At 66.4% G+C, this 57671-nt stretch carries 44 protein-coding genes, 1 pseudogene and 1 riboswitch (1 of these 46 running past the window's edge); of the genes and pseudogenes, 22 read left to right on the top strand and 23 right to left on the bottom strand.

Annotation, left to right across the window (positions count from 1 at the left end):
* On the bottom strand, positions 1 to 558 hold the 5' end (the start) of the coding sequence (locus EV666_RS15900) for an acyl-CoA dehydrogenase family protein (protein ID WP_132010337.1). It extends 582 nt beyond the left edge of the window; only the first 558 of its 1140 coding nucleotides appear in the window; the start codon lies at positions 556 to 558; its stop codon lies beyond the left edge, outside the window.
* A 213-nt stretch (positions 559 to 771) separates the two neighbouring features.
* On the opposite strand from EV666_RS15900, the gene EV666_RS15895 reads away from it, so the two are divergent.
* Together EV666_RS15895 and EV666_RS15890 are read left to right on the top strand one after the other, a co-directional pair.
* Positions 772 to 1968: an acyl-CoA dehydrogenase family protein gene (locus EV666_RS15895; RefSeq protein ID WP_132010335.1), complete on the top strand. Its 1197-nt coding sequence runs from the start codon at positions 772 to 774 to the stop codon at positions 1966 to 1968.
* Between the two features lie 206 nt (positions 1969 to 2174).
* Positions 2175 to 3680: a SulP family inorganic anion transporter gene (locus tag EV666_RS15890; RefSeq protein WP_132010333.1), complete on the top strand. Its 1506-nt coding sequence runs from the start codon at positions 2175 to 2177 to the stop codon at positions 3678 to 3680.
* Between the two features lie 50 nt (positions 3681 to 3730).
* Here the strand turns inward: EV666_RS15890 and EV666_RS15885 are convergent, their stop codons facing one another.
* Entirely contained in the window at positions 3731 to 4492 is a 762-nt protein-coding gene (locus EV666_RS15885; protein ID WP_132010331.1) for an N-acyl homoserine lactonase family protein, read from the bottom strand.
* Between the two features lie 146 nt (positions 4493 to 4638).
* Entirely contained in the window at positions 4639 to 5829 is a 1191-nt protein-coding gene (locus EV666_RS15880; RefSeq protein WP_132010329.1) for an MFS transporter, read from the bottom strand.
* A gap of 128 nt (positions 5830 to 5957) precedes the next feature.
* Here EV666_RS15880 and EV666_RS15875 point away from each other — a divergent pair, with 128 nt between their 5' ends.
* Positions 5958 to 6797, top strand: coding sequence for an AraC family transcriptional regulator (locus EV666_RS15875; RefSeq protein ID WP_132010327.1), 840 nt, complete (start codon positions 5958 to 5960; stop codon positions 6795 to 6797).
* 86 nt (positions 6798 to 6883) lie between these two features.
* Here the strand turns inward: EV666_RS15875 and EV666_RS15870 are convergent, their stop codons facing one another.
* The gene (locus EV666_RS15870; RefSeq protein WP_165910048.1) at positions 6884 to 7489 is read right to left on the bottom strand and encodes a TetR/AcrR family transcriptional regulator; all 606 of its coding nucleotides are present in this window, start codon (positions 7487 to 7489) and stop codon (positions 6884 to 6886) included.
* A 70-nt stretch (positions 7490 to 7559) separates the two neighbouring features.
* Here EV666_RS15870 and EV666_RS15865 point away from each other — a divergent pair, with 70 nt between their 5' ends.
* Together EV666_RS15865 and EV666_RS15860 are read left to right on the top strand one after the other, a co-directional pair.
* The gene (locus tag EV666_RS15865) at positions 7560 to 9587 is read left to right on the top strand and encodes an NADPH-dependent 2,4-dienoyl-CoA reductase (RefSeq protein WP_245514485.1); all 2028 of its coding nucleotides are present in this window, start codon (positions 7560 to 7562) and stop codon (positions 9585 to 9587) included.
* Between the two features lie 152 nt (positions 9588 to 9739).
* The gene (locus EV666_RS15860) at positions 9740 to 11542 is read left to right on the top strand and encodes an acyl-CoA dehydrogenase (RefSeq protein WP_132010322.1); all 1803 of its coding nucleotides are present in this window, start codon (positions 9740 to 9742) and stop codon (positions 11540 to 11542) included.
* A gap of 21 nt (positions 11543 to 11563) precedes the next feature.
* Here EV666_RS15860 and EV666_RS15855 read toward each other — a convergent pair whose 3' ends face one another.
* From EV666_RS15855 to EV666_RS15825, 7 genes and pseudogenes are all read right to left on the bottom strand, one after another.
* On the bottom strand, positions 11564 to 12118 hold the full coding sequence (locus tag EV666_RS15855; protein ID WP_132010320.1) for a recombinase family protein: 555 nt from the start codon (positions 12116 to 12118) through the stop codon (positions 11564 to 11566).
* 167 nt (positions 12119 to 12285) lie between these two features.
* The gene (locus EV666_RS15850) at positions 12286 to 12537 is read right to left on the bottom strand and encodes a helix-turn-helix transcriptional regulator (protein WP_207906438.1); all 252 of its coding nucleotides are present in this window, start codon (positions 12535 to 12537) and stop codon (positions 12286 to 12288) included.
* A 2-nt stretch (positions 12538 to 12539) separates the two neighbouring features.
* Positions 12540 to 13595: a FecCD family ABC transporter permease gene (locus EV666_RS15845; protein ID WP_132010318.1), complete on the bottom strand. Its 1056-nt coding sequence runs from the start codon at positions 13593 to 13595 to the stop codon at positions 12540 to 12542.
* A complete protein-coding gene (locus tag EV666_RS15840) occupies positions 13582 to 14580 on the bottom strand; it encodes an ABC transporter substrate-binding protein (protein WP_132010316.1) in 999 nt (332 codons plus the stop codon). The genes EV666_RS15845 and EV666_RS15840 overlap by 14 nt, the downstream gene beginning before the upstream one ends.
* Positions 14577 to 15305 (bottom strand): annotated as a pseudogene (locus EV666_RS15835) (ABC transporter ATP-binding protein); the annotation flags it as partial. The pseudogene EV666_RS15835 and the gene EV666_RS15840, both read right to left, overlap by 4 nt.
* Positions 15306 to 15490: 185 nt before the next feature.
* On the bottom strand, positions 15491 to 17683 hold the full coding sequence (locus tag EV666_RS15830; protein ID WP_132010312.1) for a TonB-dependent receptor: 2193 nt from the start codon (positions 17681 to 17683) through the stop codon (positions 15491 to 15493).
* A 119-nt stretch (positions 17684 to 17802) separates the two neighbouring features.
* Positions 17803 to 17998, bottom strand: a riboswitch (cobalamin riboswitch).
* 181 nt (positions 17999 to 18179) lie between these two features.
* A complete protein-coding gene (locus EV666_RS15825; RefSeq protein WP_165910047.1) occupies positions 18180 to 18752 on the bottom strand; it encodes an SOS response-associated peptidase family protein in 573 nt (190 codons plus the stop codon).
* 167 nt (positions 18753 to 18919) lie between these two features.
* Here EV666_RS15825 and EV666_RS15820 point away from each other — a divergent pair, with 167 nt between their 5' ends.
* Positions 18920 to 20176 (top strand): L,D-transpeptidase family protein, encoded by a 1257-nt coding sequence (locus tag EV666_RS15820; RefSeq protein ID WP_165910046.1) that lies wholly within the window; start codon positions 18920 to 18922, stop codon positions 20174 to 20176.
* 24 nt (positions 20177 to 20200) lie between these two features.
* Here EV666_RS15820 and EV666_RS15815 read toward each other — a convergent pair whose 3' ends face one another.
* Positions 20201 to 21586, bottom strand: coding sequence for an ATP-binding protein (locus EV666_RS15815; protein WP_132010306.1), 1386 nt, complete (start codon positions 21584 to 21586; stop codon positions 20201 to 20203).
* Positions 21583 to 22248 (bottom strand): response regulator, encoded by a 666-nt coding sequence (locus EV666_RS15810; protein WP_132010304.1) that lies wholly within the window; start codon positions 22246 to 22248, stop codon positions 21583 to 21585. Before EV666_RS15810 ends, EV666_RS15815 begins: the two co-directional genes overlap by 4 nt.
* 128 nt (positions 22249 to 22376) lie before the next feature.
* On the opposite strand from EV666_RS15810, the gene EV666_RS15805 reads away from it, so the two are divergent.
* The 4 genes from EV666_RS15805 to EV666_RS15790 all read left to right on the top strand — a co-directional run bounded on the left by EV666_RS15805 (position 22377) and on the right by EV666_RS15790 (position 26479).
* Positions 22377 to 23027, top strand: coding sequence for a DsbA family protein (locus tag EV666_RS15805; RefSeq protein ID WP_132010302.1), 651 nt, complete (start codon positions 22377 to 22379; stop codon positions 23025 to 23027).
* A 101-nt stretch (positions 23028 to 23128) separates the two neighbouring features.
* Positions 23129 to 24973, top strand: coding sequence for a protein-disulfide reductase DsbD (gene dsbD, locus EV666_RS15800; RefSeq protein WP_245514483.1), 1845 nt, complete (start codon positions 23129 to 23131; stop codon positions 24971 to 24973).
* Positions 24970 to 25773 carry a TlpA disulfide reductase family protein gene (locus tag EV666_RS15795; RefSeq protein WP_132010300.1) on the top strand — a complete coding sequence of 268 codons (804 nt, stop codon included), beginning with the start codon at positions 24970 to 24972 and terminating at the stop codon, positions 25771 to 25773. Before dsbD ends, EV666_RS15795 begins: the two co-directional genes overlap by 4 nt.
* Positions 25774 to 25816: 43 nt before the next feature.
* Complete coding sequence (locus EV666_RS15790) at positions 25817 to 26479, top strand: L,D-transpeptidase (protein ID WP_132010298.1); 663 nt, start codon at positions 25817 to 25819, stop codon at positions 26477 to 26479.
* 63 nt (positions 26480 to 26542) lie between these two features.
* Here the strand turns inward: EV666_RS15790 and EV666_RS15785 are convergent, their stop codons facing one another.
* Positions 26543 to 28441 (bottom strand): heavy metal translocating P-type ATPase, encoded by a 1899-nt coding sequence (locus EV666_RS15785; RefSeq protein ID WP_132010296.1) that lies wholly within the window; start codon positions 28439 to 28441, stop codon positions 26543 to 26545.
* A 481-nt stretch (positions 28442 to 28922) separates the two neighbouring features.
* Between EV666_RS15785 and EV666_RS15780 the strand changes: the two genes are divergently transcribed.
* The 6 genes from EV666_RS15780 (at position 28923) to EV666_RS15755 (ending at position 34229) form a co-directional block, all read left to right on the top strand.
* On the top strand, positions 28923 to 29795 hold the full coding sequence (locus EV666_RS15780; RefSeq protein ID WP_132010294.1) for a branched-chain amino acid ABC transporter permease: 873 nt from the start codon (positions 28923 to 28925) through the stop codon (positions 29793 to 29795).
* Entirely contained in the window at positions 29795 to 30637 is an 843-nt protein-coding gene (locus EV666_RS15775; protein ID WP_132010292.1) for a branched-chain amino acid ABC transporter permease, read from the top strand. Before EV666_RS15780 ends, EV666_RS15775 begins: the two co-directional genes overlap by 1 nt.
* Complete coding sequence (locus EV666_RS15770) at positions 30634 to 31437, top strand: ABC transporter ATP-binding protein (RefSeq protein WP_132010290.1); 804 nt, start codon at positions 30634 to 30636, stop codon at positions 31435 to 31437. Before EV666_RS15775 ends, EV666_RS15770 begins: the two co-directional genes overlap by 4 nt.
* 9 nt (positions 31438 to 31446) lie before the next feature.
* Entirely contained in the window at positions 31447 to 32157 is a 711-nt protein-coding gene (locus EV666_RS15765; RefSeq protein WP_207906439.1) for an ABC transporter ATP-binding protein, read from the top strand.
* A 67-nt stretch (positions 32158 to 32224) separates the two neighbouring features.
* Positions 32225 to 33403: an ABC transporter substrate-binding protein gene (locus EV666_RS15760; RefSeq protein WP_132010286.1), complete on the top strand. Its 1179-nt coding sequence runs from the start codon at positions 32225 to 32227 to the stop codon at positions 33401 to 33403.
* A 133-nt stretch (positions 33404 to 33536) separates the two neighbouring features.
* Positions 33537 to 34229 carry a DUF2848 domain-containing protein gene (locus EV666_RS15755; RefSeq protein ID WP_132010284.1) on the top strand — a complete coding sequence of 231 codons (693 nt, stop codon included), beginning with the start codon at positions 33537 to 33539 and terminating at the stop codon, positions 34227 to 34229.
* A 275-nt stretch (positions 34230 to 34504) separates the two neighbouring features.
* On the opposite strand, the gene EV666_RS15750 is transcribed toward EV666_RS15755, so the two are convergent.
* The 4 genes from EV666_RS15750 to EV666_RS15735 all read right to left on the bottom strand — a co-directional run bounded on the left by EV666_RS15750 (position 34505) and on the right by EV666_RS15735 (position 38511).
* Complete coding sequence (locus EV666_RS15750) at positions 34505 to 35878, bottom strand: amidase (protein ID WP_132010282.1); 1374 nt, start codon at positions 35876 to 35878, stop codon at positions 34505 to 34507.
* Between the two features lie 131 nt (positions 35879 to 36009).
* Positions 36010 to 36390 carry a cupin domain-containing protein gene (locus EV666_RS15745; protein ID WP_132010280.1) on the bottom strand — a complete coding sequence of 127 codons (381 nt, stop codon included), beginning with the start codon at positions 36388 to 36390 and terminating at the stop codon, positions 36010 to 36012.
* An 87-nt stretch (positions 36391 to 36477) separates the two neighbouring features.
* A complete protein-coding gene (locus EV666_RS15740; protein ID WP_132010278.1) occupies positions 36478 to 37959 on the bottom strand; it encodes a 4-hydroxyphenylacetate 3-hydroxylase family protein in 1482 nt (493 codons plus the stop codon).
* Between the two features lie 42 nt (positions 37960 to 38001).
* Positions 38002 to 38511 (bottom strand): flavin reductase family protein, encoded by a 510-nt coding sequence (locus tag EV666_RS15735; protein ID WP_245514482.1) that lies wholly within the window; start codon positions 38509 to 38511, stop codon positions 38002 to 38004.
* A 284-nt stretch (positions 38512 to 38795) separates the two neighbouring features.
* Between EV666_RS15735 and EV666_RS15730 the strand changes: the two genes are divergently transcribed.
* Positions 38796 to 39272 (top strand): MarR family winged helix-turn-helix transcriptional regulator, encoded by a 477-nt coding sequence (locus tag EV666_RS15730; protein ID WP_245514481.1) that lies wholly within the window; start codon positions 38796 to 38798, stop codon positions 39270 to 39272.
* 314 nt (positions 39273 to 39586) lie between these two features.
* On the opposite strand, the gene EV666_RS15725 is transcribed toward EV666_RS15730, so the two are convergent.
* The gene (locus EV666_RS15725) at positions 39587 to 42376 is read right to left on the bottom strand and encodes a bifunctional aconitate hydratase 2/2-methylisocitrate dehydratase (RefSeq protein ID WP_132010274.1); all 2790 of its coding nucleotides are present in this window, start codon (positions 42374 to 42376) and stop codon (positions 39587 to 39589) included.
* Between the two features lie 351 nt (positions 42377 to 42727).
* Complete coding sequence (locus EV666_RS15720; protein WP_132010272.1) at positions 42728 to 43771, bottom strand: AraC-like ligand-binding domain-containing protein; 1044 nt, start codon at positions 43769 to 43771, stop codon at positions 42728 to 42730.
* 329 nt (positions 43772 to 44100) lie between these two features.
* Here EV666_RS15720 and EV666_RS15715 point away from each other — a divergent pair, with 329 nt between their 5' ends.
* Entirely contained in the window at positions 44101 to 48243 is a 4143-nt protein-coding gene (locus EV666_RS15715; protein ID WP_165910044.1) for a YadA-like family protein, read from the top strand.
* Between the two features lie 4 nt (positions 48244 to 48247).
* Positions 48248 to 48871 carry an invasion associated locus B family protein gene (locus EV666_RS15710; protein ID WP_132010268.1) on the top strand — a complete coding sequence of 208 codons (624 nt, stop codon included), beginning with the start codon at positions 48248 to 48250 and terminating at the stop codon, positions 48869 to 48871.
* Positions 48872 to 49059: 188 nt separating this feature from the next.
* Here EV666_RS15710 and EV666_RS15705 read toward each other — a convergent pair whose 3' ends face one another.
* Complete coding sequence (locus EV666_RS15705) at positions 49060 to 51318, bottom strand: TonB-dependent receptor (RefSeq protein ID WP_132010266.1); 2259 nt, start codon at positions 51316 to 51318, stop codon at positions 49060 to 49062.
* Between the two features lie 880 nt (positions 51319 to 52198).
* On the opposite strand from EV666_RS15705, the gene EV666_RS15700 reads away from it, so the two are divergent.
* From EV666_RS15700 to bioA, 3 genes are read left to right on the top strand one after another with little or no spacing between them, the layout of a single operon-like run.
* Positions 52199 to 53395 (top strand): 8-amino-7-oxononanoate synthase, encoded by a 1197-nt coding sequence (locus EV666_RS15700; protein ID WP_132010264.1) that lies wholly within the window; start codon positions 52199 to 52201, stop codon positions 53393 to 53395.
* Positions 53392 to 54033, top strand: a complete 642-nt coding sequence (gene bioD / locus EV666_RS15695) for a dethiobiotin synthase (protein ID WP_132010262.1) — start codon at positions 53392 to 53394, stop codon at positions 54031 to 54033. Before EV666_RS15700 ends, bioD begins: the two co-directional genes overlap by 4 nt.
* Positions 54027 to 55325, top strand: a complete 1299-nt coding sequence (bioA, locus tag EV666_RS15690; RefSeq protein WP_132010260.1) for an adenosylmethionine--8-amino-7-oxononanoate transaminase — start codon at positions 54027 to 54029, stop codon at positions 55323 to 55325. Before bioD ends, bioA begins: the two co-directional genes overlap by 7 nt.
* Before the next feature lie 158 nt (positions 55326 to 55483).
* Here bioA and EV666_RS15685 read toward each other — a convergent pair whose 3' ends face one another.
* Together EV666_RS15685 and EV666_RS18315 are read right to left on the bottom strand one after the other, a co-directional pair.
* Positions 55484 to 57193: an ABC transporter substrate-binding protein gene (locus EV666_RS15685; RefSeq protein WP_132010258.1), complete on the bottom strand. Its 1710-nt coding sequence runs from the start codon at positions 57191 to 57193 to the stop codon at positions 55484 to 55486.
* A 243-nt stretch (positions 57194 to 57436) separates the two neighbouring features.
* Positions 57437 to 57671, bottom strand: a 235-nt coding sequence (locus EV666_RS18315) for a hypothetical protein (RefSeq protein WP_207906437.1), incomplete at its 5' end; no start/stop codon positions are given.

Raw genomic sequence — 57671 nt, 5'->3', positions numbered from 1 at the left:
GGCGCCGTGTGGGATCACAAACAGGGAGATGCCGTCGCGGTCGCGCTGGCCGCCCGACGTGCGGGCGCTGACCAGCAGGTGCGTCGCCGTGGGCGCGCCCATGACCACGGACTTTTTGCCGTCGATCACCCAGCCGTCGTGACTGCGGCGCGCGATCGTGGCGACGTCTTCCAGGGCATAACGGGTGGAGGCGTCGAAGGCGGCCAGCGCGGTGCGGACCTGGCCGGCCAGGACGCCAGCGAGCAGATCGCGCGCCAGCGGCGCGTCGTGGCGGCGCAGCAGGCCAACGCCGATGATGGCCGTTTCGAGATAGGGCTCCAGAACCAGGGCCTTGCCCAGTTCTTCCATGACGACCATTGCGTTGGCGACGCCGCCGTCAGCTCCGGGCGCCGCGGCGCCAAGAATCGCCAGGTCCGATGCGAATCCTGACCACACGGATGGCGAGAAACCGCCTTCCGCAAGGATGGCCCGCCGGCGCCCGAAGCTGTAGTTCGCGCGCAGATACTGCGACGCCGCATGTCTCAACAGGGCCTGTGCCTCGTCCGGCGCGACTGTCATTTCCCACCCGTGGTCGTTCAGTTCGTTGTCACGACATGTGCCGGCATTCGCGCGATTGGGCAAGCGGCCGCCAGCGCGCCGCCGTCGCCGCGGCTTGTCGGCGTCCCGCACATGGGGCAAGAGAACTGCAACAGCGCCCGTCAATAAAGGGCGCTTGTCAAAAGCATCGGCGGGAAACGCAGCGGAATGGGGCGTCACATGCAGAACCAGGCAATGTCGCGGGCACTTTCGGGCGAAGCCCTGCATGGCGCGTTCCGCGAGGAGGTGCGCCGGTTTCTGCGGGAGGAGTACCCCCAGGACATTCTGGAGAAGGCGCGCGCCGGCGCGGTGCTGTCGCGGGAGGATCAGATCCGTTCGCAGCAGGCGTTGCAATCGCGGGGCTGGCTCGCCGCGACCTGGCCGGCCGAATATGGTGGTCCCGGCTGGGACCCGGTGCAGCGCTATGTGTTCGAGGACGAGCTTGATCGCGCGGGCGTCCCCACGTTGCAACCAATGGCGCTGATTTACGTGGGCCCGGTGATCTATACCTTCGGCACGGAAGAACAGAAGCGCCGCTGGCTGCCGGACATCCTGTCGTCGAAAGCCATGTGGGCGCAGGGTTATTCCGAGCCGGAGTCCGGCTCGGATCTCGCCAGCCTCGGATTGCGCGCCGAGCGCGACGGCGACCATTACATCCTCAACGGCACGAAAATCTGGACCTCTTACGCCCAGTGGGCGGACTGGATTTTCTGTCTGGCGCGGACCTCGCGCGAGGAGCGGAAACAGGCGGGCATCAGTTTCATCTGCGCCGAAATGTCGTCGCCAGGCATCACCGTGCACCCCATCGTTTCCATCGACGGTTTCCATCACCTCAACCGGGTGGAGTTCGAGAACGTGCGCGTGCCGGTGGACCAGCGCATTGGCGAGGAAGGCAAGGGCTGGCATTACGCCACCTTTCTGCTGCAGAACGAACGCCTCTCCTACGCCCATGTGTCCCGCCGCAAGGCCGAGCTTGATCACCTGCGGAAGCTCGCCGCCACCCTGCCGTCGGACTTCGGAGGCGTGATGGCCGACGATCCCGATTTCATCCGCCGTCATGCGGAGAGCGAGATCGCCGTTGGCCTGCTTGAGAAGATGGTGCTGAACGCCCTCATCGCCGCCGACCAGACGACGCCAGCCCAGGTGTCGGTGCTGAAGATCCAGGCCACGGAAATCCAGCAGAAGATCACCGAGCTGGCCATTGATCTGGCGGGCCGCGCCGGCGCCGTGTGGGCGGACCGGGCGCGCGACGGCTGGCGCGAGGCCATGCCGCTGGTTCCGGCGTTCGCCGCGCCGGCCATGGGAAGCTACATGTTCGGACGCGCCGTGACGATCTATGGCGGCGCGACGGAGATCCAGAAAAATCTGGTCTGGCGCATGATCGGCAGGTGAGCAGGTCCGGGGGTGCGCCCTGCGGGCAGCGGGTGAGGGCGAACGCTGGCCACTGCCGGCGCAGGTTCCGCCATGGCGCTTTTCCGGGTAAACAGGCGCCGCCTGGCGTCAGGCGACGCGCCCACTCGGGCCGGCGGCTTAAATTCCGTTTTGGCTGGATCGCCTTTCGCCTGACGCCCTTATGCTATCTGGAAGAGATCACCGACATGAGCGCGCCCTCTGCTGCGCCTCCCGCCCGGCAGGGCCACGAGGATACCCCCTCCGTCGCTTCGACCTTGCGCGCGCCGGCGGCGCTGACGCGGGAAACCCTGGCCGGCGTGGTGACGGCGCTGGCGCTCGTGCCCGAGGTCATCTCGTTCTCCTTCATCACCGGCGTCGACCCGAAAACGGCGCTGATGTCGTCCATCGTGCTGTGCCTGGTCATGTCCGTCCTCGGCGGCCGCCCGGCCATGGTGACGGCCGCCGCCGGCTCCATCGCGCTTGTAGTCGGACCGATGGTCAAGGTGCATGGCGTCGCCTATATCCTGCCCACCATCCTGCTGGCCGGCGTCATCCAGATCATCTTTGGCCTCACCGGCATGGCGCGGCTGGCGCGTTTCATTCCGCGCTCGGTGATGCTCGGCTTCGTCAACGCCCTGGGCGTGCTGATCTTCGCCGCCCAGGTTCCGCACCTCCTCAATGTCCCGTGGGCGGTGTATCCGCTGTTCGCGCTCACCGTGGCGCTGGTGTTGCTGACGCCGCGCGTCACCACGGTGATTCCGGCGCCGCTGGTCGCCATTGTCATCGTCACCGCCATCGCGGTGTTTGGCGGCGTCGCCGCGCCGAATGTCGGCGGCGAGGGCGACATGAGCCCTGGCCTGCCGGGGCTGACGCCGTTCCTTGCGCCGCTGGAGTGGAAAACTTTGGCCATCGTCTGGCCCAGCGCCCTGTCCGTCGCCTTTGTCGGACTGCTGGAAACCCTGCTGACCGCCAGGCTGGTGGATGAGATCACCGACACCCGCTCGCACAAGGGCCGGGAGTCCTGGGCGCTCGGCGTCGCCAATATCTGCGCCGGTTTCTGGGGCGGCGTCGCTGGCTGCGCCATGATCGGCCAGACCATCGTCAACGTGAAGATCGGCGCTGCCCGCACGCGGATTTCCACCGTGGCCGCCGGGTTGACCCTGCTGCTGCTGGTCACGGGGCTGAGCAGCGTCATGGCGCGCATTCCCATGGCGGCGCTAGCGGCGGTGATGATGATTGTCGCGGTCACCACCATCGACTGGCGCAGCGTCAATCCGGCGACGTTGCGGCGCATGCCCCGCTCGGAAACCGCGGTGATGCTGCTTACCCTCGGCGTCACCGTCGCCACCGGCAATCTGGCGCTGGGCGTCGCGGCCGGCGTGCTGCTGGCCTTCGCCCTGTTCGCCCGCCGCGTCGCCCACGTGGTCAGCGTCGAGCGCAGCCTGTCGCCGGACGGTCTTGCGGTGCTTTATACGGTCGATGGCCCGCTGTTTTTTGGCAGCAGCAACGACCTGTTCGAGCGTTTCGCCTACGCAGCCGACCCCGCCGACGTCACCATCGACTTCAGCCGCGCCCAGATCTGGGACGCCTCCACCGTCGCGGCCCTGGACGCCATCGCCAGCCGCTATCGCGGCCATGGCGTGGATGTGGCGTTCAGCGGCCTCGATAACCGCAGCTCCGCCTTTCACGCCCGCCTGTCGGGAACGTTGTAAACGGTGGGGCAGATTGGGGCGGGCAGGTTGGGGCGCCATGGCGCCGCCGCTCAGGCGTAGTAATCGGCGCCCCGGCGCAGGCCGCGCCATTGCGCGTTATCGTGCCCGCAAATCACCGTCGCGCCCCGCTGTTCGAGGTCGCGTATGCGCGCGTAACTCGCGAGGCACTTCTCCACGTTCCACGTGTTCTTCGGCGCGAAATTGTCGTCCAGATTGGCTCTGACGCTCACCGCGTCGGAGGCCAGCAGGAACAGGCCGTCCCTGTCGAGGCGCACCAGCGCGGCCATGGCGCCTGGCGTATGTCCAGGCAAATGCACCAGCCGGATCCGGCCATCGCCAAAGACATCGTGCCCGTCGGCGACAGGTTCGATCGGCATGGGATGGTCCCAGTCGGTGGGAAGGTAACCCATCTGCACGCCGTCAGGCGCGCGCGCCGCGGCGAGCTCCGCTTCGTGGATGTAGATTTTTGCTTTTGTGAAGAACTGGTTGCAGCCGCAATGGTCGGTGTGAAGATGCGAACACACCACGTGGGAGATGTCGTCCGGCGACAGGCCGACGCATGCGAGGCTGTTCAGGACATGGTCGCCCTCCGTCATGACCGGCGTCATGAAACGCGCCATGTCGCCCCAGCGCGGGATGGGGTCCTTGCCGATGTCGGGGTGGCAACCCGTATCGAACAGCACGTTGCCCCTGTCGTGCCGGAGCAGGATGTAGGACACGGGAAGCTCAAATGTTTCTGCGGGCGCGGCGTGCGGGTAATAGATGGCCTTGCGCATGCGCAGGCGGCCACCTGACAGGATATGCATTTTCATGGGCATGCGTGTCCCCCGGGGTGGTCCGCCGGAAACCGGCGTTTGCTGGCCGCCGGACGGAGCCGGCGCCGGGGCAAGCCTTCATGTTCGCGCGGTCACCGTCAAGGACGTTTGCCGGGGGGATCCGCGGCTAAGCGCGGCGCGGTTCAGGCGTCGCGCGCGTCCGCATCAATGTGGAGCGCCCGGCCGGCGCCCAGGCCCAGGAACGCCAGCACGAGGCACAGGACCGCGCAGGTCAGCAGGACAATGGGCCAGCTGTCGACGAGGTCATGCAGGGCGCCGGCCAGAACCGGCCCGGTGGCGGACATCAGATAGCCAACGGACTGGGTCATGCCCGACAGGCTGGCGGTTTGCGGCGCGGAGGCGGTGCGCAGGCCAATGAAGGCGAGCGCGAGAATAAAGGCGCCGCCGATGCCGAAACCAAAGACCGCGACCCAGAGCAGCGCCAGGGCCGGGAAAAACTGCAATCCGGCCAGGGATGCGAGACTTGTCAGGGCGAGCGCCGCCGCGAGGCTACGCTGGTCGCTCGCCCGTCGCACCAGGGGCGCAATTACAAAACCCGGCAGGGCCGTCGCCAGTTGCATCACGCCATGAAACGAGCCCGCCTCGGCCTGGGAATAGCCGATGCTCGCCAGAATCGATGGAAGCCATGCGCCGATGGCGTAATAGACGAAAGAATTCACGCCGAAGAACAGCGTGACCTGCCACGCCAACGCGGAGCGCCAGACAGCGCCGCCATGCCGGGGCGCGGCGGCGCCCGCCGCCGGAGGCGGGGATCCGCGCAGCTGCGGAGCCCAGACGAGAGCGCTTGCAACCGGCAGGACCAGGAAGGCGCCGAGGGCGATGCGCCAGTCGAAGGCGTGCATCAGCGGCACGACCACCGCCGAGCCCACGGCCGACGCCACGCCCATGGTTATTGAGTAAATCGCCGTGAGCCCGGTGATCCGGTCGGGGAAATCCCGCTTGAGCAGGCTCGGCAACAGGGTGTTGCCGATGGCGATGCCGGCGCCGAGAACGCCCGTGCCCAAAAACAGCGCCCAGGCCGGCCCCGCCGAACGCACGAGGATGCCGGCCGCCATCACCGCCAGGGCCAGGAACAGCGCCCTCTCCAGCCCGAGTTTTCGCGCCAGCGGCGCTGCGAATGGCGAAACTGCGCAAAACGTCAGGAGGGGGAGGGTGATCAGCACGCCGGCCTGGCTCGCGCCCATGCCAAATGCGTCGCGTATGGCGTCCAGCAGGGGGCTGGCGGCCGTGAAGGGCGCGCGGAGATTGGTGGCGACCAGCAATATCCCGGCGATGATCCAGGCGGAGTGAAGAGGACGGGTTTTGAGGGACATGGCGGCGCGGGCTGGAGTGGGAGGGGCGGCCGCAAGGCGGCGGACGTCAGGCGTTGGCACGGTAGCACTCGCACCGCGCGCCGGATCGGGATATTACGCCATTTTATTGCTAAATCCGGTCAAAACGCATGATCCCGCCGCGCCTCTGCCCTGAGACATTCGACCCGGACGCGGCGCCGCAGACGGTGCTGGCGCTGGATGTTCCGGTGAAAGACCAGAAATTTGAACTGCCGATGCACAGTCACCGGAAGGGGCAACTGGCTATCGCCCTGCGCGGCGGCGTGATGTGCCGGACCCAGGACGGTCTGTGGATGGTTCCGCCCGGCGGCGGCGTCTGGATTCCCGGCGGGGTGAGGCACAGTAACCAGGTCACCGTGAACGGCCGCATCTGCCTGTTGTTCATCGATCCCGCCCATGCCGGCCTGCCGGACCATTGCCGCACGCTCTCGCTGACGCCGCTGGTCATCGAGATGGCGAAGCATCTGGCGGGTCTGACCTCCAGGGGGATCACGCCCGACGCCCATGCGGAAACGATCGCGCTTGTCCTGCTGGAGGAGCTGCGGCGGATGGAGGCGTCAGCCCTGCACATGCCCATCCCGGATGATCCGACGCTGATGAAGATCGCCAACGCCCTGATCCGCGCCCCTGACGACCGGAGCACTGTCGGCCAGTGGGCGGCCAGAATGGCGATGAGCGAGCGCACCCTCACGCGGCTGGTGCATGGCAGGACGGCGATGAGCTTCGGGCGCTGGCGCCAGCAGCTTCACATCATCATCGCGCTGCAAAAGCTGGCGTCCGGCATGAGCGTGCAGAATGTGTCGGACAGCCTTGGCTATGGTTCGGTCAGCGCGTTCATCACCATGTTCCGGAATGTGCTGGGGCAACCACCCGCCCGTTACATCGCCGCGCACGGCGCCGCGACCCATCCGGCGGGTGGCGCAGGGCGAAAATCCATCGGCTCCGCCTGACCTTGCGCAGGCCCCCCTGGACAACACGACGGCCAGCGTGGGCATGACCGCGATGATGCGGCTTGCCGGCGCGCGCCGGCGGGCGGTCATTTCTGGCGCGGCCGGGCGCCCCGGGTGACAAGACGCGCCGCTTCCAGACGCAGATGCGCGAACGTCGCGTCATCATCGAGCTTTCCGGCCATTCGCAGGACGATCAGGCCGTGCAGCGTCGCCCAATAGGTGTGGGCGATCACATCGGCGTCGCCCTCCAGCAGGCCCTGGGCGACCATCTCGCGCACATAGCCGGTGAGCAGATGGCGCGAGCGCGTCATCGCCTGGCGCAACTCGGGGGTGGTTTCTCCCTCATCCTGTCCAAAAGCGAAAATCAGCTGGTAGGCCGCCGGCTCCTGGAAGGCGAACGCGGCGTAAGCCTCGCCGATGGCGCGCGAGCGGTCCCACAGGTCCTCCGCGCCGGCGGCGGCCGCCTCGATGCAGTCGGAGAAGCGGTCGTAGGCCGCCGTCCGGGTCGCCGCCAGCAGATCGGTTTTTGCCGGGTAATAGCGGTAGAGGGAGGCCACGGACCAACCCATGTCAGCCGCGATGGCGCGCATGGAGACGCCCGCGGGGCCCTTGCGCGCCATATGCCGCTCCGCCACCACGCGGATGCGTTCACGGACATCGTTGACCTGTTCGTGTGTCAGTAAAACCGCCATGGCGCTTGTCATACTGAACGCTGTTCGTTATGGCAAATGTCAAACGCTGTTTAGAATGATTGGAAACGCCGTGAGCGCCAGGTATCCGCACATTTTCTCGCCCCTCAAAGTGGGCTCGACGACGATCAAGAACCGCATCCTGATGGGATCGATGCACACCGGCCTTGAGGACGTGGAGAATGCGGCGGAGCGGGTCTCCGCCTATTTCGTGGAGCGCGCCAAAGGCGGCGTCGGCATCATCATCACCGGCGGCATCGGGCCACATCCCACCGCCGGAAGCGGCGCCAAGCTGCTGGGCGCGGAAGATGTGGCCATGCACCGGCAGGTGACGGACGCGGTGCACGCCGCGGCCGACGACGTGAAAATCGTCATGCAGATCCTGCATAGCGGCCCGCTGGCCCGCACGCCCGCCTGTGTGGCGCCGTCGCCGGTCAAGTCGCGCATCGCCCAGTACCAGCCCGCCGGCCTGGATGAAGCCGGCATCGAGGAGCAGATCGCCGCCTTCGCCAATTGCGCCAGGCTGGCGCAGGAGGCTGGCTACGATGGCGTCGAAATCATTGGCTCCGCCGGCTATCTCATCTCCACCTTCCTGGTCTCCAAAACCAACCTGCGCACGGATCGCTGGGGCGGCGAATGGCGCAACCGCATGCGCTTCCCGCTGGAGATCGTGCGCCGCACCCGCGCGGCGGTCGGGCCGGACTTCATCCTGGTGTTCCGCATCTCGGCGATGGACATGCTGCAGGAGGGCCTTTCCTGGGAGGAGGTCGTCAGCCTCGCCAAAGCGCTTGAGGCCGAGGGCGTGGATGTGATCTCCACGCACTTCTGCTGGCACGAGAGCTTCGTCCCGACCATCGCCACCATGGTGCCGCGCGCCGCCTTCACCCAGGTGACCGGCCGGCTGCGCAAGGAGCTGTCGATCCCGCTCATCACCAGCAACCGCATCAACATGCCGTCGGTGGCGGAAGAGGTGCTGGCGCGCGGCGACGCCGACATCGTGTCGATGGCCCGTCCGATGCTGGCCGACCCGGATCTGGTCAACAAGGCCGCCCAGGGGCGCGAGGACGAGATCAACACCTGCATTGGCTGCAATCAGGCCTGTCTCGATCACACCTTCACCGGCCAGCTGACCACCTGCCTCGTCAATCCGCGCGCCTGCCGCGAAACCGAGCTGACCGTCGCTCCCGCCGATGCGAAGCGCAAAATCGCCATAGTCGGCGCCGGGCCCGCCGGCCTCGCCTATGCGGTCACCGCCGCAGAGCGCGGCCATGCGGTGACCCTGTTCGACGCCAATGACGAGATTGGCGGCCAGTTCAACTACGCCAAGCGCATTCCCGGCAAGGAAGAGTTCTACGAGACGCTGCGTTACTACCGCCGTATGATCGACGTGCTCGGCATCGAGCTGAAGCTGGGCGTGCGCGTCGATGTGGACACGGTGCGGGCTGGCGGCTTCGATCATGTGGTGGTGGCCACCGGCATCACCCCGCGCACGCCGCAGATTCCCGGCATCGATCACGGCAAGGTGGTCAGCTACATCGACGTCATCACCGGCCAGGCGCCCGTGGGACAGAAGGTGGCGATCATTGGCGCCGGCGGCATTGGCTTTGACGTCGCCGAACTCATCACCCACGCCGGCAAGAGCAGCGCGCTCGACGTCAATGTCTTCGCGAAGGAGTGGGGCATTGATTTCACCAACCACCCGCGCGGCGGCGTCACCGGCGTCACGCCGGAGGTCGCCGCCAGCGGCCGCGAGGTGATGTTGCTGCAGCGCAAGGAAACCCCGGTGGGCCAGGGGCTTGGCCGCACCACTGGCTGGACCCATCGCATGACGTTGCAGCGTCGCGGCGTGAAGATGATGCGCGGCGTTGAATATGTCGGTATCGACGACGCGGGCCTGCACGCGGTGGTCGGCGGCCAGCCGGAGCTGTTCGACGTCGATACGGTGATCGTCTGCGCCGGCCAGGACCCGCTGCGGACGCTGCACGACGCCCTGGACGAGGCCGGGATTTCTTCCGAACTGGTTGGCGGCGCTTTCGAGGCGGCCGAACTCGACGCCAAACGCGCCATCAAGCAGGCGACCGAGTCAGCGGCGCTGGTCTGACATCCCGGGCGGCGCGCCCGGCGCCGCCCCATTCACCAGCCATTGCCGCCGGCCCCCGCCGGCGATGCGCGGCGGTCGCCCCTGGCCCCCGGGCCTGGGGTTCGACAGGCGCGTCAGGGCGGCGTATTCAGGCCCTTCAACCGGAGCGCCCCATGTCCCTCATCGTTGACCGTCGTGATCTGGACTTCGTCCTGTTTGAAATGCTGGACGCCGGACGTCTGGCTGAACGGCCGCAGTTCGCCCAGTACGATCGCGCCGCCATGGACCAGATTCTCGACACGGCCCAGGCGCTGGCGGAGGAGGTTTTCCTGCCCATCGCGGCGGAGGTGGACGCCAACGAGCCGCGTTTCGTCAACGGCCAGGTGGAGCAGCCGGCCGCGACAGGGGCCGCCCTGCGGGCCTGGGCGGACGCGGGGTTTTTCGGGCTGGCGTTCGACGAAGCCGTCGGCGGCCTGCAGGCGCCCTGGACGCTGTACACGGCGGCGACCGGCATGGCGGTGGCCGCCAACACGCCGGTGACGAATTACGCCTTTTTGACTGTCGCCGCCGCGAACCTGCTGAACGCCTTCGGTTCTGAAACGCTGAAGCGCCTGTATCTGCCGGCAATGATCGAAGGGCGCTGGTTCGGCACCATGTGCCTGTCCGAGCCGCAGGCGGGCTCGTCGCTGGGCGATATCCGCACCATGGCCACGCCACGCGGCGACGGAACCTACGCGGTGCGCGGCAACAAGATGTGGATTTCGGGCGGCGAGCAGGCGATCACCGACAATATCGTCCACATGGTGCTGGCGAAGCTGCCGGACGCGCCTCCCGGATCCAGGGGCATTTCGCTGTTTCTCGTGCCGAAAATGCGCGTTGATGACGACGGGAACATCACCGGCCCCAACAACATCGCGCTGGCTGGCCTCAACCACAAGCTGGGGCAGCGCGCCACCACGAACTGCCTGCTGAACTTCGGCGAGGCGGGCGAAACCATCGGCTGGATGATCGGCGAGCCCAATCGCGGCCTCGAGCAGATGTTCCACATGATGAACGAGGCCCGCATTGGGGTTGGCCATGCCGCCACGATGGCTGGCCTCGCCGGCTACCTCCATTCGGCGGACTATGCCCGCACGCGCCTGCAGGGCCGGCCGGCCGACAGCCGCAACCCGGCCAGCCCTCAGGTTCCGATCATCCGCCACGCGGACGTGCGCCGCATGCTCCTGTCCCAGAAGGCCGCCGTCGAGGGCGCCCAGGCGCTCTGCCTGTTCTGTTCGAAGCTGGTGGATGACGCCGCCACGACCACCGACGCAGCCACGCGGGAGCGGGCTGGCAGACTGCTCGGCCTGCTGACGCCCGTGGTCAAGTCCTGGCCGTCCGAGCATTGTCTTGAGGCCAACAAATGGGCCATCCAGATTCTCGGCGGCTACGGCTATACGCGCGATTATCCGCTGGAGCGGCTCTACCGCGACAACCGGCTCAATCACATTCATGAAGGCACGTTTGCCATCCAGGGCATGGACCTGCTCGGACGCAAGATCGGCGCGGACGGGGGCGAAACCCTGCGCGAGATGATCGGCGTGATCCGCCAGACGCTTGACGGCGCGCGCGCCTTTGCACAACTCGGCCCGGATTGCGCGCGGATGGACAGCGCCCTGGCGGCGCTTGAAAGCGCGACCCGGGCCTTGCTCGCCTGTCAGGATCCCGAGCGGCGCACCGCCAACGCCACCATCTTCCTCGACGCGTTCGGTCATGTGACGCTTGGCTGGATCTGGCTGTGGCAGGCCAGCCTCGCCGAGGCCCGTCTGGCTGATCCGGCCTTGAGCGAGGCAGACAGGTTGTTCTATTTCGGCAAGCGCCAGGCGTGCCGTTACTTCAGCCTGCACGAATTGCCCCACGCCGTTGCCCGTTTCGCCCTGTGCGAGAGCCTGGAGTCGCCGGCGCTCGACTGCGCGCCGGAGATCTTTGGTGAATGACCCTGGCCTGACGGGTTGATTTCAGGGTCGCGACAGGACCCGGTAGATGGTCGCGGCTGATACGCCGAAGCGCCGCGCCACCTGGGAGACGGACTGGCCGTGCTCCCGGACAAGGCGGCGAACGCTGTCATGGTGCTCCACCGCGATGGCCACGGGTCTGCCGCGCTGGCCGGGACGCGCGGCCGGCTCCTCCGGTTCCGGGTCAACAGGCGCGGTGACCGGCGTTGAGGTTTCCAGCGCCCGGGAGAGACATCGGGCCACCGCGACCAGCACGTCGCCTGAAACGTTTCCCGGCGCTGGCGGCAGGTCCAGAATCTGGAGCTTTGCGCCCGCGTCGGCCAGCGCTTTCGCCACGTTCATCACGTCGCTCATGGAGGGGCCAAGCCGCTCGACCGATCGCACCAGGAAACTGTCGTGCGGGCGCAGGAAGCCCATGGCCTGCTCCAGGACGAGCGAGCGGTCGGACGGGTCGGAAACAACGAAACAGCGCTCCGCGCCCATGGCGTTCAGGGCGGCGAGGTCGCAGACCGGTTGCTGATCTCTGGTGTGGAAAGACCAACCATAGCCAATTTGCATGGCGTTTTCTCCCCTTGTGTCGGGAAGAACGGTATTCCTGCGGTTGTTTTGCTTGTGTGCGCTATCAAACCTCAGAAAAAGCTGGCGCCAACGACAATTCGCGCTGCGCGGCGGGCAGGGGCCCAGACCGGCCGCTGGTTGGCCGCGCCCCCCGGCGGCGGGGGCAATCAGGCAAGTCGTGGGCCGCCCGCCGCGTCGATCTCCACGCCAGCCTGCTCCAGCGCGATACGGATGGCATGCTGGTTCGACGCCGCCATTTTTCGCGCGCCCCTTTCGAAAAGCGAAATGGTGGCCTGGCTCATCGCCACGGCGTCAGCCAGCTGCGCCGGGGTCCAGCCCAGCAATTCCCGGGCGGCCCGGCATTGTTGCGGCGTAATGCCGGCGCGCTTGCCCTGGCGCTGTCCCTGCGGGCGGTCCAACGTCAGGCTCCCGTCCGTTTGCGCAGGACGAGGACGAAGAACAGCCCGCCGATGACGCCGGTAACGACGCCGACAGGCAAATCATCCGGCGCGATAATGGTGCGCGAGGCAATGTCCGCCAGCACGAGGAACAGGGCGCCGACCAGCGCGCTCGCCGGCAAAACCACGCGGTTGTCGCCGCCCACCGCCATCCGCACCAGGTGCGGCGTCATCAGGCCGACAAAGCCGATCATGCCGGACACCGAAACCATCACGCCGGTGATGAAAGCGCCCGCCGTCATGTGCAGCAGGCGCGCCCGGTTAACGGCAATGCCCAGGGTGGTGGCGGTTTCATCGCCCATGGCCAGCGCGTTCAGATCGCGCCGTTTCAGCAGGAACCAGCCGCCGCCAACCGCCAGGGCGATGGCGGGGGCCGGCAACACGCCCCAGTCCGCCGCGCCGAAGCCGCCCAGCGTCCAGAACATCACATTGGCGGCGGAGCGCTGGTCCGCGAACAGGATCAGCAGATTGGCGCAGGCGGTGACGACGAAGGAGACGGCGACGCCGGACAGGATCAGCCGGTCGGCGGTGGTTGAGCCGGTGAGCCGCGCGATCGACAGGACGATGAGCGTTGCCCCGAGCGCGCCGGCGAAGGCGAAGAGCGGCGTCGTCGCCGGGCCCAGAATATCGCCCACATGCAGGATCGCCAGGTTCGCGCCGAACACGGCGCCCGCCGCCACCCCGAGCAGATAGGGGTCCGCCAGCGGGTTGCGCGTGGCGGACTGCATGGCTGCGCCGACCATGCCGAGCCCGGCCCCGACCAGCGCCGCGAGCAGGATGCGCGGCAGACGCAGGTCCCAGACGATGGCCTCCAGCCCCGGTTTCCAGTAGGGCGCGGCGCCCGTGGGCAGGATGCGGCTGAGGATGATGTCCCGGACCTCGGCGAACGGGATGCGGGCGGAGCCGACCGCCAGCGAGCCAGCCATGGCCCCAAGCAGCAACGCCACGACAAGAAGGCCAGGCGCCAGGGCGCGATGACGGCGGGCGCGCGCTGTCGCCGGCGGCTCAATGGTCGCCATGGAGAAACTCCGCGATTTTTTCGACCGCTGTCACATTGCGGGGCCCGGGGGTCAGTTCATTGTAGCCGAGGGTCAGGATGCGCCCCTGGCGAAATGCGCGCAGGTCGCTGAGGCCGGGCCGCGAAGCAAGGAAATCCAGCTTGCGCCGGGCGTCGCCCTGGCCGAAATCCATCATGATGATGGCGTCGGGGTCGCGTTCAATGACGCGCTCCCAGCTGATCCGGGTCCAGTTGCCGGGCGTATCGTCGGCCATGTTGCGCCCGCCCGCCGCCTCGATCAGCGCCGTCGGCATCGAATGGGCTCCCGCCGTGCCGGCCGCCCGTCCGATGCTGTCGAACAGGAACACCACCGGGCGGGGTTTTCCGGTGATTTTCCGGGTAACGGCGTCGATGCGCCGCCGGTAACCGGCGACAAGCGCCTCTGCCCGCGCCTCGACGCCGAAAATCCGGCCAAGGTTGAGCAGATCCCGGTAGAGAAAATCCAGCGTCGGCTTCTCGCGCCGGCCAATGCGCACGCAACTCTCGGTCAGTTCATAGACGGGGATGCCGAGACGGGCGAGTTTCTCCGGCGTCACCTCACCGCCGACGCGCATGCCATAGCTCCAGCCGGCGAAGTAGAAATCAACGCCCTCGGCCAGCAGGGTTTCGCGATTGGGGTAGCCGCGCTGGATCTGGCGCAATTGCGCCGCTTTCGGAAACAGGTCCTGCGCCGAGGCGCGCATACGGTCCCTGTGACCGATGTAGCCGACCATCTGGCCGGTCAGATCCAGCGCCAGCATCATTTCGGTGAGGTTGGAATCATACGACACGGCCCGTTGCGGGGGCCGCGCCACGGTGACCGTCCGGTCGCAGCTGCGCACGGTGACCGGCGCGCCCAGCCCGGCCGAGGTCGCGCACAACGCGAAGCCCGCGCCGGCAAGACCGGCAAGACCGGCCAGGCCAGCGCGGCGGCGACGCGAGGAGCAACTTTTGCGTGGTCTGGTCATTCGCCGCTTTCCATCTTGCCGTCAGCGCGCCTTTCCGGCAGCCGGTAGTCGAAACGCAGCGACAGGCCGCGCGGCGCGATCTCTGCCTCCACGTCGAAGCTGCTGCGAATGAGCGCCGGCCGCAACGTCTCGGACACGGGGCCGAAGGCCATTTGCCGGCCGGCGCGCAACACCAGCACCTTGCCGGCGACATCGGCCGCCATGTCGAGGTCGTGCAGGGTGGTGACAATGGTCATCCTGAGGCCCCGCAACAGCTCCACCGCTTCCAGCCGGTGGCGGATGTCCAGATGGTTGGTGGGCTCGTCGAGCACCAGCACGCCAGGCTGCTGGGCCAGCGCCCGGGCGATCAACACCCGCTGTTTCTCGCCGCCGGAAAGGGTGGCGAAGGCGCGTCCGGCCAGATGGCTGACCTCCATCCGCCGCATCGCCGCCTCAACGGCGCGGGCGCTGGCGGCGCGGCCGGAAAACCCGGCCGCATGCGGCGTGCGGCCGGCGTCGACCATCTCCTGGACGGTGAAGGCGAAATCACCCGGCGCCTCCTGCAGCACGGCGGCGACCCTTCGCGCGGCCAGGCGCGGCGATAGCGACCACACGTCAGCCCCATCAACGCGCACCACGCCGGCGACCGGCCGGTGCAGGCGATACAGGCAGCGCAGCAGCGTCGACTTGCCCGCCCCGTTGGGGCCGACAATGGCGAGCCGCTCGCCCGGCGCCAGCGAAAAGCTGACGCCGGAAATGAGGTGGGGCCGACCCGGCGGCCCCCATGCCAGATCGCTCGCCTCCAGGCCAAGAGCGCCGCCGGGGTCATCCGGCCCGACGCCTGACCCGGTTTGCGTGACCGGACGCCGGGTCCAGCCAGGCAACGACCACCGCCTGGCCGCTGATGGTTCTGACGCCTGCGCCATCGCCGTCAGAACCTGACGTGCAACGACAGCTCCGCGGTGCGCGGCGCGCCGTAGTACCATTGCAGATCGCCGCCCGCGTAGGCGTAGGTCCGGTCGAACAGGTTCTTCACCCGGAAGTCGAGGGTGGCGTAATCCGTGGGCTTCCACTGCAGGCTGGCGTTGACCAGCGCGTATTCGGGCCTGGAATAGTCGTTGCTGGCCGAGGTGTAGGTTTTGCCGACGTATTGCAGGCCGACCATGGCCTTCCACTGGTCGGCGAAGCCCCAGGTCACCCAGAGATTGGCCACGGTTTCCGGCACGCCGGCGGGCGTCTTGCCCTTGCGGCTGACGCTGACGCCGCCAACGGATTCGTTGAAATCGTCATAGCGCGCGTCCAGAAGCGTTCCATTGGCGTCAATCCGCCAGCCCTGACCCAGCTCAAGCCCCACCGACGCCTCGACGCCGCGGGAGGACTGCTGGCCCACCTGCTGGGTGATGGCGGGATTGTTCGGGTCGCGCGACAGCAGGTCCTTCTTGACGATGTAATAGCCGGCGAGCGTCCACTCCAGGCGGCCATCCCACAGGCTCTGCTTCACGCCCACTTCAACCTGCCTGCCGGAAGAAAGCTTGTATCCGGCGGATGCAGGCGGCAACGACAGGATCGACGTCACCGGGTCTGAGGCTTCGGAGTACTGGGCGTAAAACGCCAGATTCCTGATGGGCTCGTAGATCGCTCCCACGCGCCAGCCAATGGAGTCCAGCGTGGCGTTGGCCTGCGAACCATTGCGCAGGTTACGGTAGTCAACTTCCGGGTTGTCGTAGCGCAGTCCGGCGACCACCGAGAATGTGTCGGTAACTTTCAGGCGGTTGTCGAGAAACAGTGAATATTGCTGCGTCGTGCTTCGGTATTCGCGGTTGTAAACACCCGTCGTGCCCCAGAACCCTGGGTCGAAACCAAACGGCGTCAGCGAGGGGTTGAGCTTCGGCGCCGCGTAGCCTGTGTTGTTCAGGCGGCTGAAGCGGAAATTGTTGGCGTCAAAGCCGACGACGGTTTCATTGGCCATGCCGAATGGAGTCGTGCGGAACGTGGCGTCGACGCGGCCGCCCACCTGCTCCTGCTCCTGCTTGATGGCGATCCAGTTGCCGGTTGGCCGGTCGATGAGGCCGGTCGTGGCGTTCCAGCGATAGCTCTCGGCGTTCTGCCAGTAGCGGTTGCTGGTCACGTAATAGCCCACGGCGCGGAGCGAGAACGCCTCATTTGGCGTCCACTCCGCCCGTAGCTGGGTGATGTTGTCGTTGAACCAGATGTCGCTGTCGCGGACATTGTAGTTCTGCCGGATCCAGGATTTCTCCATGACGCCCGCCGTGCGCAGCGGCGCGCCGAAGTAGCGGCTGGGTTCGTTGTAGCCGCCATCATGGGAGAGGGTGAAGGTGAGGGCGTCGGTGGGCCGCCAGGCCAGCGCGCCCGAGAAAGCCAGGCTTTTGTATTCCCCGCGATCCATCCAGCCATCGCCGCGCACGCCCGAGACGTCGAGACTGTAGGCGAGATTCTCGTTGATGGGGCCTGCCGATCCGGCGGCAAGGCCGGCTTGCCCGTTGCTGCCAATGAAGACCCGGGCCTCATTGCGCCGTCTGTCGAACAGCGGCTTTTTGGGAATGACGTTGATGGCGCCGCCAATGGCGCCTTCGCCATACAGCACCGACGCCGGCCCGCGCAGCACGTCGATCTGCGCGACGGTCCAGGTATCGAAGGGGAAGGTGACCGTGCCCTGACCCGGATAGAGCCTGACGCCGTCATAGAGCGTGGTCACCGAGGTGACGCCGGTGAAGCCGCGCGACGAGAACGACACGAAGCCGTTGCCCGGCGTGCCCATGTAGCTGAAGCCGGTGGCGTTCTGGGTGACGGCTTCCGCGAGGGTATTCTGGCCGCGCTCGCGGATCACCTTGCCGGAAATGATGTCGACGCTGGCCGGCGTTTCCAGCGGCGTCAGTCCGAGGCGGCTGCCGGCGTTGCTGCGCACATTGAGATTGGGCCCGGCGCCTGGCCCCTGGTCGCCAACCACCGAGATGGGGTCAAGCTCGACGGTGGTTGTTGAGCCGTCCTGCGCGGCGGCGGCGCTGGCGCTGAGAACGGCCGCCATGGCGGCGAGGCTGGCGGTTACCCGTCGCAAACGGGCGGTGTCCGCGAAGCGCGGAGGATGGGGAAAAGCGGAAGACATGAGACGCGGCTCCGGCGACAATATTGACGCGTCACCGCGAACTTGCAGTCTCATCGCCCAGCCGTCATGGCAGGGGCAATCCGCCTACCACCGGTGCACCCCGCCCGATGCGTTCGCGTGCGACAACACGTGCGACGGCAGGTCTCCTGGCTCGCGGGTCGTTGCTTCTCACCGCCTTCCCGGAGCCGCTAGGCCAGTGGCGTACAGGTGAGAAACTCGCCGCTTACAGTTGCGGGGGCAGCTGCAGCTTGAGGCCGTGAGGCCGACTGCATTCCCTTTTCATCCCCAAGGGGAACCATCAGGGTGATGGCAATATGGCCGGATGGAAGCAAAGACAAGCTGATTTTTCAGATGCGCGCCGGAATGGCGGAGCGGCGTTGGCCGAACGCCGGTTGGCCGGCGTCGGGAAGCCATGTCGTCTCAAACAGATAGGGTGATACTTCACCGGCGCCTGAAAATGGGCCGGGACTGGCGCCGGATGCGTTCGCCTGAAGCGTCAGCGCGGGCCGTCGGGGCGGTCGGCGCCAGCAGCGACGAGCTCCCCGGGGGGTGGCGGGCGCTGCATGCGGACAGCGACGTCGGCCGGCGCCTCCAGCCAGTCGATGAACGCCTTCTCCGTCGTCAGCACAACCGGCATGGTCGCCGCCCATCCGGCCCCATCGCCTGGCGACGTCAGCCTCGCGAAAAACGGCGTCTCCTCGAATGACCGCCACAGCCCCGCGAAAGCAGCCACGCCCGCGTTCGCCGGCCGCAGGGCGGCGGATGCGCCGGCGGGGGCGCTGAAGCTGGTGAAGGGGATCAGGCAGCGGTTGGGGCGCTTCAGCCAGGGCCGCCAGAATGTGGAATCGAGGTTTCGCGCGCTGGCGACCAGCTGCTCCCGCCCCGGCGGCGGCGGAAAGCCCCAGACCATGGGGGTAATGACCCGGCGCCCGCCGCGCAGCCGGATGACCCATGCCGGCCGCCCCGGCGCGACGCCGCCATGCAGATCGAGCGCCGGATGCTCGGGCGTCGCCTGGAAGGCGCGCGCCAGCGCCTCCAGGGAAAGGTCAATGCGATAGGGAGCGGACATGGGGCTGGCGGATATTCCATGCGCCATGGTCAGGCGCGAGCATGTGGGGGAGCGGGAATGGTTGGGCAAGGCGCCCGGGGGGATCGCCAGCATGCCGCATTAAACCTTCCTTGACCATGCCGGGCGATATTTGCCGCATCCGCACTCTGCCGTTCCGGGGATGCTTCATGTTCGCGCGCCTTTGCATTCTCGCCACGGTCGCCGCCGCATTGGCCACGGTTGCAATGCCGCGGGCGCGGGCTGATGAGCCGGCCTATGGCCCCAACACCCATGAGCGCACGCTCCAGGCGCTGGCGGCCTACCAAAAGATCGCCAGCCAGGGCGGCTGGCCGAGGGCGCCCGCCAGCGTCATGGCGCTGAAGCCGCAGTCGCAGGGGCCGGACGTGACGGCGCTGAAGCAGCGTCTCGTCGCCAGCGGCGATCTGCCCGCCGCCGCGCTGCCGGGGGATGTCTATGACGCGGCGGTGGTCGAAGCGGTGAAGCGCTTCCAGCGCCGGCATGGTTTGTCGACCCTCGGCACGGTTGGGCGCCTGACGCTGAAGGCCATGAATACCCCGGTTGAGACGCGCATCAGCCAGCTCACCGCCACGCTGGAGCGCCTGAAGGGCAATGGCTTCGATTTCGCCCGGCGCTATGTGGTGGTGAACATTCCTGGCGCCAGTGTTGAAGCGGTCGAGGATGGTCAGGTGCGCCAGCGCCATCTCGCCATTGTCGGGCGGCCAGACCGGCCCTCGCCAGTGCTCCAGACCCATATCACCTCGGTGAACCTGAACCCGTACTGGACGGCGCCCATGTCGATCGTGAAGGCCGACATCATTCCGCGCATGCGCAAGGAGCCCGACTTTCTCGCCAAAGCGAACATGAAGCTGATCGGGGCCGGGAACCGGGAGATCGACCCGGCGAGCGTCGACTGGGCGACCCTGGTCAACCCCAATTTTTACGTGCGGCAGGAGCCTGGGCCCGCCAATTCGCTGGGCCAGCTCAAGATCGACATGCCCAACGGCGATGCGGTCTACATGCACGATACGCCAAAGAAGCTGCTGTTTCGCAGCGACGTGCGCTTCAACTCTTCGGGCTGCGCCCGCATCGAGGGCGTGCGCGATCTCGCCGCCTGGCTGCTGGAAGGAACGGAATGGAGCCGGCAGGCCATCGAGGACGGGATCACCCGGGGAGAGCGCAAGAACATCCTGCTGCGAAAGCCCGTGCCGGTGGCGTGGGTTTACCTGACCGGCTGGCAGGGCGCTGATGGCCAGACCCAGTTCCGCGACGATATTTATGGGCTCGACACCCCCATGGGCGTGGTGCTCTCCACCATCCAGCCGCGCACGCCAAGGCCCAGGGGGATCAGCGCCCCGCAGCCCGCCGTCACGCCGGTGACCGCGATCGGCGCCCCGGCTTTCCCGGCGAAAACCGCCAGTAACTGACCCTGGCGTTGCCGGGCTGGAACGTCAGGGGGCGTCGCGCTGGCGCGGCTGCGGCTCCGCCGGAAACCGCAGTTCCGCCCGCAGGCCGCCGCCGGCGCGGTTTTCCAGATGCAGCCCGCCCTTCATGCGCCGCAGGGCGAGATCGGCGATGGCGAGGCCAAGGCCACTGCCGGTGATCGTGCGGTTGCGACCGCGGAAAAAGCGATCGCGCGCCTTCGGCAATTCGTCCTCCGGGATGCCCGGGCCGTCGTCGTCGATGACGAGGCTGGCTCCATGCGGATCGCGGCGCAGCCAGCAGACGACGGGGCGTTCCGGCGGCGCATGCAACACGGCGTTTTCCAGCAGGTTTCGCGCCGCCAGCATGAACAGCGTCGCATTCACCGGCAGGGTCAGACCGGACAGTCCCGGGTCCAGGGTGATGGCGGCCGCTTTGGGGTGATGCTGACGGATATCGTCGGCCAGCGCCTGCAATGTCCTGCCGGCGTCGAGTTCGCCGCCGTCGCGGCCAAAGGCGCCGCTTTCGGTATTGGTCAGATCGGTCAGCTGCCGCACCAGCCGTGAGGTCCGGTCGACGCCGGTGATGATCTGGCGCAACGCATTGTCGCGCACGGTTGCGTCCCCGTGCCCCAGGACGATCTGCGCCTGGGTTTTCAGACCGGCGATCGGCGTGCGCAGTTCGTGGGCGGCGAAGGCGGTGAAGTCGCGTTCGTGCGCCCGGGCCGCCGCCACACGCGCGAACAGCCCGTTAAGGGCGCGGATCATCGGCCGTATCTCGGATGGGCTGTCATTGTCGGGCAGGGGGCTGAGATCGGAGGCGGGCCGCGCCGCCAGCGACCGCGCCATGGCGCTGAGCGGCGCCAGCCCCCGTTTGAGGCTGAGCCAGATCAGCCCCGCAAGAACCGGCAGAATGAGTAAAGCCGGGAGTGCGAGACCCCGGATCACATCGGCGATCAGCCGGTCGCGCACGCGCATGTTGTCGCCGACCAGCACGCGCATGCCGAGCGCCCTGTTCTCCACCGCATAGACCCGCCAGGTTTCGCCGTTCACCTGGGTGACGGAAAAGCCGGCGCCGCGATCGGTCAACGGTTGCGCCGGCGCGCCCTCCGAGCGACCAACAAGCCCCCCGTCCATGGCCCATATCTGGCAGGAGAGCTGGCGCTCATAGGGCGCGTGCATGGCGGCGATTTCGGCGATGCGGGCGGCCTTGCCGGCGTCCAGACCCTTTCTGCCATCGGCATCCTGGCGGGTGAGCAGCGAGCTGACCATGCGCGCCGCCTCGCTCAGGCGGGCGTCGAGCACCCGCTCCACCTGGGCGCGCGTGTCAAGGTAGATCCAGGCGATCGCCGACAGCCAGACGACGCCGGTAGTGAGCAGCAGGATCAGGAACAGCCGCGCGCGGATCGACGTCATGGCGCGGCCTCCATCAGCCGGTAGCCAACGCCACGCACGGTTTCGATCACGCCGGTCCCCAGCTTTGCGCGCAGGTTATGAATGTGCACTTCGATGGCGTTGCTGCCAATTTCCTCCTGCCAGCCATACAGCCGCTCCTCCAGCTGCGATTTTGACAGAACCTGTCCCGGCCGGTCGATCAGGGCGTGCAGAATGGCGAATTCCCGGCGGGACAGGCGCACCGCTTCCCCCGCCCGGCTGACGGTCATCGCCGCGGGATCAAGCATGACGTCGCGCCATTGCACGCTTGCGGTCGCCCGGCCAGCGGCCCGGCGGATCAGGGCGCGCAGGCGCGCGGCCACCTCATCCAGATCGAACGGCTTGCCCAGATAGTCATCGGCGCCGGCGTCGAGCCCGGCGATGCGGTCCGGCACGCTGTCACGGGCTGTCAGCAGCAGCACCGGCGTCGGCAGCTGGCGGGCCCGCGCCTCGGCGAGCACGTCGAGGCCCGAACCATCGGGCAGCATCAGGTCCAGCACCACGGCGTCGAAGGGGGCGGCGCGCAGGGCGGCCGAGGCGTCGGCGCAGGTGGCGACGGTTTCCACGGTGAAGCCGGCCAGCCCAAGGCCGACCTGCAGACCATCCATCAAAACCTCGTCGTCCTCGACAACCAGCACGCGCATGGCGCCTCCCATCGTTCCAGCCCGCCGGCAATCACCGCAGCCACCTTAAGCCAGCCTTAAGCTGCAAGGTCCGCAAAGCGGCAGGGCGGTCCCGGGTTCGTCATCCGCCAGACAGAAGGAGCATGAGAATGACTGTTACGCGACGCGGCGCAATCCTGGGCAGCGCGTCCCTGGCGGTGGGCGGTGTTTTCGCCGTGCTACCGGCGGCAGGTCCGTCCGTTCTCGCCAGCGAGATCGAGGTCACCAAAGAGATGATCCTCAACGATCCGGCGGCGCCGGTCGGCGGCAATCCCCGGGGCGACGTCACCATCGTCAACTTCACCGATTATAACTGCCCCTATTGCAAGAAGGTTGCGCCGGTGCTGGCGCGCGTCATTCGCGAGGATGGCAAGATCCGCCATGTCTACAAGGACTGGCCGGTGATCCGCCCCACCTCCATCGACGGCGCGCAACTCGCCATCGCCGCCAGATATCAGGGCCGCTATGAGATGGCCCACGCGGCCCTGATGAAGATCCCCGGCAGCGGCGTCACGCGGGAACAGATGCGCGCCGCCCTCGCGGCGGCGGGGATCGACATGAAGCAGCTGGACGTCGACCTCGCCGGCCGCCGCGCCGATATCGACGCGCTCATCAAGCGCAACATGGCGCAGGCAGACGCCCTCGGGCTGACCGGCACGCCGAGCTTCCTTATCGGCCCGTTCCGCGCCTCCGCGCTCGACTACCAGAGCTTTCGCCAGGCTATCGCCGATGCGCGCGCCAGACAGGCGGAAGCGAAATAAAGCCGCGGCGCCGCGCATCGCGGCAGGGCGGGCCCTTAAGCCGGCCTTAAGTCGCGGCGTCGAGGTCTTGGCCCATGTTGGACCTGCGTCGGGAGTTCACCTTGTCTCAAACCTTGTCCTGGCGGCGCCTCGCCGGCGCGCTGCTGGTCATGCTGGGCTGGCTGTCCGTCGCGCCCGCCACCGCCCAAGGCCTTGGCGCCGGAACGCGGCCCCTGCCGGCCGATCAGGCATTCCAGCTGTCGGCGGAGCGGCGCCATGACGGCGGCGTCCGCTTCGTATGGACGATCGCGCCCGGTTATTACCTGTACAAGGACAAGTTCGCCTTCCAGCGCGGCGGCGTCGATCTGCCCACGCCCGGGCTGCGGGGCGAGGCCAGCACGCTGGACGATCCGACGTTTGGCGTGACGACGGTGTTTCGCAACCGTGTCGAAGCCGAGGTTTCCTTGCCTGATGGAGGCGCCGGGGCCGTGGAGGTCGGGCATCAGGGATGCCAGGAGAACGGGATTTGCTATCCGCCAGCGGTCCGGCAGGTCGACCTCGCGACGCTCGCGGTTTCCGCGGCTCCCCGGCCAGCGGCCTCCATGGCGGACGCCTGGTTCGCGCCTGCGGCGAAAGCCCCGCCTGCCGCCGTCATCGCCGTGGACGATGACGGCGGCATGGTCAACGGGCTGCTGAAGCAGGGCGGCGCGCTGGTCGTGCTGGGCAGCTTCATGCTGTTCGGCGTGCTGCTGGCGTTTACCCCTTGCGTGTTTCCCATGTATCCGATCCTGGCCGGCGCCATCGCGCGCCAGGGCGAAGCGGTCACCGCTTGGCGCGGGTTTTCGCTGTCGCTTGCCTATGTGATCGCCATGGCGGCGGCTTTCGGCCTGCTTGGCGTGGCCGCCGCGTGGTCCGGCCAGAACCTGCAGATGGCGTTGCAGTCGCCGCCGGCCATCGTCGCAGTCTCGGCCCTGTTTGTGGCGCTTGCCCTGTCGATGTTCGGCCTGTTCGAGATGCAATTGCCGGCCGCATGGGTCAATGCGCTGGGCGGCCTGGGCCACGGGCGGCGCGGCTCGCTGGCCTCCGCCGGGCTGCTGGGCTTCACCTCGGCGCTGATCGTTGGCCCGTGCGTGACCGCGCCGCTGGCCGGCGCCCTGATCTACATCGCGCAAACAGGCGACGTTGTCCTTGGCGCGGCGGCGCTTTTCGCCCTGGGTCTTGGCAAGGGCGTTCCGCTCGTGGTTTTCGGTGCGCTTGGTCCCAGGGCGCTGCCCAGGCCCGGCCCCTGGATGGCGCGGGCGCGCCAGGGCTTTGGCTTTATCTTTATCGCCACCGCCATCTGGATGCTGTCGCGGATTATCCCGGCCGAAGCGGGGCTGGCGCTGTGGTCCGCCCTGGCGATCGGTCTGGCGGTCTGGCTTGGCGCATTTGAGGCGAGCCGGCCTGACGCGGGGCCATATGCCCGCGTCGCCAGGGCCGCCGGGCTCGTCGCGGCGCTTTATGGCGTCATTCTCGGCGTCGGCGCGGCGACGGGCGCCGGCGATCCGCTGCGCCCGCTTGCGCGTCTCGCACAGCGCGGCGGCGAATCTGTTCAGGCCGGAGAGCGCGCCTTCCATACGGTCGACAGCGAAACGGCCCTGCGGGCGCGCATGGCGGCGGCCAAAGACCGGCCGAGCCTGCTTTACGTTACCGCCGACTGGTGCGTCGCCTGCTCGGTCATCGAACGCGCCGTGCTGCCGGACGCCGCCGTCCAGTCCGCGCTGGGCCCATTCAATCTGATCCGGCTCGACGTCAGCGACAACGCGCCGGAGCAGCAGGAACTGATGCGAAGCCTGCAGGTGGCGGGGCCCCCGACCATGATTTTCGTCTCTCCTGAGGGTCGGGAGGCGTCCGGGACCCGGCTGGTGGGGGATGTGACGCGCGCGACGCTGCTGGCCTCGGCTGGCAAGGTGGAGGCAGCCCGGTGAACGCTGTCAGCATTGGTCCGCTGGTGTTCGCGTCCGATCGGCTGGCGGCGATCCTCGGCATATTCGCCTTCATGATCGCGGCGGCGATCCTCGCCGGGCGGATGGACCGCGCCATCAGCGCCTTTGCCAGCTGGGCGCTGGTCGCCGGGCTCGTCGCGGCCCGGCTGGGCCACGTGGCCTTGCACTGGCGCAGCTTCGCGGAGGAACCCTGGCGTGTGTTCGCCATCTGGCAGGGCGGCTTTGAGCCGCTCGCTGGCCTTGCCGGCGTGCTGCTGGCCGGCGCCTTGACAATCCGCTCATCCCTTGCAGGCATTGGCGCGGCGGCGGCCCTCGGCCTCGGGCTGTTTGTCTGGGCCGGCGCCGGCGCGCTGACGCAAGCGACGCTCGGCCAGCCAGCGCCGGCGGTGGCGCTCGAGCAACTCGATGGTCCGCCCATGGCGATCAGCGATGCGGCGGGAAAACCGGCCGTCGTCAATCTCTGGGCCAGCTGGTGTCCGCCCTGCCGCAGGGAAATGCCCTTGCTGGCGGAGACGGCGGCGCGCCGCGCGGACGTCACCTTCCTTTTCGTCAACCAGGGGGAGGAAGCGGCGACGATCCGCCGCTATCTGGCGCGCGACAGGCTTTCCCTCGGCAAAATCCTGCGCGACCGGTCGATGCAGACCGCGCGCCACTATGGCGTCCCTGGTCTTCCGGTCACGCTGTTCCTGCGGCCAGACGGGACGCTCGCCTCGCTGCACGTGGGCGAGATCTCCCGCGAAGCGCTCGAGGCGGGCATCGACCGGATCGCCGGCGCCCGCTGAGCGCCGCTCCCCAGTTCTTCAAACGCCATTGCGAAGGCATTTCATGACCATTTCCATCAGGGGCGGCGCGCTCCACGCCGCGATCATCAGCCTGGCGCTGGCCGGCTGCACGACCACATCCAATACCGCTTCCCGGGGGCAGCCGCAGCTGGACCCGCAGCGCGCCCTGGCGGTTGCAACCTACGCTGAACAGACGGATGGAAAATTCCCCATCCCGGCGGTGGACGTGACGCAGATGGAGACGCGCAATATCCGGCGTCAGGTCGATTATCCGACGCAACATCCACCGGGGACTGTCATCGTCGACACGAAAAACCGCTTTATCTACCTGGTCCAGGAGAACGGCAGGGCCATGCGTTACGGCGTCGGCGTTGGTCAGGAGGGGCTCGCGTTCAAGGGCAACGCCGAAATTGGCCTCAAGCGCGAGTGGCCGAACTGGGCGCCCACCTCCAATATGATCGCCCGCCAGCCAAAACGTTATGGGCCCGTGGCGGGCGGCGTGAAGGGCGGGCCGGAGAACCCGTTGGGCGCCCGCGCGCTTTATCTTTACCGGAATGGCAAGGACACCCTGTTCCGCATTCACGGCACCAATGAACCTGAAACCATCGGCCAGGCCATGTCCTCCGGGTGCATCCGCATGATGAACCAGGACGTCATAGATCTCTACAGCCGTGTCCCGGCCGGATCGAAGGTCGTGGTGTTGTAACGCCCCGCAAGCACGCCAACATATCCTGTGGCGCGCTGGCTTCCGGCGCCCAGCCTTGTCGTTTCAGCGCGGATCTGGCGTTCTGATCCTGTCCGACAGCAGGCGCAGGCCATTCAGGACCACGAGAACCGTGCCGCCTTCATGGCCTATGACCGCCAGGGGGAGCGGCAGATTGAAGAACAGACTGCCGGTGACCAGCACGAGCATGGCGCCGATGGCGAAAATGAAGTTTTGCCGGATGATCGCCACCGTGCGCCGCGCCAGGCGGTGCGCCTCGGCCAGTTTTTGCATGTTTTCCGACAGAAGGGCGACGTCGGCGGCCTGAAGCGCCACATCCGATCCGGCCGCGCCCATCGCGACGCCCACGTCGGCGCGGGCGAGGGCCGCGGCGTCATTCACCCCGTCGCCGACGAAGGCGACGGCGCCGTCGCGCGTAAGTTGGGCGATTGTTTCCACCTTGTCCTGCGGCAGCATGCCGGCGTGGATATCCTCTGGCGCGACGCCAAGCCCGGCGCCGATGCGTAACGCGACGGGCCTGCGGTCGCCGGTGAGCATGACGATCCTGCGGACGCCGCTATCACGCAATGCGCGCAGGGCCGGGGCGGAGGTGCCGCGCGCCTCATCCGCGACGGTCACCGCGCCAAGCACCGTCGGGCCGCGCCCGAGGTAGACGACCGTCTGTGCGCCTTCCGCCAGTTGCGTCAGGGCCGGATCGTCAATGGCGGCGCCCATGGCGGAAGCCATGCGCGTATTGCCGGCCCACAGCTGGCCGATGCTGTCGCGGCCGGTGATGCCGGCGCTTGGATGGGCGTTGACATCCATGACCGCGACATTCTTCAGCCCGCGCGCCTTTGTCTCGCGGAGGATGGCCGCGGCGATATGATGTTCCGAGTGGGCTTCAAGGCCGGCGAGCAGGGACAGGAAACCATCTTCATCGCCATCGCGCGCGACGACCTGGTTTACGGCGGCGCGTCCGGTGGTCAGGGTGCCGGTCTTGTCGAAGGCGAAGATCCTGACCGCCGCCAGGGTCTCGATGGCGCCGCCGCCCTTGAACAGCACGCCGCCGCGCGCCGCCGCGGACAGGGCCGACAATATGGCGGCGGGCGCCGAGATGACGATCGCGCACGGGCTGGCCGCGACAAGCAGCGTCGCCGCCCGGTACAGCGCCTGCTCCCAGTCCCTCCCCAGCAGGTAGAACGCCAGGAAAGCCAACGCCGCGCCGATGATGACCGCAACCGTATAACGTTGTCCAAACCACGCGCTGAAGCGCTCGGACGGCGCCCGGGCCTCCTGCGCCTCGGTCACCAGCCTGATCATCCGGGCGATGGTGCTGTCGGCGACGGTGTGGGAGACAACAACCTCCAGCACGCCGTCCAGATTGATGGTGGCCTCGAAAACCTGCTCGCCCGGCTCCTTGGAGACAGGCATGGACTCGCCGGTGATATTGGCCTCATCGACGCCGCCGCGACCATGGGCGATCACCCCGTCCGCCGGGACGCGCGCGCCAGGACGCAGGATCACCACATCGCCGACCGCGAGCTCCGGGGCGGGGATGTCAACGACAGAGCCGTCCGGCGCCTTGCGTAGCGCGGTCTCCGGCCGCAGCGCCATCAGCGCCTCGATGGCGCGCCGCGCCCGGCCCAGCGCCCGATGTTCAAGCGTCGTGGAGATGCTGAACAGGGTCAGCAGGACGGCCCCTTCCAGCGCTGCGCCAACAGCCGCCGCCGCGACAGCCGCGGTCACCATCAGCAGATCGATGTCCAGAACCCGTTGCCTGTACAGCGACGACAGGGCGCTCCATGCGGTTGGAACGCCTCCGGCAAGAAAGACGAGCGCGATGCCGGCACACTTCAACGACGGGTGGCCGGCCGGCGGCCACCAGGTTCCGGCCGCGGCCAGCAACAGACCCAGCACGGTCGCGAGCGACAGGCATGTGGGGAGATCGAACGAGATACGCTTCATGCACGGATGGTCCAGGTCAAGGTCGGGGCCATGCAAAACACTACGGCCTGAACGCCTGCTGACAATCCCTCCCGGCCGTCCTGGCGGATGCACGCGAATTCCTGTCCTGGGATCACCGCCGGCGCAGCGCCCGGGTATCAGCGCGGGCGCGCCGTTTGGACATCATCCTGAAAGGCTGCCGCGGGGCTGTTTCCTGATCAGGCGTGTCCGGGCGTGTTCACGGATGCTTCGCCCAGCGATCGTTCGCCGCTTTTTTCGGCAGGGTGCTTCGCAATTGGGGCCGACGTGCGATCGGGCGTAATTGACAAAAATCTTTTATTTCCAAATGGATAAATGAGATTTCCACGGCAAGACCCAAAGGGTGGGCGTGAATTTTCAGCTTGTGCTTCCACTGAAAATTATCTTTGTATAATGGCTAAGTTACAAATCTATTTGGAGCCGCTACGCTCCCGCGACAGAATCTCGAACTGATTGGTTGGCCATGCTGACGCAGCAGATCATCAACGGACTCATGCTGGGCGCCATCTACATGCTGGTGGCGGTCGCCTTTACCCTGGCGATCGGCGTCCTCAACTTCCTCAATTTCTCCCTTCCCGGCCTGTTCATGGTCGGCGGCATGGCGACGTATGGCTTCATCAGGATTGGCTGGCCATGGTTCTTCGCCATCGGCGGCGCGCTGTTCCTCGCAGCGCTGGTCTCCCTGCTCGTCGAACGGCTGGCCTACCGGCGCGGCGAAGGGGCGGAAGCCGACGTGCCCCTTGTGTCGTCCCTTGGCTTCCTGGTGCTGCTCGAGAACCTCATGCTGGTGCAGTACGGCTCTGACCAGCAGGCGTTTCCCGCGCTACTGCCCGACATGAACCTGCGCGTCGGCGGGCTGGTCATCGGCATCGCCCAGATCATTTCCCTGGCGATCTCCGTCATTCTCGTCGCCTGGCTGTCCTGGTTCCTCAAGCGCACCAACGCCGGGCGGCGCATCCGCACCGTGGCCGAGAACCGCGAAACCGCCCAGCTCCTCGGCGTCAACATCCGTCGCCTCGTGCCGCAACTGTTCGTGGCCAGCGCGCTGCTGGCGGCGGTGGGCGGCGTGCTGTTCGCCGTCAACTACCAGCAGGTTTCGCCCTGGATGGGCGAGGGGCCGGGCTTCAAGGGCGTGGCCGCCATGATCATCGGCGGTATGGGCTCCATCTGGGGCAGCGTGATCGGCGGTCTGCTGATCGGCTTCGCGGAAGTGCTGTCCATCACCTTTATCGGCGCGGACGTTGTCAACATCACGGTTTACGGCCTGCTGCTCCTGATCCTCATCGTCCGTCCGCAGGGCCTGCTCGGCAAGCCTCCGGCAAGGGAGAAGCTGTGATGAGCGGGTATCTCACCGGCGTCCTCGTCGTTCTCGCCTTCAATGTCATCGCCGCCTACGCCGTCTATCTGCCGATGGCCGCGGGGCAGCTCAACCTCGGCATCGCCGGCTTCATGGCGATCGGCGCCTATGGCGCGGCGTTCCTGACCAACGAATATGGCTGGTCAATGCTGGCGGCCGTGCCGGTCGCCAGCGCCGCCGCCGGCCTTGTCGGTCTGGTGATCGGCTTCCCGGTGCTGCGCACGCACGGCATCTATCTGGCGCTGGCGACGTTTGCCCTCGGCCAGGTCATCGCCGCCGTCTTCCTGAACCTGGAGGTTGTCGGCGGCGCGGCGGGCTACACCCTCAGCGCCTATGCGGGGCCATACGTGGTGTTCGCCGCCGCCATCGGCGTGGTGCTGGTCATGCTCTACCTGTCGCGGACGCGCTTTGCCCTTTACCTCACCGCGGTGAAGAGCGACCCCACCGTGGCCGACCTCATGGGCATCTCGGTGCGCGGCGTTCAGGTGGCGGCTTTCGCGCTTGGCGCCATGGTCGCCGGCTTTGGCGGCGCTTTCTACGCCCTGCACTACAACTTCGTCGAGGCGCAGCACTTCAACGTCCTGCTCAGCGTGTTCACCGTGCTCTACGTGCTGTTTGGCGGCGCCCAGACGGTGTGGGGCCCGCTGGCCGGCGCCATGTTCTTCACGCTCGCGCCGGAGGCGCTGCGGTTCGGCGAGCAGTGGCGCTACGCCATCTTCGCCCTGTTCATCATCCTGTTCATGGCCATCCGCCCGCAGGGACTGATCACAACTTCCCTGTTCCAGGGCTTCCGCCGCCGTTCGAATGAGGCTTCCCCATGAGCAGCCAGGCGACAAGCACCGGCGGCGCGGCGCCGGAAGCCGCGCCTGTGGCCCTGGCGGTCACGGGAATCAGCAAGTCCTTCGCTGGCGTCCATGCGATCCGCAACCTCAGCTTCGTTGCCCGCAAGGGCGAGGCGACGGCGCTGATCGGCCCCAATGGCGCCGGCAAGACCACCGTGTTCAACCTGGTGAGCGGCGTCTATGGCGTTGACGCGGGCGCGGTCACCGTCAACGGCGTCGACGTCACCCACATGCCGTCGCGCCGGCGGATCGGCTGCGGCATCGCCCGCAGCTTCCAGAACGTGCGCCTGATGGACCATCTGTCGGTGCTGGAAAACCTGCTGGTCGGCCAGCACATCCGCGCCGCGTCGCTGACGGATCTGCTGACGCCCTACCGTCTGTTTCCCAATCATCGCTGGAGGCAGGAGGCCCGTCAGGCCCTGGCTGACAATGGCCTGGAGCGCTACGCCAACGAGACGGTGAGTGGCCTGCCCTATGGCGTGCGCAAGCGCGTCGACCTGGTGCGGGCGACCCTCGCCGGGGCCTCGATCCTGCTGCTGGACGAACCGGCCGCCGGCCTGAACCCCAGCGAAACCAACGATCTGCGCGACCATCTCAACCTGCTTGTCGCCCAGGGGCTGACCCTGGTCATCGTCGAGCATGACATGCACTTCATCGACAGCATCTGCAGCAATGTCGTGGTGCTGAACTTCGGCGAGAAGATCGCCGAAGGCCCGCTGTCCGTCGTCCGTCAGGACCCGGAGGTGCGGCGCGCCTACATCGGCGATGGGGAGAACTGAGCCATGGCCCTGCTCGAAGTCTCGGATCTCTCGGTCCAGTATGGCCGGGTCACGGCGTTGGAAAAGGTGAGCCTTACGGTGCGTGACGGCGAGATCGTCACGGTGCTTGGCGCCAATGGCGCCGGCAAGAGCACCTTGCTCAAGGCCATCCTCGGCGCTGTGCCGGCGCGCGGCGGCGGCGTGACCTTTGATGGCGCCGACATCACCGCCAGGCCCACCCATGAGCGCATCGCCCGAGGCCTGTCGCTGGCGCCGGAGGGGCGACGGATTCTCATCTCCCTGTCCATCGAGGAGAACCTGTTGCTCGGCGCCCACATGCGTCGCGACGCCGCCGCGGTGCACCGGGAAATGGACGCCATTTACGCGCGTTTCCCCAACCTCGCCGAACGGCGCCACATGCTCGCCTCGTGCCTGTCGGGCGGCGAGCAGCAGATGCTGGCGATCGGCCGGGCCATGATGGCCAAACCGCGCCTGCTGCTGCTGGACGAACCCTCGTTGGGGCTGTCGCCGCTGTTTGTGCAGAAGCTGTTCGAACTCATCCGCGAGCTGAACGCCGGCGGCCTCGCCATCCTGCTGGTTGAACAGAACACCGGCAAGGCGCTCGGCGTCGCCCATCACGCCACGGTGCTCGAACTTGGTCGCGTCGTCATGGCGGGCGAGCCGGCGGCGCTCGCCGCCGATCCCCGCCTGCGCGAGGCCTATCTGGGAGACGGCGGCTGAGGCCAGCTTTCTTCCCAATTTTCCCAGAAACGCCCGGGCGCGACCCCGCCCAGACGAGGAGACGATCATGAAGTTTGTTCTTCCCGGCGCCGCAACTGCGACCGCCCTCGCGCTTGTGCTTGGCTGCAACGGCGCCCAGGCGGCCGACGATCTGGTGCTCGGCTTTCTGACAGCCAGGAGCGGACCTTACGTCAGCCTGTCGAATACCAATGAAGCAGCGGTCCGGATGGCCGTTGACGAGGTCAACAAGGCCGGGGGCGTCAACGGCAAACAGATCAGGATCGTCACGTTCGACACGGCCGGCGACCCGAAGCAGGCGGCGACCGGCGTGCGCCAGTTCGCCAATGACAACGGCGCCCTCGCCGTTATCGGGCCGTTCTCATCCTCGGAAGTGCGCACGGCTTTCCCGGTCGGCGAGCGGTCGGGCATCGCCGTGATGTCGAACTCGTCCTCGGCGCCGGGCCTGACGAAGGGCTTCTCCTACGCCTTCCGCAACACGGTTGACGAGGGCAAGGCGATCGACGCCGTCATGGCGTCGCTCAGGGACAAGAAGCTCCCCATGGCCACTGGCGCCGTCGCCTACGCCACGGACGACACCGTCTCCAAATCCGTCGGCGCGAAAGTGGCGCCGGAACTGTTCAAGACCTATGGCGTGGAGCTGAAGGGTTCGGTCGATTTCCAGTTCGCGGCTTTTGACCTGTCGCCCCAGGTGTCGCGGCTGAAGGGGATGGCTCCGGACGTCATCGGCATTGGCGCGCCGCCCGAAGGCGCCATCAACCTCTCGCGCGAGATGAAGCGTCAGGGACTGAAGGCGCGGGTGATCGGCGGCACCACCATCGCCGATCCCGAGCTGCCAAAGCGCATGGAGGGCGCGGGCGAGGGGCTGACCATCGGCACCACCTTTTTCCATGACGTCAATGACAGGACCCGCGCCTTCACCAAGGAATTCGGCGAGCGCACCAGGGCGGCGGGCCTCAATCGCCACGAACCCAACCAGATGGACGCCTCGGCCTATGACATCGTGCTGATCTACGCCGAAGCCATGAAACGGGCCAACGTCTCTGGCGACAAGGCCGGGCTGGAGAAGGAGCGCACCGCGATCCGTGATCAGGTCACGGCGCTGAAGAAGTTCCCGGCCCTTGAAGGCGAAATTTCGTTCGTCAACGGCGACTCGGTGAAGCCGATCTATGTGCTGGAAGTGAAGGGCGACGCGTGGAGCCTGTTTGACACCCGCAAGCCCGAATAAGCGGCGCACACGCCCGCCGCTTCCGCCGGCTCCGGCCGGCGTGGGGCGGCGGGGCCCTTCATCGCAGTTTCCGACCCAGCGCGTTCGCGCCCCTGCGCCAGGGATGGCGCAGGCCCACAACCAGGATATGCACATGTCTGGCCAGAGCCTCAATTTTTCGGTGCACCGGCGCGATGGCGTCGACGCCGTGACGCTCACGATCAATCACTTCGTCATCGCCGGCTGGACTGGCCGCGACAAGGCCGCCGTGGAGAAGCACATTGCCGAACTGGAAGAGCTGGGCGTGAAGCGGCCAGCGTCGATGCCGGTCTACTATCGGGCGTCATGCGCCCGTCTCACCCAGGCGCCGGCCATCGAATGCACCGGCCCCGACTCCAGCGGCGAAGTTGAGTTCATGCTCGTCGAAGCCGGCGGCGAGCGCTATCTTGGCATTGGCTCGGACCATACGGACCGCACCGTGGAGGCTTATGGCATCACCGTTTCCAAGCAGGTGTGCGACAAGCCGGTTGGCCGCGACCTGTGGTTGCTGGCGGACGTGACGCCGCATTGGGACCAGCTGATGTTGCGCTCATGGGCCGTCATCAACGGCGAGCGCGTGCTTTACCAGCAGGGGTCCGTCGCCACGATGCTGCCGCCCGGGGAGGTTCGGGCCGGATATAATGACGACGCCAGCCTGGCGGCGGGCTCGGCCATGCTGTGCGGCACGCTGGCTGCGATCGGCGGCATCCGCTCCGCGTCGCGCTTTGAGTTCGAGATCGAGGATCCGGTGCTGGGCCGGAAAATCCAGCACGCCTATGACGTGGTGGAGTTGCCAGTCGTGGGTTGAGCCAGGGCAGGGCGGCGAACGTTCGCCGGCCAGGAGATGCGTACAAGGCGGCCCGGCGGGCCGCCTTTTTTGTCCCGCGTCGATGGCCTGGCGACGCCCCGGCTAGATGTGGGGCGGTGGCAAGACGTCGGAGTGAGCGCGACCTGGGCGCGATCTGGGCGTGACCTGAGCGTTAACAAGCGCTGACCAGCAAAAAGCGCGGCCCCTGGGGGGAGGGCCGCGCTCTTGTCATCTGCCGTCAGGAGGGGCTGAGCGGTCAGGGACCTGGAAATCCGCTACGCCGGGCGGAAAAGCCGCTCCATGCCGGCGGCGATCGCCAGGATGCGGCGATCATTGCCCGAGACGCCGGCAATGGTCAGCCCGACGGGCGGGCCGTCTTCGGCGCCGATCGGCAACGACACGGCGCAACCATCAATGACGTTGATTAGCGTCGCGTTGCGCAGCGCCAGCAGATTGGCGGCGGTGTAGGCGGCGTCGCCATTGTCGACCGGCGTTTCGCCAAGGTCGGCGATCCGCGGCGGCAACATGGCCACTGTCGGGAACACGACCGCGTCGTAATCGGTGAAACGGGCGTTGGCCCGCGCGGCGATCGACCTGCGATGGGCCAGCAACTGGATGTAATCGGCGGCGCTCTGGTCGCGGCCGCGGCTGATGCGACCAAGGACCCGTGGATCGTAACCGTCGGCGCTGCGCGCGATCAGCTCGCGATGCCAGGCATAGCTCTCGGCCGCCGTGAAGCCGCCCTTGCTGTTCATGGGGGCGATCTCGGACAGTTCCGGCGCCTCGATTTCGGTGATGGTCGCCCCGGCCTCGGCAAATGCTTCAAGCGCGGCGGCAAAGGCGATCGCTACGTCGGGGTCAAGCCCATCCATGGCCACGGTGCGCAGCACCGCCAGGCGCAGGCCAGCCAGCGCTGCCGGTTTCAGCGCGCGCGCCGGCTCGCCCGCCAGCACCGCGTCAAGCACGGCGCAGCAATCGACGCTGGCGGCCAGCGGGCCGACGGAGTCGAGGCTCGGCGACAGCGGCGTGCAACCATCCTGCGGCACGCGGCTGGCGGTCGGCTTGTACCCGACAATGCCGCAGAACCCCGCCGGTATGCGGCAGGAGCCGCCCGTATCGGTGCCAAGCGCGGCGAAAGCCATGCCATCGGCAACCGCGACGGCGCCCCCGGAGGTCGAGCCGCCCGACACGCGCCCTTCATCGCGCCGCCAGGGCGTGCGCGGATTGCCATAGTGCGGGTTCATGCCCAGGCCGGAATAGGCGAATTCGGTCATGTTGGTGCGGCCAATATGGATGAAGCCCGCGGCGCGCAGGCGCGCCACGGCCACCGCGTCCTCCGTCGCCGGACCCCGGTCCGCCAGGACGCGCGACCCGGCGGTGGTCACTTCCCCGCGCACGTCGAACAGGTCCTTGGTGGCGATGGGGATGCCGGCAAAGGGCGTTGGCGCCATGCCGACGGCCCGCAGCCGGTCCATGGCGTCCGCGGCCGCCAGCGCGGATTCCGTCGCCACCGAGATAAAGGCGCGGGCGCCTTCTCCGGCGGGCGCCGCGATCCGCGCGAGGCACTGCTCAACGAGCTGGCGCGACGTAACGGCGCCGCTGGCGAGATCACGGGCCAGGGAAGCGAGGGTGGGCCTGGAAGCAGACATGGAAGGCTCCGCGACAGGAGTGGAATTCAGGAACGGGCGCCACCGCGCGCCACGCTGGAACCGCATCGCCATGGAACCAAGGCTCCCGCGATGGGCAACGGCGCTGGCCGACGCCAGCGCCCCGCCAGGGCTCAGACCGGGTCGAAATAGTGGATTTCGAGCAGCAGGCAGCCTTTTTCCGACCTGAACGGGCCGTGCCAGGCTCCCGGCGGGCGACAGGCGTAGGTGAAGGGCTGGAATGATTCCCCGCCTTCGCCATTGACGTCGTTGCCGACGGTCAGATCGCCTGAAACCAGAAACACCTCTTCCCAGTATTCGTGCACGAAAGGCGCGGTCGTGAACACGCCCGGGTCAAACCGCAGCAGGCGCGTGCGCGTGCCGGCGCGGTTTTCTTCGTCCAGCGCCCCGGACAGGATCTTCTGCTTGATGCCGCTGGGATAACCGGGTGGGGTTTCCCAACCCGCATCCATGTCCAGCGTGTGAAATTCGTCGTGGGTCTTGTTGACAGGCATGGTGAGCCTCCGCTCGAACGTCGCGGAAGGGCGGCGCCCTTCCGCATTCCATGGCGCGATTGACTGATGGCCGGCGGGACGGACGTCTTACCCGGCGGCGAGACTGACGCCGGGGAGCTCATCCGCCAGGTCGTAGGAATCGATGATGTTTTTCACCAGCGCCTCGGCCTTGCCCCAGTCATAGGTGCGGAAGGAGTGGCCCTTCGTCACGAAGCCGGCGCCGGCGTAGAACATTTCATACTGGGCGTGGCGCGAGGCGAACTCGGAGCCGACGGCGTCCCAGGCCAGCTTGTAGAACTTCACCTTGTCGATGGCGCTGGCGGCGGGCGACTGCTGGGTTTTGCCGATCAGGCGCGCGACTTCCGGGTTGCTGAAGTCCTGAACGGACGAGGGCAACATGATCATGCCGCCGCCGGCCAGCTCACGCAGCGTGTTCAGAATCTTGCCGTACAGCGGCTGGGTCAGCACCTGCGCGGCGTAAAGGGTGTGGCGATCCGGGACGAAGTAGGGGCCATGGTGGTAGCCCTTGGCCTCCATCGCCGCGACCAGGGCGTCGACCATCGCGCCTTCCGCCGCCAGCACGCCCAACATTTCCCGGACCTGCGGGAAGTTGGCGACGCCGTTGATGGCGGCGATGCGATGGGCGAGGCCGAGCAGGAAGCGCACCTTCACCGAGAGGCGAATCTGCGCCTGGTAGTTCTGGTAAACGTGGGCCGGGGTGGCGTTGAACTGCTTCGAGGTCATCTCGATGGAGTCGACCACGAAAACCCGGTCCCATGGCACCTTCACGTCATCGAAGTACAGGACGGCGTCGTTTTCATCGAAGCGGCTGGACAGCGGGTTGTCGAACACCGACTGGCTGGAGGCCTCATAGGACTTCCGCGACAGGATCTTCAGACCCCTGGCGTTCATCGGAATTGCGAAGGAGACGGCGTAGCGTTCGTCGCCAGGCTGCAACGGCTGGATGCAGGTGACGAACACTTCATTCGCCATGATCCCGCCTGTCGCCAGCATCTTGGCGCCGCGCACGGTGATGCCTTCCGCGTCCTGGTCGACAACGCCGGCCGACAGGTACGGATCGGCCTGCTGGGCGGCGCTTTTCGAGCGGTCCGCCTGCGGGTTGATGATCACATAGGTCAGGTAAAGGTCGTTGTCGCGGGCGTAGGCGTAGTAATCAGCCAGGGCTTTGGCGCGCGCCGGATTGTACGCCTCGAAGACGTCCAGCCCCATGTACATGCCGGAGATGCACGACGCCACGTGGTCGGGCGCCCGGCCGAGAAAGCCGGCGTGCAATTCGGTCCAGGCCTCAAGGCCGGCGCGGCGGCGCTTCAGCTCTTCGTAGCTCTTCGGCAGCTCCCAGATACGATTGGCGCGATGCCCCGCGCCGGTGTCGAAGGTCATGAGCTCGCGGTTTCCCGGCGCGCTCTGGAAATCGAACATCTGGCCAACGGAGGCGACCGCGCCCCGGTAAGCGGGATGAACAGTCGCGTCGGCGACGCGCTGGCCATCGAGATAGATCTCGCGGCCGTCCTGGAGGCTGGCGATGTGCTGTGCGCCGGTCTTGATCATGGCGTGGCTCCTGAAAACATGGTCTGGCGGCGGGCGCGGCGCTCAGGCGCCCGCATCGGCAAGCCGGCAATACCGGCCCCGGAAAAAGATGAGCGGTTCGCCCTGGGTGGCGGAAAACGACACCACGCGGGCAAGGAAGATCACGTGGTCGCCGCCGTCATGGCTCGCATATGGCGCGCATTCGAAGTGGGCGAGCGCGCCCTCGATCAGCGGGGCCCCGTGCAGTCCCGGCCGGTGATTCACGTCGGCCCACTTGTCGGATGAGGCCCGCGCGAACCGGTCGGAGATATGTTGCTGGGCGTCATCCAGCACATTCACCGCATAGCTCTGCGCCGATTGCATCGCCGGCAGGCTCCATGCGGAGCGCGCGACGCTGAACAGCACCAGCGGCGGGTCGAGCGAAACGGAATTGAACGAGGTCATCGTCATGCCGATCACCGCGTCGTTGGCGCCCCGGGCGGTGACAACGGCAATGCCAGTGGCGAAATGGCCAAGCGCCTGCCGGAAGGCGCGTGGATCAATGTCCTTGGCCAGCGGTTGGTTTGGGATCATGGGGCGTCTCCAGATCGCGGCTGTCGTCATTACCTTTGATATAAAGGTATTATGCAAATCTAATTTATGTCAATCAACCCGGCGCCTCTTTCCTGGGCGCCAGGGCCGGATTTTTCCCGATTGCCCGGCAGGGCCTAAGGCGTTAGGGCATTGGGCAGGGCACGGAGGTGTAGGAACGCATGGTTCGCCAGACAAAACGGGATCCCGGCCACCAACCGGCGCGACCTTTGACGGTCTCTCGTCCCAGTTTGCTCCGCGACGGCTCCGACGAAGCATTTCGCGCGATGATCCACGACATGCTGGGCTTCGCGGCGCGCATCCAGGAAGTCCGCGCCCGGCTAGGCGCCCTGATCTCGCTGTCTGGCTCGCAGTACACAATTCTGGTGGCGCTGGCGCAGTTTCAGGGAAAAGAGGGCGTCGGGGTCAACACCATTGCCGGGCATCTTCATCTCAGCGGCGCCTTCGTGACCATCGAGGTCAACAAGCTGGTCGCCGCCGGCTTCGTGAAGAAGGAAACCAACCCGGCGGACCGCCGGCGCGTCGTGCTGACGGTGACCCCCTATGCCGAGAAGCAACTTGCGCTTCTGACGCGCGTGCAGCGTCCGGCCAACGACGCCCTGTTCGAGGCGCTGTCCGCGGAGGACTTCGATGTCCTGCGCCGCATTCTTCCCGAGCTTGTTGTCTGCGCCGACCGCTCACTGCGCCTGATCGATTTCATGGCGCAGGACAGCGGCGCGCAGGGCGAGGCCGGAAGCAGCTAATCCGGTCGTGGGGCGTGGTCGCGCGCCTGCGGGCGCGCGATGTTACCGGTTCTCCGAAGCGAAGCCGGCGCTTCTTGCGCAATATGACGTTGCTCCGGCGCTGCCGGCCCGGGCAACGGCCCGCCATATCCCCCGCGTCTGCGCTGCAAGCCCTGGATTCTCGCCCAAACGCGGCCTGGTCCACCATCCTGTTCGCGGGCCCAAAAAAAGGCGGCGCCCCAAAAAGGAGCGCCGCCGCGCACGGGTCCTGGCTCATGTCAGGCCGGCGATCAGAACGTAGCCCTGATCAACAGGCCCTGGCCGTGAGGCTGTTTTCAGTAATGCACTGAGCGGAAGCCGGGCAGGGCGGCTTTCGGCGGCGCAAACTTGGTCAGGTCGATGCCTTCGACCGCCGCCTTGTACTCCGCCGTGCTCGGCGTGCGGCCGAGGATGGCGGACAGCACGACGACAGGGGTCGACGCCAGCAGCGATTCACCCTTCTTCTCGGCGGAATCCTCAACGACGCGTCCCTGGAACAGGCGGGTCGAGGTGGCCAGGACGGTGTCGCCCTTCTCGGCCTTCTCCTGGTTGCCCATGCACAGGTTGCAGCCCGGGCGCTCCAGATAGAGGATGTTCTCGTACTCGGTGCGCGCCGCGTTCTTCGGCTGGTTGTCGTTGAACTCAAAGCCGGAGTACTTCTGGAGAATCTCCCAGTCCCCCTCGGCCTTCAGTTCGTCGATGATGTTGTAGGTCGGCGCAGCGACCACGAGCGGCGCCTTGAATTCCACCTTGCCGTTGGCCTTTTCGAGGTTCTTCAGCATCTGGGCCACGATCTTCATGTCGCCCTTGTGCACCATGCATGAACCGACGAAGCCGAGGTCCACCTTCTTGTCGGAGCCGTAATACGACAGCGGCCGGATGGTGTCGTGGGTGTAACGCTTCGACACGTCGGCGTTGTTCACGTCCGGGTCGGCGATCATCGGCTCGTCGATGAGGTCCAGATCAACAACGACCTCGGCGAAATACTTCGCGTTGTCATCTGGCCGCAGCGCCGGCTTCTCGCCCGAGCGGATTTCGTTGATGCGGGCGTCGGCCCTGGCGATCAGGCCCTTCAGCGTGCCGGCGGCGTTGTCCATGCCCTTGTCGATCATGGTCTGGATGCGCGACCTGGCGATTTCCAGCGACTCGATCAGCGTCTCGTCCTGCGAAATGCAGATCGAGGCCTTGGCCTTCATTTCGGCCGTCCAGTCGGTGAAGGTGAAGGCCTGGTCGGCCAGCAACGTGCCGATGTGGACTTCGATGATGCGGCCCTGGAAGACGTTGTCGCCGCACTGCTTGAGCATCTGCGCCTGGGTGGCGTGCACCACGTCGCGGAAATCCATGTGCGGCTGCATCGCGCCCTTGAAGGTCACCTTGACCGACTGCGGGATCGGCATGGTCGCTTCGCCCGTGGCCAGCGCCAGCGCCACGGTGCCGGAGTCGGCGCCAAAGGCCACGCCCTTGGACATGCGGGTGTGGCTGTCGCCGCCGATGATGATCGCCCAGTCATCCACGGTGATGTCGTTCAGCACCTTGTGGATCACGTCCGTCATCGGGTGATACACGCCCTTCGGGTCGCGGGCGGTGATCAGGCCGAAGTTGTTCATGAAGCTCATCAGCTTCGGAATGTTGGCCTGGGCCTTCTTGTCCCAAACCGACGCCGTATGGCAGCCAGACTGGTAGGCGCCGTCCACGAGCGGCGAAATGACGGTGGCCGCCATCGCCTCAAGCTCCTGCGCGGTCATCAGGCCCGTGGTGTCCTGCGAGCCAACGATATTGACCTTGACGCGCACGTCCGACCCGGCGTGCAGCACCTTGCCGGGCGTCACGCCGACAGCGTTGCGGTTGAAAATCTTCTCAACCGCCGTCAGGCCCTGGCCCTCGACGGAGATTTCCTTGTTCGGCGCGAACACCGGGGTCGGCTCGACGCCGAGGGTCTCTGCCGCGAAAGTCTGGAGCTTCTTGCCGAAGACGATGGCGTAGGAGCTGCCAGCCTTCATGAACTCCATCTTCTGGGGCGTGAAGGAGGCGGCGATGTCGACCAGCTCATTGCCGTCCGCATCGCGCAGCTTCCTGGTCTTCGTGTCGATGATGAGAATCCGCCCGGTTTCCACGGAGAACTGCTGCTCCAGGATCGGGTTGCCGTCGGCGTCCAGCACCGGCTTGCCGTCAGCGCCGGTTTTCCGGGTCCAGTTCTTCAGGTTGAGGCCGATGCCGCCGGTCACGTCCACGGTGGTCGCGAAGATTGGCGAAATGCCATTGGTGCCGGCGACGATCGGCGCATAATTCACGAACGGAACGTAAGGGCTGGAGGGCTTGCCGGTCCACAGGGCGACATTGTTCACGCCGGACATGCGCGAGGAGCCAACGCCCATCGTGCCCTTCTCGGCGATCATCATGACCCGCGCGTCCGGATGCTGCTTCTGCAGCGCGACGATCTCCTGCTGCGCTTCCGGCGAGATCATGCACTGGCCGTGCAGTTCGCGATCCGAGCGCGAATGGGCCTGGTTGCCGGGCGACAGGAGGTCGGTCGAGATATCGCCTTCGGCGGCGATGAAGGTGACGACCTTGATCTCTTCGTCCACGTCGGGAAGCTTGGTGAAGAATTCGGCCCGGGCGTAGCTCTCAAGCACGCTCTTCGCGATCGCGTTGCCCGCCTTGTAAGCGTCACGCAGCCGGAACATGTCGGCGTCATACAGGAAGACCTGGGTCTTCAGCACATCGCCGGCCTGGGCGGCCATGGCGGCGTCATCACCGAGGGCGACGTCGAGCAGCACCTGGATCGACGGGCCGCCCTTCATGTGCGACAGCAGCTCGAGGGCGAAGGCCGGGGTGATCTCGGGAACGACGGTCTCGCCGAGGATGATCTTCTTCAGGAACGCGGCCTTGACGCCAGCAGCGCTCGTGGTGCCCGGCAGCGTATTGTAGATGAAGAACCTGAGCGCGTCGGCCCGGTGTTCGTTGCCGGCGTCCTCAATCAACGCGATGATCTCGGCGGTGAGGGCGCCATCGTCGATCGGCTTGGGTGCGAGGCCCTGGCTCTCCCTGCTTTTGATCTCGGCCAGATAATCCAGGTAGAGGGTCATCGCAATTCCACCGTCATGGGGGTGCGTGGCGCCCATGGCGGCGCCAGCAACCGCTAATATTAATCGGCCGCGGCTACCTGGCTGCGATCAGCATGACATGTCGTGGCCAGGTAAGCCGTGCGGCGTCCGGATGTTTCAGAATGCGGATGCGTCGCCGCTCGCGCACTCCGGTTTGTCGGGGCTCCGAGTACGCCAACCAGCGCCGACTGACAAGGCGCCCCATTTCGGGAGAAAACTGTTCTTTAAAATCAGCTGCCAGGCCGCCAGGGCCGGTATGACGCGGCTTCCTGAATGTCGTTCATGCAGGCCGCGGGCGCGCCGTCTCATGCGCTCCGCATGGCCGGGAAGACGTCACCTGGCGGGTCCGGGATGTCCCGATGGCGCGCTTGCGAACTCCTGCAGGTGCGTCTGGAAATCGCTGGTATGCAATTTGCCTGGATGGGTCCTCGCCCCCTCATGCCGGGCCTCGCTGGGCGTGATGCCGAAGCGCGCGCGGAAGTTGCGGAGCAGCTGGTTGCTGCTGGAAAATCCCATGCTGTAGGCGATATCCGCAATCGACCGCGATGAAGGTCCCGCCCGGAGCAGTTCGAGAAACGCGGCGTCCAGCCGTTTGTCCTGCACCACCCTGGCGACGCCGCCATCGGCCGCGAAGGCCCGGTAGAGATGGGCGCGCGACACATTGAACCGCCGCTGGATGACGTCCGGCGTCAGCTCCCCGGAGCCCAGGTTCTGTTCAATGAATGTTAACACCCGCTGCCGTAACGTGGCGCCAGCGGGCGCGGGCGCCGCCACGTGCGCCAGCGCTTCGCCATTGAGCGCGCCAGCCAGCAGCACAATCAGAGCCTCCTGGGCCGCAAACGCCTGCGCCGTGGCCAACGGCTCTTCCAGCGAAACAAGTTGCGCGAGATAGTGCGTTATGAGCTGTGTCACCGGCCAGTCGCCCCTGAGGTGCGCCCCGTGCAAATTCCTGTACCCGGTGGTTTTTTCCAGCTCCCGGCGCGGAATCACCACGGAAAATCTGGAGCCGGCGTCAACCTCGCTGCTGAGTGGCTGGGCCATGTCCTGCACGAAGATGTCGCCCGGCGCGGCGTTGACGTCGGTCCCGTTGAAATCGGCCGTCATCCCGCCGGAGGTCAAAACCTGAATCATATAAAAATCGAGGTCTGTCTGAAGTATCAGCCGACGATTCCGATCATACCTCTGTGCATTAAATGTTGTTTCGCCAACCAACAGGGCGCCTAGCGGACGGGAGTGTATCCTGCCTTCGAGGACATGCGCATTTTTATCGGTATTTGCTGTGGTGTCGAAAACGAGTCCGGTTACGCCCCGCCAGAAATCATTCCTGTCCCTGGCCGCAATCATATCCGTCGTAATAAATACTTCCCCGGCTATCATCGTTCTTTCCCCAAGACATGGAGACAGATAGAGCCAATCTGCGGACGCAACAAGCTGCAATGGCGTGGCTGCGCTTGCATCCGGTGTATTGGCTCCCGCTGCGGCATTTGAGACACGCTGACGTATGAAATGAGACGCTCCGCCGTTCACGTTTTCGGCATCGGACGATACCCCCTTCAGAACTGCATCGTTGCCGGTATTTGCCGGATTCTGGGGGCCAAATGTCTGGTTATGTAAGTTCAAAGAAACAGAAGCCGGTAGGTAATCGGCGGTTTCTTGGAAGCTGGGTCGAAAATGCTGATGATGCGTGGAGCGCGCGCCGGCGACTGATGTCAGTTCTTCGGCTGTCGACCCTGACCCTCGGCGTGAGCCGGAAGGCGCTGGGCATCGGTGTCCTGGGCATCGTCGGCGGCGTCGCTGGTGCCGTGTTGGCGACCGCGCCCGCCATGGCGCAGACTTATAAAGTTGGCAGCGGGTCAGACGCGCAGAAGGACCGCGATGTGGGGGTGGGCGTTGGAGCCATCGCCAGCGGCGGTCATTCCGTCGCGTTCGGCGACATGTCCGAAGCCTCGGGCCTCCGCTCGGCGGCCATGGGCTCGCACAGCATCGCAACAGGTCAGCAATCCGCGGCTATGGGCGAGGCGACGACTGCGTCGGCTAATTATGCTGTGGCTGTTGGCTCCAATGGGACGACGGCAAGCGCCATCCGGGCGCTGGCCCTGGGAGCCGGCGCCGTGTCGTCGCACGTGGATGCGGTTGCGATCGGCAGCAACGCGACCACCAGGGCGTCCGTGGCGGTCGGCAGCGTGAAGATCAATGGCGTGGACTACAGCTTCGCCGGGGCCAGGCCGACAAGCGTCTTCAGCATTGGAAGCGCGGGTTCTGAGCGGCAGATTGTCAACGTTGCGGCAGGACAGATCTCGGCGAACAGCACGGACGCGGTGAATGGCTCGCAGCTGTTCGCGACGAACCAGGCCGTGACAGCGGTTGACGGGCGCGTCACGACCCTGAACAACAACGTTGTTAATGGTGCGATCGGCGTCGTCCAGCGGGCGGCAACCGGAAATGTGACGGTGCTGACAGCGGCAGGCGGCACGGCGGCCCAGCCCGGCGCGGCGCAGAAGCTGACCAATCTGGCCGGCGGGGCGGTGAACAGCGCCTCCACCGAAGCGATCAATGGCGGACAGCTGTACGCGGCGTCGCAGTCGGTCGCCACCCACCTTGGCGGCAACGCCACGGTTGGCGCCAATGGCGCGGTCAACGGCCCGAAATATACGATCCAGGGCCAGCAATATTCCACGGTCTATGACAGCTTCGGCGCGGTCAACAGCAGCCTGACGACCCTTGGCGAGACGGCGAACCGTGGCTGGGATCTCCAGGCCAATGGCGACACGGTGACGGCGGTGAAGCCGGGCAACAAGGTGCAGTTCCTTGATGGCCGGAACATCAAGGTGACGCGCAACGGCGGCGATCTGACCATCGCCACGGCGGATGATCTGAATGTGACCAGCGTCACCGCCGGCAACGCCACGCTGACCAGCAACGGCCTGGCGATCACCGGCGGGCCGAGCGTGCTGGCGACGGGCATTGACGCCGGCAACCTCAAGGTGGCGAACGTCGCCGCTGGTGACATCTCGTCGGCGTCGTCGACGGATGCGGTGAACGGCGGCCAGCTTTATGCGACCAACGAGAAGATCAAGGAGCTGGATAACGGGGTTGCCAATGGTTCGGTCGGCGTCGTCCAGCGGGCGCCAACCGGAAATGTGACGGTGTTGACGGCGGCAGGCGGCACGGCGGCCCAGCCTGGCGCGGCGCAGAAGCTGACCAATCTGGCCGGCGGCGACGTCAGCAGCAGCTCCACCGAAGCGATCAATGGCGGGCAGCTTTACGCGGCGTCGAAGTCGATTGCTGACCACCTTGGCGGCAACGCCACGGTTGGCGCCAATGGCGCGGTCAACGGCCCGAGCTATACGATCCAGGGCCAGCAATATTCCACGGTCTATGACAGCTTCGGCGCGGTCAACAGCAGCCTGACGACCCTTGGCGAGACGGCGAACCGTGGCTGGGATCTCCAGGCCAATGGCGACACGGCGACGGCGGTGAAGCCGGGCAACAAGGTGCAGTTCCTTGATGGCCGGAACATCAAGGTGACGCGCAATGGCCGCGATCTGACCATCGCCACGGCGGATGATCTGAATGTGACCAGCGTCACCGCCGGCAACGCCACGCTGACCAGCAACGGCCTGGCGATCACCGGCGGGCCGAGCGTGCTGGCGACGGGCATTGACGCCGGCAACCTCAAGGTGGCGAATGTCGCCGCCGGTGACATCTCGTCGGCGTCGTCGACGGATGCGGTGAACGGCGGCCAGCTTTATGCGACCAACGAGAAGATCAAGGAGCTGGATAACGGCGTTGCCAATGGCGCGATCGGCGTCGTCCAGCGGGCGGCAACGCCAGATGTGACGGTGCTGACGGCAGCTGGCGGCACGGCGGCCCAGCCTGGCGCGGCGCAGAAGCTGACCAATCTGGCCGGCGGGGCGGTGAATAGCGCCTCCACCGAAGCGATCAATGGCGGACAGCTGTACGCGGCGTCGCAGTCGGTCGCCACCCACCTTGGCGGCAACGCCACGGTTGGCGCCAATGGCGCGGTCAACGGCCCGAGCTATACGATCCAGGGCCAGCAATATTCCACGGTCTATGACAGCTTCGGCGCGGTCAACAGCAGCCTGACGACCCTTGGCGAGACGGCGAACCGTGGCTGGGATCTCCAGGCCAACGACGACACGGCGACGGCGGTGAAGCCGGGCAACAAGGTGCAGTTCCTTGATGGCCAGAACATCAAGGTGACGCGCAACGGCGGCGATCTGACCATCGCCACGGCGGATGATCTGAATGTGACCAGCGTCACCGCCGGCAACGCCACGCTGACCACCAACGGCCTGGCGATCACCGGCGGGCCGAGCGTGCTGGCGACGGGCATCGACGCTGGCAACCTCAAGGTGGCGAACGTCGCCGCCGGTGACATCACGTCGGCGTCGTCGACCGACGCGGTGAACGGCGGCCAGCTTTATGCGACCAACGAGAAGATCAAGGAGCTGGATAACGGCGTTGCCAATGGCGCGATCGGCGTCGTCCAGCGGACGCACGCGCCAAACGTCACGGTGCTGACAGCGGCGGGCGGCACGGCGGCCAACCCCGGCGCGGCGCAGAAGTTGGCCAACCTGGCTAACGGCGACGTCAGCAGCACGTCCACGGAAGCGATCAATGGCGCGCAGCTGTATGCGGCGTCGGCATCAATCGCCAATCACCTTGGCGGCGGCGCGACGGTTGGCGCCAATGGCGTGGTCAACGGCCCGACCTATGTGATCCAGGGCCAACAGTACAGCACGGTCTATGACAGCTTCGGCGCCGTCGATAACCGGCTGACGACAATCGGCCAGCAGGTCGATGGCATGGCCAACGGCGGCGGCATCAAGTACTTCCACAGCAACTCCCAGCTGGCTGACAGTCAGGCGGTTGGGGCCAACAGCACCGCCATCGGTCCCCAGGCCATTGCGAGCGGCGCGGGCAGCATCGCCACGGGCATGAACGCCCAGGCTCAGGGTGACAATTCCATCGCGCTGGGCGCCAACGCCACGGCCTCCAATGCGGGTGACGTCGCCATCGGCTCCGGGTCGTCCACCCAGGCCGCGGTCCAGACCAGCACCATGACGGTCAACGGGAAAACCTACGATGTCGCCGGAACCGCGACAGCCACGGTTTCGTTCGGCAGCGAGGGCGCCGAGCGCACGGTGACCAATGTGGCGGCTGGCCGGGTCAGCGCCTCGTCGACCGACGCCATCAACGGTTCGCAGCTTTACGCGACCAACCAGGCGCTCGAATCGCTGGGCAGCAGCGTCGGCGTGCTCGGCCAGAACGCTGTGATGTATGACACGGACAGCAGTGGCGCGAAGAAGAACTCCATCACCCTGCAGGGCGGCGACGCCAATGCGCCGGTGTTGCTGTCCAATGTGGCGACGGGCGTGGCGGACAATGACGCAGTCAATGTGAAGCAGCTGAAGGACGTTTCCGCCGGCGCGCTTGCATCGGCCAACAGGTATACGGACGACAGCACGGCAAGGGCTCTTGCCAGCGCCAACACCTATACCGACCAGAAGTCGGCCGAGACGCTCCAGGCCGCCAACAGCTATACGGAACAGCGGTTCAGCATCCTGTCCGGCGCCATTGGCGATGTCCGCAGGGAGGCGCGGCAGGCGGCTGCCGTGGGTCTCGCCGCTTCCTCGCTTCGCTATGACAACAGGCCAGGCAAGATCAGCATGGCGGTTGGCGGCGGCGCCTGGCGCGGTGAGGGCGCGCTGGCCATTGGCCTTGGTTACACCAGCGAGAGCCAGATGCTCCGCGCCAACATTTCCGCCACCTCTTCGGGCCGGCAATGGGGCGTTGCGGCTGGCCTCAGCCTCACGCTAAACTGAGGCCATGACTTCTGCAAAGGCGCGGGGCGCCGGCGTTATTCTGGCCCTGGCCTTTGCCGGCCTCTCCGTGAGCGGAGCCGGCGCCGCCGGACCCGCTCGCAAACCAGCAAAGACGGAGGCGCCTTTCGAGGCGTCTCCCGGCTACGACATCAAGCCGTCCGATGTCGTCGTGCCAGACAACGTTCCCGTAGGGCAGTACCGGCGCATGATCCGGCCGTTCCGTTACTGGACGTTGATCTGCGACGAGAACATCCAGAAAAAACAACGCGTCTGTAATATCTCCCAGACCATCACCAGCCCCGATAAATCTACGGCGTTCAGCTGGTCGCTGGCGGCTTCGGAAAACGGCAAGCCCTTTTTCATCGTGCGCGCGCCCCAGAACATCGACGCCGGCAAGCCGGTGATGCTGGATATCGCGGATGGCGGCGCCCCGGTTCCGGTTCCGATCAAGGGATGCACCGGCGCTGTCTGCATTGGTTATCTCGAGATAGGGCCCCGGGTGCGGGCGGCGATCAACAAGGGACGGGCTGTCCAGGTCTCGTACAGCATCGGCGCGGGCAACGGGGCGCGGACCGTCAGCTTCCGCGCTCCCCTGCAGGGCCTGTCGCAAGCGCTTTCCGGGATCTGACGGGATCGGCGGACGCCAGACGGCGCCCACCATCGGTTGCGCGCCCGGATTTCTCATACGTCTGAACATTGACGCCCGAACATCAGCGCCTGCCGCGGCCGTAGCGGCGGCGGGCCTGGCGGTGTGAAAGCGCCGATACGCCGTGGCCTGGCCAATGGGCGATGGGGCTTGCCCACCGCCCACTGATATCAGAACACAACCGACAGGCGCGCGCTGAAGGTGCGGCCCATGCCGGCGACCGGGTAGCCCCAGGCCGGTGAGGACTTCATCGGACCCGCGGACCGGAAGTTGACCAGATTGGCCCCGCCGAGCGGTTTGTCGTATCTGGCGTCGAAGATGTTCTCGACCGCCAGATCGAGGCGCAGCATCTCCCACTGATATCCCAGACGGATGTTGAACAGGGCGTATGCGGACGTCTTCACCTCGTTGCGCGCCTGGCTGACGAAGTTCCTGGCGCCTGCCAGTTGCATTTCCAGGCTTGTGGTCCAGGCGCCAAGGCTGTGGTCCAGGGCCAGCAGGCCGTTCACTGGCATGATCTGGTAAAGATTGACGCCATCGGTGCGTTCGCCCAGCACGGCGTTGAGTTGCCCGCGCAAGACGCCCTTGCCGTAGCGGCCGTCGTCCCACAGCGTCGCCTTGCCGTCCACGTTGACGCCGTACATGCGGGCGTCGTGATTTGCGAACTGGAGATAGACGAAACGGTTTCTGGCGGCGAGGTTGCCCGGCGCCATGGACAGGCACTTGCCGATGGCGCAGCGGTCAACGTCGATGTAGTCGGTTACATAACTGTAGTAGGGCGAGACGCGCAGCTCCCATCGCCCTGCGGCCGGATCGCGCCATTGCGCCGTGACGCTCACCGTATGCGCCGTCTCCGGTTTCAGGTCGAGATTGCCGACATAGCCGTTGCCGTCGCCAAACCAGCCGATCATGCGCATGGCCATGGGGGTGGTGGACCACGCATAGCGTTCATACAGGTTGGGCGAACGGGTTTTCCGGGCGAAGGCCAGCTCATAGGTGGAGGCGGCGTCCGGCTGGAAGCGCAGGGCCGCGGATCCGTCAAGGTTGACATCGACGCGGGCATGGTCGCGGCTGTTGAAGCGGCCCGCGTCTGCGCCGTATATCATGCTGTTATAGCCCTGCACCGGGCCGGTGTTCATCCACACCGTATCGTTGCGCAGGCCGACCACGGCGGACCAGCGGGCGTCGAAACGGCGTTCCCATTCCGCAAACGCGCCGAGACGCGTCCGGTGGCCGTTGTTGATCGTTGTGAATACGTCCGGCCCCATCATCATGGAGCCGGCCACAGGATTCCACCAGTCGTCCAGCCGGTTGTGATGGAGCTCGCTGCCGAAGCGGAGCGTGTCGGTTTCCGACAGGCTCCAGGTCGCCTTTACCGTATAGCCGGCGTCGGTGGACCGGGTGTCCATGGGCATCGCGCCGGATTTGTCCGGCCGTATGAAGCCCATGGTGTGGCGCACGTTGTTGGCGAAACCGCGCACGTCAAGCGAGCCCCAGTCGAATACGCCGGCGTACCGCGCATTGCCATAGAGGCCGCGGTTAGACGCCATGTCCATGTACTGGTTGGGATAGGCCTGCCCGGGGATGTACTGCCCGCCAAGCTGGAAGGTGAGCAGATGATTGTCGATGCGCTTCGAAACGCTCAGGCTGTGGTTCTGCGCCTCGTACAGGGTTGATTTGATGCGCCGCCCATCGCCGTCCCGGTAGTCGCGGGCGCGGCTCCAGCCGCCGGTGTAGCGCACGCTCGTATCGGTGGTCGCCGCCGTGACGTCGGCGTCGACGCCGCGCCCGTCGCCGTTGCTGCGATATACGCCCGATATGCGGCCGAAGAATCTGACGCCTGGCTCCGTGGCGAACTGCGGCTCTCCGGCCGTCACATCGACCCTGGCCCCGATATAGTCGCCGCCAAGGCTGACGGGGGCGGTCCCGTAATACACCTGCGCGTCGGACACCATGGCGGGGTTCACGAAGGAAAGCGGCGGATTCATCTCGTTGGGACAGAAAATCCCGAAGAGCATGCCGTTGATGGAAATCTGCACCCGGTCGGCGCCGAAACCATTGATGGCGGGCAGGCCAGATACGCCGCCGCCGCCCCAGACCGCCGCGCCTGGCGTGTTCTTCAGGATGCCGGCGCCGTTTGCGGAGGTCAGGCCGGCGGCGAAGGCCTGTTCCTCCGATATGGACGACCGGTCGGGCTGCGCATGCTCCCGCACGTCAATGCGCGGAAGCTGCATGTCGGTCGCGACGGATGGGCGGCGCCCCGCATCCGCCCGCTGATCCAGCGCCTGCGCGCATGAAATGGAAGGCAGGGCAACCAACAGCACGCCGGTGGAAACGCCTGTGAAGGCGATGCCGCGCACGCTGTTGGCGAGGGAGCGGGCAGGCGGCGCCGGAGGGCGGCCTGATATGGGGCGGTTCGATATGTGCATGACAGCAGATCCCGTTGACCGCGACGCCATGCGGGCGCGGCGGACGAGCAATGGGGTTTGGCAACTGGATTTGGGATGCGGGAAAACCCCGGCCGTCACCGCGACGTCAGGATGTTCCCGGGCGTCACGCGGAGATGGGAGGCGCCCGTGGCTGCCATGCCCGCCGTGGGGCGTCGTATCCGGCCGTGCGCCAGATGACTGGCGGATGGGCGACTGGACTGGCGGCGGCGCGCGCCGACAGTTGCGGCGCGGGCGGGGCTGGAGCCAGCTGGTTGCGGAAAATACAGTCCGGGCAATGGATGCGGCTGGTTTTTCTGTCCTGTTCCGGGGGCGTTTGCGCGGACTGCGCCCCAAAGCAAATCCCCTCCGCCCCTCGCGGCATTGACGCCATGAGGGCAGAGGCGAACAGCAGATGCAGGACCAGGGCATATGCGGCGGTCAATGTGACCGCCAGGCGAGCCGCGTGCTGTTTCAAGCTATGCCGCGCCTTGTTGCTTCATGACCGGAATGCGCCTTTCACATGACGGAATGCGGATCTGTCGCCCGCCTCGGCATGCCCGGCGCGCAAGAGTTCTGATGGCCGGGCGCTGAACCCAGACGTGGCCCCAGCGCATTGGCCTGTCGCGAAGAGTGGGCAACATCGCCGCCTGCGCTTTTGCGTCACAGGCGGTAATAATAGATTAATTATCAGAAATCGCAACGGATCGGCGGCGCCTGAGCCGCCATCGCGCGCGGAGGCATGTGTGATCGTCAACAAAATATATAAACATCAAAATATTATGTCTATTTTTATATTATAGATAAAAATAAGAAGACAATGGACGCGGCGGCCGAATTAGCTATTTTCATGATCTCCGGTCAACGCACGATCAGGTGGCGCATGTCATATCCATCCTCCACGTCCGGCTCCCGCGAGCCCGGACGCCCGCAACGCCGCTATCCTGCACAGGAGGCTGACCTGGCCGCCCTGGCGGCGCGGAACCGGTTGCGCAGGCTGCAGCCGGCGCGGGGTCTGGATTTCTCTTCAAACGATTATCTTGGCCTCGCGACGTCCGGGCGTCTGCGGCGCGCGGCGCGCGACGCCCTGGAGCGTGGCGTTCCCGTCGGTTCGGGCGGCTCGCGGCTGCTGCGCGGAAACCACGCGGAACATGAGGCGCTGGAGCAGGAAGCGGCGCAGTTTTTTGGCGCCGAAGCCGCGTTGTTCATGGGCGGCGGCTTTCAGGCGAACCAGGCGATTTTCGCCACCCTGCCGCGGGCGGACGATCTCGTCCTCTACGACGCCCTGATCCACGCCAGCGTGCATGAAGGCGTGCGGCTGCGGCGGGGCCAGGCAGCGGCTTTCGCCCACAATGATCCCGACGACGCGGAAAACCGGATCAGGACATGGCGGCGTGACGGGGGGCGGGGGCAAATCTGGCTGGCGATCGAAAGCGTTTATTCCATGGAGGGCGACGTGGCCCCGCTGGAAAGCTTCGTCGGTCTCGCCCGCCGGCACGACGCTGTTCTGGTGGTTGATGAGGCGCACGCAACCGGCGTGCATGGCGTGGCCGGGGCAGGCTTTGCCCGGCATTGCGCGGACGTGCGCCTGTTGACATTGCACACTTGCGGCAAGGGCCTGGGAGCCGCCGGCGCCCTGGTGTGTGGCGATCGCCCCCTGGTCGACCTGCTGGTGACGCGGGCGCGTCCCTTCATCTTCGCCACCGCGCCGTCGCCACTGGCCGCCGCCATTGTCCGGGCGGCCCTGCGGTTGCTGGGCGATGAGCCGGAGCTTCAGGCCAGCGCGCGCCGGCGCATCGCCCATGCCCATGCGGAAGCAGGGCGCCTGTGTGGCCTCGATGGCTTTGCGACGCAGATCATGCCCCTGATCGTTGGCGAGGACGCCGCGACGATGCAGCTTGCCGCATGTCTGCAATCGTCAGGCTTCGATGTTCGCGGCATTCGTCCGCCAACGGTGCCGGCCGGAACCTCGCGCCTGCGCGTTTCGATCACCGGCAACGTCAGCGAAGCGGACATCACGCGCCTGTTCGAAACGCTGGCGAGCCGGCCTGATCTCCTGTCGCCGGAGGCCCTGTCATGAGGCGCGGGACAAGCCGGGCGCTCATTGTGACCGGGACGGACACCGGCGTTGGCAAGACCGTTGTCGCCGCCGGTCTCGTCCAGGCGCTGGAGGGCGTCTACTGGAAACCGGTGCAATCCGGCCTGGATGATGAAACGGACAGCGACGCGGCGCGTCGTCTGTCGGGGCGACCGGTTCTGCCGGAAATCTACCGGCTGTCGCTGCCGGCCTCCCCGCACCTGTCCGCCGAACAGGAGGGCGTGCACATTTCGCCGGATGCGCTGGCGATGCCCGTCGTCGACGGACCGCTGGTCATTGAGGGGGCGGGCGGGGTTCTGGTTCCGCTCAACCGGGAATGCCTGTTCATCGAGATGTTCCGGCGCTGGGCCGCGCCGGTGGTTCTGGTCGCCCGCACCGGTCTCGGTACGATCAACCATACTTTGCTCTCGCTGGAAGCCTTGCGCGCCAGGGAATGCCGCGTGGCTGGCGTCATCTTCTCGGGTCCGGCGAACCCAGATAACGAAGCGACCATCGCCGCCATGGGACGGGTGCGAAGCCTCGGCCGCGTGCCGCCCCTCGCGCCGCTCAACCCGGACACGCTGGCCGCCGCCTTCAGCGGAATTGACCTGGCGCCTGTCCGCGAGGCGATGTCATGCTGAGCGCCGATGAATTTGACCGGCGTCACATCTGGCGACCTTACGCCAGCATGACGGCGGCGCCGCCGCTGCACCGGATAACGGACGCGCAGGGCGTCTATCTCACGCGCGTTGATGGCGGACGCATGATCGACGCCATGTCGTCGTGGTGGTGCATGGCGCACGGCCACCGGCGCCCGGAAATCGTCGCCGCCATGACGGCCCAGCTCCAGCGCATGCCGCACGTCATGTTCGGCGGCCTGACCCACGATCCGGCGACGGAGCTGGCGCAACGCCTGGTGCGGTTGCTCCCCCCGGGGCTTGACTGCATCTTCTATGCGGACAGCGGCTCCGTGGCTGTGGAGGTGGCGCTAAAAATGGCGCGCCAGGCCCAGGCGGCGCGGGGCCATGCAACCAGGACCATGTTTGCCAGCGCCCGGGGCGGCTATCACGGCGACACCTGGAAGGCGATGTCGCTGTGTGACCCGGAAACCGGCATGCACGGCCACTTCGGCGGCTCCCTGCAACCCCAGTTCTTTGTCCGTCGTCCGCCCGTGGCCTTTGGCGACGCCTGGATCGAAGACCCGGCGCTCAATGGCCTCCAGGAGGTAGAGACGCTGTTTGCCGAACAGGCCGGGCGCATCGCCGGTTTCATTATCGAGCCGGTGGTCCAGGGCGCCGGCGGCATGCGCTTTTACCATCCGCGATATCTCGCAGGCCTGCGCAGGCTTTGTGACGCTGCGGGCGTACTGCTGATCTTTGATGAGGTGGCGACAGGGTTCGGCCGCACCGGGCGCATGTTCGCCATGGAGCACGCCGGCGTTTGGCCTGATATCATCTGTCTCGGCAAGGCGCTGACGGGCGGGCACATCACGTTCGCCGCAACCGTGGCGAGCCGCACGGTTGCGGAGGCCATCGCCGGCGGCAGCCCGGGCCTGCTGATGCACGGGCCAACATTCATGGGCAATCCGCTCGCCTGCGCCGCGGCCTGCGCCAGCCTGGACCTGTTGCAGACCGGGGCCTGGCGGGACGACGTGGCGCGCATTGAAGCCGGCCTCACCATTGGCCTGGCCCCGGCGCGGGATATGCCGGCTGTCGCCGACGTGCGGGTGCTGGGCGCCATTGGCGTCGTGGAGATGCGTTCACCCATTGATGTCGACCGGGCGCATGCCCGGGCCGTGGCGTCGGGCGTCTATCTACGACCGTTCGGGCGGCTGCTCTATACGATGCCGCCCTTCATCACCTCAGACCGCGAGCTTGAGCAGATTGTCACTGAAATGCTCAATATTTGTGTGATTGAGTCCGAAGATGTCTGAACGCGACCGGATTAATCGGGCGTGACGATTGGTTGCCCGGCGTCTGCGGTCGGGAGTTGTTGTGCTTCCTCACGTCCTCAATCTGGCGGGGCGTTTTGGGCTGGCTACGCCTCCAGGGCCTGGCGGACGCGGTGGCGTCGGCCAGGTCTGGGTGGCGTTCAGTAGCCCATTTTTTTCTTCATCTCCTGATCAATCCAGATGCGGGCGTAGATTGGCCCGGGGCGGTTGGCGCCGGCGCGCAGTTCGCCGCCGTAATTCTTGACCCAGGGCCACCAGGCGGTGAAGACGTAAGGGGTCGGCAGCCAGATATACGGGGCCTTGTCGACGATCTCCCGGGTCAACGCCTTGATCATGGCCTGCCGTTTCGGCTCGTCCTGCTCGCCATAGGCTTCAGCAAGGCGGCGGTCGAAATCCGGGTCGCGATAGATCGCGGTGTTAGCCTGCTGGCCTGGCAGAAAATTGGTGCGCAGCGTCGTTGTCGGGTTGCTGTGCGGGGTGGAGGAGAAGAGGCCGGGCGCGTGCGTCTTGGCCAGAATGGTGGCGAGGAAGCTGCCATATTCCATTGGCTGGATGTCGAGCCTGACGCCGACCTGCTCCAGATAGGCCGCCACGAGCGGCAGCAACTCCATGTGGTCGGGGTTGCAGGCGCACACCTGCACCTTGAAGCTGAAGCCGTTCGGGTAGCCCGCTTCCGCCAGCAGCTTCTTCGCCCTGGCCGGATCATAGACGTAGAGTTCGCGCACGCTGTCCGGCATTTTGTCCAGCGGCTCGTAATATCCGGTATAGTCAGGATGCTGGGGGTGCGAGAACAGTTCCGCCTGTCCGCCATAATAGGCGTCGATGATCTCCTGTTTGTTGACCGCCATATTCAGCGCGCGCCGCACGCGCACGTCATCGAACGGTTTGGTATCCATCCGCATGGCGAGGAACTGCCCCGACATCGACAGCCATCTTGCCCACTGCAGCTGGGGCGCGGACTTTTTCAGGGGCTCGACGTCCGACCAGCGCACCGATTCCAGCATGTCGATCTTGCCCTGGCGCAGCGCCGTGTTGGCAGTCGACAGATCCCGGATATTGCGGAACACCACCTTGTCCAGCAGGGGTAGTTTGACGGTCTGCCCGCCGATGGTCGCGGAGCCCCAGTAATCGGGATTTCGCGTATAGGTGGCGGCGTTGCCCTGGACAAAGTCCGTCAGCATGAACGGGCCCGTGCCGTTCAGCTTCTTCCAGTCGGTGATGCCGGCCTCAACCACTTCCTTCGGATAGATCCCCGAGTAATAGCCATAGCCAAAACGGTAATCCCATTCGGAGTTAAATTTCTTGAAGGTGAAAACAACGGTTTTCGGCCCTGTCGCCTGCACTTTTTCGAGGTAATCATAATATCCGGCGGTTTTCTTGGGGCTCTGCAACAGCCTGTTGTAGGCATAAACCACGTCGTCGGCGACCAAATCACGGGCGGCCATCACTCCTGGTTTCTCAGGGAAACGCACGCCGTCGCGCAGCGTGACCTCCAGCCGCAACGGGTTCTGCTTCCACTCCCAACGCTCCGCCAGTTCGCCCCGGATGGCGTCCGACGGCAGCCAGGCGTCGGCGTAAAACGCGTGTGGTCCTCCGAGGCGTTTGGCTTTGGTCAGATCGGCGGCGAACAGTTGTTCGAACATCTGGCCGGTGTCGTGATTGGTCTTCCATCCCCAGTCGGCCGGGTCCCATGACAGTGTGGGCAACGTCCGGTAGAGCGTGGCGATCTCGAGCACGCCGCCAGGTTTTGGCGTTTCGCTGGCCACGGCGCTGGCGCAAAGGGTTGATAACGCTGCGATGGCGCACCCGAGGGTCCGCGCGATACGTCGCTTGCGATGGCGCGTGGTCATTGGCTTCCTCCGTGGTTCTTTCTGGCGGCGCATGGCCCTGCACGGGGCGCCGGTTGGAGAGACGCCGGACGTCGCGCCGGCGACGCGGAGCGTCGGTGTCACCTCATCCGGTTAACGCCTTGTCCGGCGCCCGCCGGCGCTTCATCGCGCTATAATAACGATCGTTTGATATATGTTGCATCACATTATTTCATGGGCGGCCGTCGGCAGCGTTCCTGGGAGGCGGCGCGCTGGCAGGCTGGCTCAGCCGGCGCCCTGCGAGCGGTTCGGGCACATGCCGTGCAGCAGCGGGCCGAGCAGATAGTCAACGGCGTTCTGCTGGCTGATGCCGGGCGCCCAGCGCGTCGCTGAGGCGGCGGCGTTGATCATGCCCTGGGTCATCTGTGTGCGGATTCCACGGATGATGGGCATCGATTCCACGCGATCGTGGGCATGGATTCCACGGCATCGTGGGCATCGATTCCACGCCTCGGGCAGC

It is taken from the genome of Camelimonas lactis (assembly GCF_004342915.1).
Taxonomy (GTDB): domain Bacteria; phylum Pseudomonadota; class Alphaproteobacteria; order Rhizobiales; family Beijerinckiaceae; genus Camelimonas; species Camelimonas lactis.
This window is presented reverse-complemented; position numbering and strand designations above follow the sequence as displayed.

What these genes read in the sequence shown, in the direction of transcription:
- EV666_RS15895 (WP_132010335.1), top strand. Translation starts at nt 772, where the DNA reads ATGTCGCGGGCACTTTCGGGCGAAGCCCTGCATGGCGCGTTCCGCGAG.
- EV666_RS15890 (WP_132010333.1), top strand. Translation starts at nt 2,175, where the DNA reads ATGAGCGCGCCCTCTGCTGCGCCTCCCGCCCGGCAGGGCCACGAGGAT.
- EV666_RS15885 (WP_132010331.1), bottom strand. Translation starts at nt 4,492, where the DNA reads ATGAAAATGCATATCCTGTCAGGTGGCCGCCTGCGCATGCGCAAGGCC.
- EV666_RS15880 (WP_132010329.1), bottom strand. Translation starts at nt 5,829, where the DNA reads ATGTCCCTCAAAACCCGTCCTCTTCACTCCGCCTGGATCATCGCCGGG.
- EV666_RS15875 (WP_132010327.1), top strand. Translation starts at nt 5,958, where the DNA reads ATGATCCCGCCGCGCCTCTGCCCTGAGACATTCGACCCGGACGCGGCG.
- EV666_RS15870 (WP_165910048.1), bottom strand. Translation starts at nt 7,489, where the DNA reads ATGGCGGTTTTACTGACACACGAACAGGTCAACGATGTCCGTGAACGC.
- EV666_RS15860 (WP_132010322.1), top strand. Translation starts at nt 9,740, where the DNA reads ATGTCCCTCATCGTTGACCGTCGTGATCTGGACTTCGTCCTGTTTGAA.
- EV666_RS15855 (WP_132010320.1), bottom strand. Translation starts at nt 12,118, where the DNA reads ATGCAAATTGGCTATGGTTGGTCTTTCCACACCAGAGATCAGCAACCG.
- EV666_RS15845 (WP_132010318.1), bottom strand. Translation starts at nt 13,595, where the DNA reads ATGGCGACCATTGAGCCGCCGGCGACAGCGCGCGCCCGCCGTCATCGC.
- EV666_RS15840 (WP_132010316.1), bottom strand. Translation starts at nt 14,580, where the DNA reads ATGACCAGACCACGCAAAAGTTGCTCCTCGCGTCGCCGCCGCGCTGGC.
- EV666_RS15830 (WP_132010312.1), bottom strand. Translation starts at nt 17,683, where the DNA reads ATGTCTTCCGCTTTTCCCCATCCTCCGCGCTTCGCGGACACCGCCCGT.
- EV666_RS15825 (WP_165910047.1), bottom strand. Translation starts at nt 18,752, where the DNA reads ATGTCCGCTCCCTATCGCATTGACCTTTCCCTGGAGGCGCTGGCGCGC.
- EV666_RS15820 (WP_165910046.1), top strand. Translation starts at nt 18,920, where the DNA reads ATGTTCGCGCGCCTTTGCATTCTCGCCACGGTCGCCGCCGCATTGGCC.
- EV666_RS15815 (WP_132010306.1), bottom strand. Translation starts at nt 21,586, where the DNA reads ATGACGTCGATCCGCGCGCGGCTGTTCCTGATCCTGCTGCTCACTACC.
- EV666_RS15810 (WP_132010304.1), bottom strand. Translation starts at nt 22,248, where the DNA reads ATGCGCGTGCTGGTTGTCGAGGACGACGAGGTTTTGATGGATGGTCTG.
- EV666_RS15805 (WP_132010302.1), top strand. Translation starts at nt 22,377, where the DNA reads ATGACTGTTACGCGACGCGGCGCAATCCTGGGCAGCGCGTCCCTGGCG.
- EV666_RS15790 (WP_132010298.1), top strand. Translation starts at nt 25,817, where the DNA reads ATGACCATTTCCATCAGGGGCGGCGCGCTCCACGCCGCGATCATCAGC.
- EV666_RS15785 (WP_132010296.1), bottom strand. Translation starts at nt 28,441, where the DNA reads ATGAAGCGTATCTCGTTCGATCTCCCCACATGCCTGTCGCTCGCGACC.
- EV666_RS15780 (WP_132010294.1), top strand. Translation starts at nt 28,923, where the DNA reads ATGCTGACGCAGCAGATCATCAACGGACTCATGCTGGGCGCCATCTAC.
- EV666_RS15775 (WP_132010292.1), top strand. Translation starts at nt 29,795, where the DNA reads ATGAGCGGGTATCTCACCGGCGTCCTCGTCGTTCTCGCCTTCAATGTC.
- EV666_RS15770 (WP_132010290.1), top strand. Translation starts at nt 30,634, where the DNA reads ATGAGCAGCCAGGCGACAAGCACCGGCGGCGCGGCGCCGGAAGCCGCG.
- EV666_RS15760 (WP_132010286.1), top strand. Translation starts at nt 32,225, where the DNA reads ATGAAGTTTGTTCTTCCCGGCGCCGCAACTGCGACCGCCCTCGCGCTT.
- EV666_RS15755 (WP_132010284.1), top strand. Translation starts at nt 33,537, where the DNA reads ATGTCTGGCCAGAGCCTCAATTTTTCGGTGCACCGGCGCGATGGCGTC.
- EV666_RS15750 (WP_132010282.1), bottom strand. Translation starts at nt 35,878, where the DNA reads ATGTCTGCTTCCAGGCCCACCCTCGCTTCCCTGGCCCGTGATCTCGCC.
- EV666_RS15745 (WP_132010280.1), bottom strand. Translation starts at nt 36,390, where the DNA reads ATGCCTGTCAACAAGACCCACGACGAATTTCACACGCTGGACATGGAT.
- EV666_RS15740 (WP_132010278.1), bottom strand. Translation starts at nt 37,959, where the DNA reads ATGATCAAGACCGGCGCACAGCACATCGCCAGCCTCCAGGACGGCCGC.
- EV666_RS15735 (WP_245514482.1), bottom strand. Translation starts at nt 38,511, where the DNA reads ATGATCCCAAACCAACCGCTGGCCAAGGACATTGATCCACGCGCCTTC.
- EV666_RS15730 (WP_245514481.1), top strand. Translation starts at nt 38,796, where the DNA reads ATGATCCACGACATGCTGGGCTTCGCGGCGCGCATCCAGGAAGTCCGC.
- EV666_RS15725 (WP_132010274.1), bottom strand. Translation starts at nt 42,376, where the DNA reads ATGACCCTCTACCTGGATTATCTGGCCGAGATCAAAAGCAGGGAGAGC.
- EV666_RS15720 (WP_132010272.1), bottom strand. Translation starts at nt 43,771, where the DNA reads ATGATAGCCGGGGAAGTATTTATTACGACGGATATGATTGCGGCCAGG.
- EV666_RS15715 (WP_165910044.1), top strand. Translation starts at nt 44,101, where the DNA reads ATGTCAGTTCTTCGGCTGTCGACCCTGACCCTCGGCGTGAGCCGGAAG.
- EV666_RS15710 (WP_132010268.1), top strand. Translation starts at nt 48,248, where the DNA reads ATGACTTCTGCAAAGGCGCGGGGCGCCGGCGTTATTCTGGCCCTGGCC.
- EV666_RS15705 (WP_132010266.1), bottom strand. Translation starts at nt 51,318, where the DNA reads ATGCACATATCGAACCGCCCCATATCAGGCCGCCCTCCGGCGCCGCCT.
- EV666_RS15700 (WP_132010264.1), top strand. Translation starts at nt 52,199, where the DNA reads ATGTCATATCCATCCTCCACGTCCGGCTCCCGCGAGCCCGGACGCCCG.
- bioD (WP_132010262.1), top strand. Translation starts at nt 53,392, where the DNA reads ATGAGGCGCGGGACAAGCCGGGCGCTCATTGTGACCGGGACGGACACC.
- bioA (WP_132010260.1), top strand. Translation starts at nt 54,027, where the DNA reads ATGCTGAGCGCCGATGAATTTGACCGGCGTCACATCTGGCGACCTTAC.
- EV666_RS15685 (WP_132010258.1), bottom strand. Translation starts at nt 57,193, where the DNA reads ATGACCACGCGCCATCGCAAGCGACGTATCGCGCGGACCCTCGGGTGC.